Source organism: Martinezella lusitana, from assembly GCF_014207095.1.
Taxonomy (GTDB): domain Bacteria; phylum Pseudomonadota; class Alphaproteobacteria; order Rhizobiales; family Rhizobiaceae; genus Rhizobium; species Rhizobium lusitanum_B.
Genome location: NZ_JACHBG010000013.1, coordinates 115,344 through 156,734, shown reverse-complemented (window position 1 = coordinate 156,734; position 41,391 = coordinate 115,344). Strand labels below are relative to the sequence as shown.

General features: G+C 59.6%; 34 protein-coding genes (1 of these 34 cut by a window edge). 15 read left to right on the top strand and 19 right to left on the bottom strand.

The annotated features are described in order from the left end of the window. The first annotated feature begins 36 nt into the window (after nt 1-36). Together cydX and hemN are read left to right on the top strand one after the other, a co-directional pair. Complete coding sequence (gene cydX / locus GGD46_RS22985) at nt 37-150, top strand: cytochrome bd-I oxidase subunit CydX (RefSeq protein WP_184708296.1); 114 nt, start codon at nt 37-39, stop codon at nt 148-150. A gap of 68 nt (nt 151-218) precedes the next feature. Beyond that, a complete protein-coding gene (gene hemN, locus GGD46_RS22980) occupies nt 219-1,565 on the top strand; it encodes an oxygen-independent coproporphyrinogen III oxidase (protein WP_184708294.1) in 1,347 nt (448 codons plus the stop codon). Between the two features lie 9 nt (nt 1,566-1,574). Here hemN and GGD46_RS22975 read toward each other — a convergent pair whose 3' ends face one another. Next, nucleotides 1,575-3,494, bottom strand: a complete 1,920-nt coding sequence (locus GGD46_RS22975) for a PAS domain-containing sensor histidine kinase (RefSeq protein ID WP_184708292.1) — start codon at nt 3,492-3,494, stop codon at nt 1,575-1,577. Nucleotides 3,495-3,515: 21 nt separating this feature from the next. After that, nucleotides 3,516-4,274 (bottom strand): helix-turn-helix domain-containing protein, encoded by a 759-nt coding sequence (locus tag GGD46_RS22970; RefSeq protein WP_184708290.1) that lies wholly within the window; start codon nt 4,272-4,274, stop codon nt 3,516-3,518. Nucleotides 4,275-4,416: 142 nt separating this feature from the next. Here GGD46_RS22970 and GGD46_RS22965 point away from each other — a divergent pair, with 142 nt between their 5' ends. Next, the gene (locus tag GGD46_RS22965; RefSeq protein ID WP_184708288.1) at nt 4,417-5,142 is read left to right on the top strand and encodes a response regulator; all 726 of its coding nucleotides are present in this window, start codon (nt 4,417-4,419) and stop codon (nt 5,140-5,142) included. Nucleotides 5,143-5,547: 405 nt separating this feature from the next. On the opposite strand, the gene GGD46_RS22960 is transcribed toward GGD46_RS22965, so the two are convergent. After that, nucleotides 5,548-6,381, bottom strand: coding sequence for a universal stress protein (locus GGD46_RS22960; RefSeq protein WP_184708286.1), 834 nt, complete (start codon nt 6,379-6,381; stop codon nt 5,548-5,550). A gap of 273 nt (nt 6,382-6,654) precedes the next feature. On the opposite strand from GGD46_RS22960, the gene GGD46_RS22955 reads away from it, so the two are divergent. From GGD46_RS22955 to GGD46_RS22915, 9 genes are all read left to right on the top strand, one after another. Then, a complete protein-coding gene (locus GGD46_RS22955; RefSeq protein ID WP_184708284.1) occupies nt 6,655-7,839 on the top strand; it encodes an acetate/propionate family kinase in 1,185 nt (394 codons plus the stop codon). Between the two features lie 273 nt (nt 7,840-8,112). Beyond that, the gene (locus GGD46_RS22950; RefSeq protein ID WP_313206330.1) at nt 8,113-8,628 is read left to right on the top strand and encodes a GNAT family N-acetyltransferase; all 516 of its coding nucleotides are present in this window, start codon (nt 8,113-8,115) and stop codon (nt 8,626-8,628) included. Nucleotides 8,629-9,474: 846 nt separating this feature from the next. Then, complete coding sequence (locus tag GGD46_RS22945; RefSeq protein WP_184708282.1) at nt 9,475-10,488, top strand: LacI family DNA-binding transcriptional regulator; 1,014 nt, start codon at nt 9,475-9,477, stop codon at nt 10,486-10,488. 25 nt (nt 10,489-10,513) lie between these two features. After that, nucleotides 10,514-11,833, top strand: a complete 1,320-nt coding sequence (locus GGD46_RS22940; RefSeq protein ID WP_184708280.1) for an ABC transporter substrate-binding protein — start codon at nt 10,514-10,516, stop codon at nt 11,831-11,833. Between the two features lie 49 nt (nt 11,834-11,882). After that, the gene (locus tag GGD46_RS22935) at nt 11,883-12,728 is read left to right on the top strand and encodes a carbohydrate ABC transporter permease (protein WP_184708279.1); all 846 of its coding nucleotides are present in this window, start codon (nt 11,883-11,885) and stop codon (nt 12,726-12,728) included. Next, nucleotides 12,725-13,558 (top strand): carbohydrate ABC transporter permease, encoded by an 834-nt coding sequence (locus GGD46_RS22930; protein ID WP_184708277.1) that lies wholly within the window; start codon nt 12,725-12,727, stop codon nt 13,556-13,558. Before GGD46_RS22935 ends, GGD46_RS22930 begins: the two co-directional genes overlap by 4 nt. A 29-nt stretch (nt 13,559-13,587) precedes the next feature. Further along, the gene (locus GGD46_RS22925; RefSeq protein ID WP_184708275.1) at nt 13,588-15,696 is read left to right on the top strand and encodes an ADP-ribosylglycohydrolase family protein; all 2,109 of its coding nucleotides are present in this window, start codon (nt 13,588-13,590) and stop codon (nt 15,694-15,696) included. Continuing rightward, entirely contained in the window at nt 15,696-16,799 is a 1,104-nt protein-coding gene (locus GGD46_RS22920; RefSeq protein ID WP_184708273.1) for an ABC transporter ATP-binding protein, read from the top strand. Before GGD46_RS22925 ends, GGD46_RS22920 begins: the two co-directional genes overlap by 1 nt. Nucleotides 16,800-16,945: 146 nt before the next feature. After that, nucleotides 16,946-17,113, top strand: a complete 168-nt coding sequence (locus GGD46_RS22915; protein WP_184708308.1) for a tautomerase family protein — start codon at nt 16,946-16,948, stop codon at nt 17,111-17,113. 46 nt (nt 17,114-17,159) lie between these two features. Here GGD46_RS22915 and GGD46_RS22910 read toward each other — a convergent pair whose 3' ends face one another. Together GGD46_RS22910 and GGD46_RS22905 are read right to left on the bottom strand one after the other, a co-directional pair. Further along, nucleotides 17,160-17,426 carry a hypothetical protein gene (locus tag GGD46_RS22910; RefSeq protein ID WP_184708271.1) on the bottom strand — a complete coding sequence of 89 codons (267 nt, stop codon included), beginning with the start codon at nt 17,424-17,426 and terminating at the stop codon, nt 17,160-17,162. 249 nt (nt 17,427-17,675) lie between these two features. Beyond that, nucleotides 17,676-18,137, bottom strand: a complete 462-nt coding sequence (locus tag GGD46_RS22905) for an Lrp/AsnC family transcriptional regulator (protein ID WP_168813940.1) — start codon at nt 18,135-18,137, stop codon at nt 17,676-17,678. Between the two features lie 184 nt (nt 18,138-18,321). Here GGD46_RS22905 and putA point away from each other — a divergent pair, with 184 nt between their 5' ends. Next, complete coding sequence (gene putA, locus GGD46_RS22900) at nt 18,322-22,026, top strand: trifunctional transcriptional regulator/proline dehydrogenase/L-glutamate gamma-semialdehyde dehydrogenase (protein ID WP_184708269.1); 3,705 nt, start codon at nt 18,322-18,324, stop codon at nt 22,024-22,026. 99 nt (nt 22,027-22,125) lie between these two features. Here putA and GGD46_RS22895 read toward each other — a convergent pair whose 3' ends face one another. The 11 genes from GGD46_RS22895 to murA all read right to left on the bottom strand — a co-directional run bounded on the left by GGD46_RS22895 (nt 22,126) and on the right by murA (nt 36,342). Next, the gene (locus GGD46_RS22895) at nt 22,126-24,396 is read right to left on the bottom strand and encodes an FdhF/YdeP family oxidoreductase (protein ID WP_184708267.1); all 2,271 of its coding nucleotides are present in this window, start codon (nt 24,394-24,396) and stop codon (nt 22,126-22,128) included. A gap of 117 nt (nt 24,397-24,513) precedes the next feature. Beyond that, complete coding sequence (locus GGD46_RS22890; protein ID WP_184708265.1) at nt 24,514-25,464, bottom strand: lytic transglycosylase domain-containing protein; 951 nt, start codon at nt 25,462-25,464, stop codon at nt 24,514-24,516. Nucleotides 25,465-25,573: 109 nt separating this feature from the next. Then, on the bottom strand, nt 25,574-26,689 hold the full coding sequence (locus GGD46_RS22885) for an anhydro-N-acetylmuramic acid kinase (protein WP_184708263.1): 1,116 nt from the start codon (nt 26,687-26,689) through the stop codon (nt 25,574-25,576). 10 nt (nt 26,690-26,699) lie between these two features. Next, complete coding sequence (locus GGD46_RS22880; RefSeq protein ID WP_184708261.1) at nt 26,700-27,716, bottom strand: serine hydrolase domain-containing protein; 1,017 nt, start codon at nt 27,714-27,716, stop codon at nt 26,700-26,702. A gap of 21 nt (nt 27,717-27,737) precedes the next feature. Then, complete coding sequence (locus GGD46_RS22875; protein ID WP_184708259.1) at nt 27,738-29,477, bottom strand: ABC transporter ATP-binding protein; 1,740 nt, start codon at nt 29,475-29,477, stop codon at nt 27,738-27,740. Further along, nucleotides 29,474-30,313 (bottom strand): ABC transporter permease, encoded by an 840-nt coding sequence (locus GGD46_RS22870; RefSeq protein ID WP_184708258.1) that lies wholly within the window; start codon nt 30,311-30,313, stop codon nt 29,474-29,476. Before GGD46_RS22870 ends, GGD46_RS22875 begins: the two co-directional genes overlap by 4 nt. After that, entirely contained in the window at nt 30,313-31,272 is a 960-nt protein-coding gene (locus GGD46_RS22865; RefSeq protein ID WP_184708256.1) for an ABC transporter permease, read from the bottom strand. The genes GGD46_RS22870 and GGD46_RS22865 overlap by 1 nt, the downstream gene beginning before the upstream one ends. A gap of 129 nt (nt 31,273-31,401) precedes the next feature. After that, nucleotides 31,402-32,922 carry an ABC transporter substrate-binding protein gene (locus GGD46_RS22860; protein WP_184708254.1) on the bottom strand — a complete coding sequence of 507 codons (1,521 nt, stop codon included), beginning with the start codon at nt 32,920-32,922 and terminating at the stop codon, nt 31,402-31,404. A gap of 79 nt (nt 32,923-33,001) precedes the next feature. Beyond that, the gene (murQ, locus tag GGD46_RS22855) at nt 33,002-33,925 is read right to left on the bottom strand and encodes an N-acetylmuramic acid 6-phosphate etherase (RefSeq protein ID WP_184708252.1); all 924 of its coding nucleotides are present in this window, start codon (nt 33,923-33,925) and stop codon (nt 33,002-33,004) included. 273 nt (nt 33,926-34,198) lie between these two features. Further along, the gene (locus GGD46_RS22850) at nt 34,199-35,089 is read right to left on the bottom strand and encodes an N-acetylglucosamine kinase (protein WP_184708250.1); all 891 of its coding nucleotides are present in this window, start codon (nt 35,087-35,089) and stop codon (nt 34,199-34,201) included. Next, nucleotides 35,086-36,342 carry a UDP-N-acetylglucosamine 1-carboxyvinyltransferase gene (gene murA, locus GGD46_RS22845; RefSeq protein WP_184708247.1) on the bottom strand — a complete coding sequence of 419 codons (1,257 nt, stop codon included), beginning with the start codon at nt 36,340-36,342 and terminating at the stop codon, nt 35,086-35,088. The genes GGD46_RS22850 and murA overlap by 4 nt, the downstream gene beginning before the upstream one ends. Nucleotides 36,343-36,582: 240 nt before the next feature. Here murA and GGD46_RS22840 point away from each other — a divergent pair, with 240 nt between their 5' ends. Then, complete coding sequence (locus GGD46_RS22840) at nt 36,583-37,443, top strand: MurR/RpiR family transcriptional regulator (RefSeq protein ID WP_184708245.1); 861 nt, start codon at nt 36,583-36,585, stop codon at nt 37,441-37,443. A gap of 114 nt (nt 37,444-37,557) precedes the next feature. Further along, nucleotides 37,558-38,334: an SDR family oxidoreductase gene (locus GGD46_RS22835; RefSeq protein ID WP_184708243.1), complete on the top strand. Its 777-nt coding sequence runs from the start codon at nt 37,558-37,560 to the stop codon at nt 38,332-38,334. Nucleotides 38,335-38,351: 17 nt separating this feature from the next. Here GGD46_RS22835 and nadC read toward each other — a convergent pair whose 3' ends face one another. The 3 genes in view from nadC to nadA are tightly spaced (at most 1 nt apart) and all read right to left on the bottom strand, a layout consistent with a single transcriptional unit that may run on beyond the window. Next, nucleotides 38,352-39,209 carry a carboxylating nicotinate-nucleotide diphosphorylase gene (nadC, locus tag GGD46_RS22830; RefSeq protein ID WP_184708241.1) on the bottom strand — a complete coding sequence of 286 codons (858 nt, stop codon included), beginning with the start codon at nt 39,207-39,209 and terminating at the stop codon, nt 38,352-38,354. A gap of 1 nt (nt 39,210) precedes the next feature. After that, on the bottom strand, nt 39,211-40,752 hold the full coding sequence (locus tag GGD46_RS22825; protein ID WP_184708239.1) for an L-aspartate oxidase: 1,542 nt from the start codon (nt 40,750-40,752) through the stop codon (nt 39,211-39,213). Then, a protein-coding gene (nadA, locus tag GGD46_RS22820) for a quinolinate synthase NadA (RefSeq protein ID WP_184708237.1) crosses the window boundary here: on the bottom strand, nt 40,749-41,391 show its 3' portion. Its footprint extends 329 nt past the window's final position; the window shows 643 of its 972 coding nt (coding positions 330-972); its start codon lies beyond the right edge, outside the window; the stop codon is at nt 40,749-40,751. Before nadA ends, GGD46_RS22825 begins: the two co-directional genes overlap by 4 nt.

Genomic DNA, 41,391 nt, shown 5'->3' with positions numbered 1-41,391 from the left:
GGCGGTCACGCCTACTAACCTTCAAGGAGACTTCGCATGTGGTATTTCGCCTGGCTCCTCGGCCTCCCTCTCGCCGCCGCTTTCGCCGTCCTCAATGCCATGTGGTACGAGCTCATGGATGATCAAGTCATGCAAGGCAAGCACGAATAGGGCACAGACAGCCGGGCATACCGCCCGGCTGTCGACCGCTGAAGCAGATCGATTGAAAGAAACGTCCAGTGGCCATCGACAGGCTTGCCCGTTACACCCAACCCGTACCGCGTTACACCAGCTATCCCACGGCACCGCATTTTCATGCGGGGATCGATAGTGCCTGCTATGCCGAATGGCTAAGTGAGACCGATCCAGAAAATCCCGTTTCACTTTACCTGCATGTACCTTTTTGCGATCGGCTTTGCTGGTTTTGCGGCTGTCATACCAAGCAAGTAAGACGTTACGATCCCGTCACGGAATATCTGGATGCACTTCGAGCGGAAATCGCGCTCACGGCGGCCGCCTTTTCAGATCGACGGCGGGTGAACGCCATCCATTTCGGAGGCGGCTCGCCCACGATGATCGAACCTGCCGATATCGCTAATTTGCGCGCAAAGCTTGATAATGCTTTCGATCTGGATCCGGATTGTGCCATCAGCATCGAAATAGATCCACGCAATATGGACGGTGAAAAACTCGAGGCTTGGCGCCGATTTGGTATGACGCGCGCCAGCCTCGGCGTTCAGGACTTCGATCCCCATGTTCAACACGCCATTAATCGGCTGCAAAGTCTTGAGCAAACGCAGCTTGTCGTTCAGTCATTGCGCGACGCCGGGATCGGTTCGATCAACCTTGATATCATTTACGGCTTGCCACTGCAGACAACAGAGACATTGCTGCGAACCGTAGATCTTGCCCTGTCGATGCGGCCAAACCGACTGGCATTGTTCGGCTATGCACATGTGCCCTGGATGAAAAAGCACCAGAGCCTGATAGATCAGGATAGTCTCCCAGGGCCTGCTGCGCGGTTCGACATGGCAATGGCTGGTGCGGCTCGATTGGCTGACGCCGGATATGTCCCTCTCGGGATCGATCACTTCGCCCTCGAAAGCGACAGCCTCGCAAATGCCGCTGCCGCGGGGAGACTGAGGCGCAATTTTCAGGGTTATACGACAGACGAGGCCGAGACACTCATCGGACTCGGGGCCTCTTCGATCGGGAAGCTGCCGCAAGGTTATATCCAGAACACGACTTCCACCGCTGACTATATTCGAAGCGTAAGGGGCGGTAGCTTCGCGACCGCCCGCGGTTTCGAACTTTCACCGTCCGACCGCATTATCGGCAGGTTGATCGAGAGCCTGATGTGCAATTTTTCCTTCTCCATCAACGATCTGAAGCGAGCTTTCGGAAGTGACCTCGGCTCGTTGCCAGTCGAGACAGCGCGAATTGCTACGTCGGAAGGTGCGATGGTTTTCTTTGACGGAGATGTGTTTTCGGTGAGCGCCGAAGGATTGCCCTTCGTCCGTGTTATCGCCTCCCGCTTCGATCGCTACTTGCAGGCCTCCAAAGCGCGCCACAGCGCTGCTGTCTGAAGGAGACAGTCAATCAAGGAGTTCTCGAAGACGAACGGCAAGCTGGCGGGCGGTGTAGGGTTTCTTCAGCCAGCTGCCGGCTTCTGCGAGCTCGCGACCAGCAATCGTGGGCTCGGCATAGCCGGATGTGAATAGCACCTTGATTTCAGGGCGCATTGCCCGGATCTTGTGTGCAAGTTCATCCCCAGCCATGCCGCCAGGCATCACGATATCGGTAAACAGCAATGCAATGTCCCGGTTCTCCTGACAAAGGGCCAGAGCCTCGGTTCCATTGCTTGCCTCAATGACACTGTATCCGGCATCGAGGAGGCGGGAGACGGTGACGCGACGAACGCGAACGTCATCCTCGACGACGAGGATCCGCTCGAAGCCCTTTGGAATCTCAAGCTTCCTGTCGTCGTCCACACGACCCTGTTCGATTGGCGAATGCACCTGTTGAGCTGGCAGGAAAATGCGAATGCTCGTCCCCTGACCGATCTCGCTATAAAGCTGGACAAGGCCACCCGATTGCTTCGCAAAGCCGTAGACCATGCTGAGGCCAAGACCGGTGCCTGCGCCCATCCCCTTTGTGGTAAAGAACGGCTCGAAAGCACGCTCCTTCGTTTCGCTCGACATGCCGACGCCGGTATCTGTCACTGCGATCAGCACGTATTCGCCGGTACGGACCTCCGGATACATGCGTGCATAGTCGGCATCGAGCCGCAGGCGTGAAATCTCGATCGTCAATAGCCCGCCGCGCGGCATCGCATCACGCGCATTGATCGCAAGATTGAGGAGGGCATTCTGCAACTGCGAGCCATCGACCAGCGCTTCATTTGTGGAGCCGGTAACAATCGTTCGCAATTCGATTGCCTCGCCCAGAGTGCGACGCAAAAGATCGGAAAAGCCGGATACGAATCTGCCTACGTCCATAAGCTTCGGATTGAGGGACTGGCGACGGCCAAAGGCAAGGAGTTGGGCGGTGAGCTTCGCCCCGTCCTCGGCCGCTGCCTGCGCCTCCGAAACCAGCGACAGCAGCTTTGCATCTTGTAGCCGCGCTTCGATCATTTCCAGGTTGCCGCTGATGACGGTGAGAAGATTGTTGAAGTCATGGGCCAGGCCGCCGGTCAATTGGCCGATGGCTTCCATCTTTTGCGATTGCCGAAGCTCCTCTTCGATCTTGTGGCGGCTCGTAAGATCCCGGACGAAGCCGGTAAATATCCGCTTGCCATTGGCGACCGCCTCGCCGACCGACAACTCCATTGGAAAGACCGTACCGTCTTTGCGTTGCCCGCTGACAACGCGGCCGTAACCGATGATGCGGCGCTCGCCGGTCGTCAGATAGTGGGAGAGATATCCATCATGGGCCTCGCGATCTGGCGAAGGCATGAGCATGGAAACATTCTTTCCATACACGTCGTCTACCGAGTATCCAAACAGCTTTTCCGCAGCGGTACTGAACGACGCGACCAAACCCGATTCGTCGATAACAATCATCGATTCAGGGACGGTCGCGAGGATCGAGCGCAGATGAGCCTCGCGTTCGGCCAGATCCGCCTGGATCTGCTTTAAGTGAGTGATATCATTATTGGTCTGAATGATGACTTTCTGGTCCGGATCGGTTGAGGATGCCGAAACCCAACGGCTCGCGACAGTAATGGGCCTACCATCCTTATGGCGATGCACAAGCTCGCCCTGCCAGGCAATCTGCCGACCGACCTTGCCGCGTATTTCCTCGAGCGGCTCCGGGAAAATAGTCGACAGCAACTCATGAACCACGCGGCCGACAGCTTCCTGTTGGGTCCAGCCGTAGAGCCGCTCGCATCCCGTCGTCCATCTCCGGATGATTCCATCGAAGTTGTGCACGACAATATTCGCGCTATCGAGGATCTGTGCGATTTCGTCCAACCTGGTTTCTGCGGCTTGCTGGCCTGTCGGCTGATCGTTCATGGAACTTCCAATTTCATCTGGTTAGTGGCGCCGCCGGGCCTTGTCCAAGGAAATGACAGACGAATAGCCATCGTCGCATTCATCGCCTTCCCCCGCCAGATGTGCAAGCATGCTTGCTTTTTTAATGCAGATAGAATGGCGGCCCGCCGGGGCGATGATACCCTTACACGTCAGCTTCGTCATGCTACGGGAAACCGTCTCGATCGTAAGACCCAGATAGTCGGCGATATCGAGGCGGGTCATCGGAAGATCGACGACACTGCATGAACGATCCTGCCCTTGCTTACGCCGAAGTAGCTTCAACAGAAAACTGCAAACGCGCTCCTCAGCGTTCTTGCAGGACAACAATACCATTTGGTCCTGAGCGGTCGCCATTTCGTCACAGAGGCGGGCGAGGAGTTGCGGCCTTAGTTGCGGCGAACTGCAAACGGTGTCCTCGAAGGCTCGCCGGCCAAAGCGGCGTACACTCACGGGGACTACGGCTTCGGCGCTATAGAGATACCGGTCGCGGAGAGACACGCCGACGAGATCACCAGGATAGAAGAAGCCCGTTATGACGCGTCTGCCATCCGCCATGATCTTGAAAATGCGCAGCACCCCCTCCACAAGTTCAAAAAGGTGTTTTGCCCGATCGCCTTCGAAGAATAGCGTTCTGCCCGCCTCCAATTGCTCCAATGGCTGCTTTGAGAATAACGACTGGAGGCAGAGCGGTTCGGCTTCGAAAGCAACAACAACGTCGTTGTAAGTCTGAACTTGTTCAACGCTATTCGCCGACAACATGACAATCCTTCTCAAATGTTGTTCCGTTGGCGGGTAGAATGGCGGCTTGCAAGTGACAGCCGAATGCCGCGCGTGTTAGAGAATGTGCAATTTTGTAACGGATTGTCACAGGTCACAGCCCGTGTTTACTGGAACTCATGCAATGGCCCCGGATCAACAGCGGCGCGAACATCTTCTGGTCGTGGACGACGATCCCAGAATCCGGCAGATGCTGACACGCTACTTTGAGGATGAAGGATATGTCGTGCGTACGGCATCCAGCGGTTCGGAGATGCGCGCATCTTTGCAGCAAGAGAGTTTCGATATCATCTTGTTGGACTGGGTCCTGCCCGGCGGAGAGGACGGACTGGATCTTGCCCGCGAAATTCGCGGGCAGTCGGACATTCCGATCATGATGCTGACTGGTCGCGACGATGTGGTCGACAGAATCGTCGGGATTGAGGTCGGCGCCGACGACTATATCGCCAAACCCTTTCATCTTCGGGAAGTACATGCTCGCTTGAAGTCCATTCTTCGCCGACGCCAGCCTGTGGCAAAGGCTCCGGATAGCGAACCCGACGATGTCCTTCGTTTCGAAGGCTGGCATCTCGATATCGGCAAGCGGCAGCTTCTGTCAGCACAAAAAAGCGAAATCGAATTGACCACCGGTGAATTCGACATGCTGGTTGTGTTCGCGCGCCATGCCGGGCGGGTGCTCAGCCGCGAGTTCCTCATGGAGGCGACGCGCGGCCGGAATCTGGAGGTCTATGATCGAACTATCGACGCGCAGATCGCGCGACTGCGCAAGAAGATCGAGCTCGACCCGACACATCCGCAACTGATCAAATCGATACGGGGTGTCGGCTACGTACTCACCGCGAAAAGGTAATGGACCGGCCTGCCTCAAACGAAAGCTCACGGATCCTTGTCGTTGCCCAACACCATGGTCCGATCGGTAGAGCCGGTCATTGTTATGCATCGGCTCCCGATTTGGCGGGATTTTGCTTCCAGAATCTAATTTGCCTGAACATCAGCCGGATTGCCCGCGAACGAATGCATGCAATAAGGGCCGGCACGACCACAGCGAGGATTTCGCGGTGGCATGGCGCAGGATGGCATCCGGCGCCATGCCACCATTCCAAGGATTGAAACTGCTGCCTTTACAAGAGCATAGGCTTACGCGATCCGATCCGGCCGCAACTCGGCAATAACATCGGTGCCAGCGGTACATCTTCCTTTCTGCGGATGAAAACAGTAGGCCGCGCCTGTCGGCCGAGCCACGCGCCGATCGATGTCAGCGTGTCATCATCAGAGGAACTGGCGCCTGCTCGAGCATCGAGCGGGTCGTCCCCCCGAAAATCCACTCACGGACCCGCGAATGCCCATAGGCTCCCATGACAATCAGCTCGGCACCGATATCGACTGCATGTTGACGCAGAACGTCCGCGACAGCGCGGCCTCCGCTCGACAGGATATCAACGGAAACCCGGACTCCATGTCTTGCGAGGAAGGTTGCAACATCAGCTCCGGGCTCCTCGCCGTTACGGCCGATTGTCGCGGACGGATCGACCATGGCAACGCATACACTGTCGGCCGCAGTCAGTTGCTCCATCGCAGCACGAACCGCCAGACTTGATTCGTTGCGGCTGTCCCACGCTATCAGCACCGTTTTGGGGCGAAGCGAGGCCGCATATCCTTTCGGCACGAGAAGGATCGGTGCCGGCGATTGAAACAGGGCTCCGTTCAGAATTTCCTGCCGCATATCATCATCGGTCAGAAAGCCGCCACCGATCAACGTCAGGTCGGCATAGCGCGCCCGTTCTCCGATTTCATTCTCCGCCCATCCGTATTCCGTGAAGAGACTAGTCACGTCGAACGAAATATCGTCTGCCTTCAGCACGGCCTTGGTGGCTGCGACCTTTCGACCGAGACTTTCCGTCTGACGCTCGCGCTCTTCGATCCAAACCGTGGATGTCACCTCGCCATATCCACCGATCGGCGGAGCAGCAAGTGCTGTCACCAGCACAGACAAGTGAGCCTTCGACTCCCGACACAACTCGATTGCAGAGTGCAGATCGTCGTCGTTTTGATCGACGCCGATGACGCTCAAAATGGTCTTGGCCTGCATGGTCACATCTCCTGTTTGAACTCGTTGTTCGATGGGTATGAGCTTACGCAACGAACGAAAATCCACATTGATCTTCGTCAAGATTAACAACCGGGCAGAAATTACGGGCGTTCGCCAGCTTGACTTGAGTCAAGGCGAACGGCAGCAGCTTGCCGCAAATTGACGGTAGTCGTCAGGCAATACGCATTTTGGCCAGTTCCGATGAGGGTGCCCCACCCCGCGAATCATTTTCGGCAATTCCTTGACGTGCACTCTCAAACGGACGGAAGAAGCATGCCGAATACGAACCTACTTCTCACATTCAATACCGGCTCCTCCACACTGAAGATCGGTCTCTTTCAATTTGACGCGGACGGCGCGCGGCGTATCGGCAAGGGACTGGTGGATTTCAGCAGAAGACCCCTCACCTTTCACCTCATCGAAGGACCGACTGCGTTCGACATTCGCCTGGACGCCGAGGCAGGAGAGGATTTGCGGGCCGTCATCGCAGAACTGTTCGAAGTGCTGGCGGCACATTTCGATATGGCGGCAGTTCGCGTTATCGGACATCGCGTGGTTCACGGTGGCGATCGTTTCGCAGGACCTGTTGTTCTCAATGATGCCAACATCGACGAATTGGACAAGCTGGTCGCCCTCGCGCCCTTGCACCAGCCACAAGCGCTGCGAGTGATCCGTGCGATGAAACATCTGCGGCCGGCACTCGCACAGACTGCTTCCTTCGATACAGCCTTTCATGCAACTCAAAGCGACCTGATACGTCGATTTGCACTTCCTCGGGCATTGCACGATCGAGGCATCAAACGCTATGGTTTTCACGGCCTCTCCTATGCATTTATTGCCCGACAGTTGCGCAATCTGGCTCCGGAGGTTGCCGCAGGCAAAGTCATTGTCGCCCATCTCGGCAACGGCGCCAGCCTGTGCGCCCTCGACGGCGGTGAAAGCCGTGATTGCAGCATGGGATTTTCAACGCTCGACGGAATCCCGATGGCGACCCGCTGCGGCACTATCGATCCAGGCGTGCTGCTTTATCTACTTGGAGCGAGCGGCAGGACGCTTCGAAACCTTGAGGAGATGCTCTACTACAGGTCTGGCTTGCTGGGAGTATCGGGGATCAGCGGAGATATGCGCGATCTTCTTAGAGACGAGCGCAATGAGGCCGCCGAGGCGGTAGAGCTTTTTTCCTTACGTATTGCAGGGGAAATCGGCCGCATGACGGCAACTCTCGGCGGCCTCGATGGCCTCGTTTTTACCGCCGGGATAGGCGAGCATCAGCCGGAAATCCGTGCCGCAATCTGTAGCCGTCTGCGATGGCTGGGAGTGAATCTCGACGCTGATGAAAACAGCTCTAATGCGCCAATCATCAGCGCGCTTGGAAGCAAAACTAGAGCTTTCGTCATCCCGACCGACGAGGAGCAAATCATTGCCGATGAGGCCGTATCGCTTCTGTCAGGCGAGTGATCCAGATCAATGGCCCGACGCTTCACTCGCAATAGTCTGAAATCGACCATTTCGAATTGGCGCGCCACATGGAAAATCAGCTGAACACTACTCTCACGCATTCGCTCGACATCGGAGAACTCGATCTCCTCGACCACCGGAGCGCGAGTTCCTGTTACTTGCAGCACGCAGTTTGATTCCCGTCAATGCGGGCTTCATCCGCAAGCTTAAGATCATGGCCGATCGCCAGACTGGCAATCGAAACGCAGTACCATTGGATTGGAGGAAATACTCGTGTCGGAACAGCAGTGGAATGTGACAGCGCGCGACGGCCTACGGGTCTTAGTCAGATCAGCCGCCAGCGACGATGAAGGGCTTCTGGCTGAACTTTTCGACCACGTCAGCCCGCAAGATCTCCGCTTCCGCTTCTTATCAGCGATCAAGCATGTCTCCCGCAAACAGATCGCAGATCTGATTGGTGTCGATCATAGCTCCGTGGAAAGCTACATCGCTTTTGCGCAAGATACGGTGACACCGGTCGCAACAGCCGTTCTAGCCTGCGACCGTAAGAAGAGACGAGCCGAAGTCGCCATTTCCGTGCGCAGCGACTTCAAGGGCCACGGACTCGGCTGGGAACTTTTGGGCCTGATGGTGCAAGAGGCCAAGGACCGAGGTCTGGATGAAATCGAGTCCATCGAAGACCGAAGCAATTTTGACGCGGTTGAGCTTGAGCAGAATATGGGTTTCACGGTCAAGCCGTATCCGGATGATCCGACGCTTCTACGGCTGTCCAAATCATTGGTTGCCTGAGAAATTGGTGCGCAGGCGCATCCGATCGCTTTCGGCATCCTGAGACTTCCTCTTCCTGACTGCCTCGTAAATCGCGAGGTCGATGGGAGAGGGGTATACCAAAGATGATGCGGGCCGCTGTCGCCAGGAAATTCGGCGGGCCATTGATCATCGAATACAAGCCGATTCCATGACCTGAGACTGGCAAGATCCCGGTCAGGGATTGGCTTGCGCCTCAAGACCTCCAAGGGAAGCAAATGACGAGCAAGCGTTCGCTACCCGTAGCCTCCATCCCTCAATCGCGAGCAGAAATCCCCCGCGCAATGCCGCCGACCGGTGCGATACGACATTGACTTACATGATTGGACAATTATGGAGCGATTAGGTCGCTTCGTAGGGGCAAGCTACTGTCTGAGGATCTCGAAATCCTCGAAATGGCCTTCGATTTTGTCACCGAGCAGCCTTGGTTCGATCCCAGCGAGCGTTCCTCAGAAGGTTTTACACTGCGATTGATCGCCCTCTATCGGTGCGACTTAACCGATCACCAAACGGATCAAATTTGCTCGGCCGCTCCGGCACCTTGAACTACGGCTCCATGCCGCCGGCACGGAGATATTTGCGGATGGTATTCCGGGACAGGCCGGTCCTGCGGTAAATCTCCCCGATCGATATATGCCCTCGAAAATGCCCGCGTCGGATCACGCTGGTTAACGCCATTTCGATCACTCCATAGCCCTCGCTGGTCCAGCCCGAAGAGTCCACTCCCACGCCGAGTCAGCTCATAGCGGAAATCACCAACGTCACGCTTGACACCGGTACGCGGCCGACTTATTGATACGTATCACTAATACGTATAAGTAATCAGCAATGACAAGCGGACGAGCAACACAAAAGGATGTCGCAAAGGCGGCTGGCGTCTCACAAGCAACCGTCTCCATGGTGCTAAGCGGCGGCGGAGCATCCATTCCCGCAGAGACCTGGGCGCGCATCACGAAGGCGGCCAAGGACCTTGGTTATGTGCCAAACCGCTTTGCGCAAGCGCTCAAGACAAGCCGCTCGATGACCATTGCCTGCATCGTGCCGGACATCACCAACCCATTCTATCCGTCGTTGATCCGAGGCATTCAGTCGATCGCTGACGGCCAGAACTACGATGTGATCACCGTCAACACGGACGGCACCCCCGAGCGCGAACGCCATTTCCTCGATTGGGCGAGGCAAGGTCGCGTCGACGGCGTGATCGGCGTTTTCTTCACGCTGAAGGCCAAGGACTTCACCCCCTTGGCGGAGGCCGGCGTTCCCATCGTGAGAATCGAATCGTCCAAGAAGGGTGGTGGGGACATCCCTGTTGACGATATTTACGTCGACAGCCGCGCAGCCGCGCAAAGCGTAACTGAATACTTGCTGGGTCTCGGCCATACGCGCATCGCGCTTGTTGCGGGCCGTGGCGGCCCACAGGCGCATCGAATCGACGGGTATCGCACGGCGCTTGCAAAGCACACCCTTCCTGAGCACGTCGTCATCGACGACGAGTTTTCAGAGATGGGCGGCGTCCGTGCCGCAGGCCGCATTCTCGGCGGCGATTTCCAGCCGACGGCCATTTTTGCTGCCAACGACCTGATGGCGATCGGCGTCATGCAGTCGCTCCGCGAGCGCGGTATTCGCATTCCCGACGATATCGCCGTCGTGGGTTTCGATGACATTTCCGCTGCCAAGCTCGTGACCCCAACGCTGACAACGGTCGCACAGTTTCAATGGCAAATGGGAGAACGCGCCGCTCAGACGCTGATGGAACGTCTGCGTGGGGAGAAGACCGGTGCTGGAACCGCCGTTGAAATGCCCTTCGATCTCATCGTCAGGGGTTCGACGAGCAAGGAATAAAAATCAAATCGGGAGGAGAAAACCGATGCATAGACGTACAATTTTGAAAGCCGGCTTGGGCTTGGCCGCGTTGCCGCTCATGTCCCGTTTCGCATTTGCGGCGGATCAGAAGCCGATATCCTTCTGGTATGAATCAGCCTCGCCAGAGAATCAGGAGAATCTCAAGAACATCCTGATCGATCCGTTCAATTCGGCGCACCCAGACGAACTTCTGACTATCGACTTCCGCGGCTCCGATCTCGATAAGCAATTGCGCGTCGCAATGCTTGCCGGCACCGGCCCCGATGTCGTCTTCACAGCCGGCCCGAGTTATGTTGCAGCGATGGCCCAGGCCGGTCAGCTTATGCCGCTTGACGACTACGCGAAGAAATACGGCTGGAACGAACGCCTGCTGCCGCTCTTCATTGATCTTGGCCGATATAATGGCAAGCTCTACGCACTGGCAAAGACATACGAAACGCTTGGCCTCTTCTACAACAAGACCCTGTTCGATCAGAACAAATGGACGGTTCCGACAAAGATCAGCGACTTTGAGGCGCTTGCCGACGAGATGAAAGCCAAGGGCCTCACCCCTTTCGGCGCCGGCAACGCCGACTGGCGCCCTGCCAACGAGCATTATGTATCGATCGCCTTCAACTCGATTGCGGGACCTGAGAATGTCTATAAGGCGCTGACGGGCGCCATTTCCTGGACCGATCCCGCCTTTATCCATTCGATCGATAAGCTCGCGGAGTGGTGGGACAAGGGTTACTTCGGCGACAATTATTTCTCGCTGACGCTCGAGCAGGCCTTTGCGCAGATCGCCACCGGCCAAGCCGGCATGGCACCGACCGGTACCTGGAACTTCACCAACGTGCAGACCTATTTCCCGCAGAACAATGCGGAACCCGGCTTCGTCGGCTTCCCAAGCGAGAAGGGCGATCCAATCTTCGCGCTCGGCATCGGCTCGACACTGTCGATCAATTCCAAGTCAGGCAATTCGAACGGTGCCGCCGCCGTTCTCGATTACATGCTCACGGACGACTACTACAGCAAGATGAACTCGGTCTGGCAGGGAGAATGGAACCTTCCGCTTGCCGATCTCTCCAAGGTCGAGCTTTCCGACAAGGTACTACCTCTTTATGAGGATGCGATGAAGCAACTGGCGGCCGCAGTCGGCGCCGGCAAATACGGCTACACGACCTGGACCTTCCTTCCGCCCGCCACAGACACCTATCTGGTCAGCGGCATGGAAGAGGTCTGGCTGAAGAAGACGAAGCCGGCGGACTTCCTCAAGAGGCTGGACGAGACCTTCAAGCAGGAACGCGACGCCGGTAAGGCGCCGGCGATTCCGGCCCGCGCCTGATCTGGCCGCAGGGCGGCCCACAAGGCGCTGCCCTCCCCCGGAGGACAATATGCACCGACTCTATCTCGTTCCGACGATGGTCATCAACATCATCATCGTTCTCGTGCCCGCCTTGCTGACGGTGGCGCTCGCCTTCTGCAACTGGGACGGCATTTCGTCTCCCACTTTTGCTGGGCTCGATAATTTTCGCGCACTGGCTGCCGATCGCGTCTTCTGGCTGGCGCTCGGCAATAATATCATATGGACGCTGGTCTTTCTGATCGTACCGATCCTTATGGGGTTGTTGGCGGCCTCCATGCTGCTGATCGTACGCCGCGGCAGCAATTTCTTCCAGGTCGTGTACTTTCTCCCTGTTGTCATTGCGACCGCGATTACGGCCCGCATCTGGCAGGGCATGATCTATAGTCCCGTCACCGGCATTTTCGGCCTCCTCAAGAAGTACGGCCTACCCATTCCCAATCCGCTGACGCAGCCACCGATCGCACTATTCGGCGTCGCAACGGTCGATTTGTGGCACTGGTGGGGCTTTCTCTGCGTCATTTTCTTTGCCGCACTCCGGCAGGTACCGCAGGAACAGATCGAAGCTGCCCGCCTCGAAGGCGCGACCTATCTCCAGATGATGCGCTACGTGCTGCTTCCGAGCATCCGTCCGACCGTCACCCTCATGATGATCATGACCGTCATCTGGTCGTTTCTCGCTTTCGACTTCGTCTACATTCTGACCCAGGGCGGTCCCGCCTTTTCCAGCGAACTGCTTTCGACGCTTGCCTATAGAAAGGCTTTCTACGACCTGAACGTCGGACAGGCTGCCGCCGCCGCACTTGTCATCAGCCTTTTCGGGCTCGTCGGCACGTTCTTCTATGTGCGCGTCCAGACCAAGGAGGGCGAGCAATGAGGCTCGTTGAAAGCCGCCTGACCCTATGGGTCTGCTATGTTCTTCTTGGAATCTTTGCCTTTCTGGCGCTTTTCCCTATCGCCCTTCTGGTTCTGAACTCCTTGAAACCGGCGGCACAGATCGTGCAGAATCCACTTGGATTGCCCCAATCGATCCGCTGGCAGAATTTTGCGAACGCGTGGACGCACGCCAAATTCTCGCAGACCTTCATCAATTCTCTGATCGTATCCGGCACGACGATTGCGCTCGTCTGCTCGACATCGTCGCTCACCGCCTATGTGATCGCGCGGCGCAAGATCAAAAGCTGGAAGATCTTCACCTTCTATCTGTTGGCAACAACGACTGCACCGATCCAGCTTTACATCTTTCCGCTCTATTTCGGCTTTGCCAAGCTTGGTCTCATCAACAACATCTTCGGCGTAGCACTGATCTATACCGCACTTTACAGCCCCTTTGCCGTGATGCTGCTTAGAACCTATTTCCTCGCGGTCCCGAAGGAGCTCGAAGAGGCGGCGATCGTCGACGGCGCCACGCATTGGCAGGTCTTCTGGCGGGTCATGCTGCCAATCGTCTCGCCGGGCATTCTGACTGTGGCGCTGATCATAGGCCTGAACTCGTGGAACGAGTTTCTGATCGCGACGACCTTCTTGCAGAAACAACAGAACATGACCGCTGTCATCGCCTTCTTCCTGTTGTCCGGCCAGTACAGCTCCGACTGGGGAGAGATCATGGCCGCGGCGCTCATCATCGTCGTGCCTGTCGTGGTGCTTTTTGTCCTCATGCAAAAGCGCTTCATTGAAGGCATGGCCGGCGGCTCCGTCAAGGGCTGAACGATTTTATCGACTATATGGAGTGAGCAATGCAGCTTCCGAACGACTATCTTGAACGTGTCTACGCCGGCGTCCTGGGCAAGCTCATCGGCGTCTATCTCGGCCGCCCTTTCGAAGGGTGGACCTACCAGAGGATCATGGAAGAGCTGGGGCCGATCGAATACTACGTCCATGAACGCTTGAACCAACCGCTTGTCGTTACCGACGATGATGTCGCCGGCACCTTCACCTTTATCCGCGCGCTTGAAGACTACGGAATAAGGCCAAATCTTTCGGCTGGCGAGATTGGCAAAGCCTGGCTCAACTACATCGTCGAGGAGCGCTCGATCCTTTGGTGGGGTGGCAATGGCAACTCGACCGAGCACACTGCCTGGCTAAACCTCAAGAAGGGGATGCCGGCTCCGGACTCTGGTTCGATCGCCAGCAACGGTCAAGGTGTAGCCGAGCAGATCGGCGCGCAGATCTTTATCGACGGATGGGCGATGGTCGCGCCCGGTCAACCGGAACTCGCTGCAAGACTTGCCGAGCAAGCCGGAAAGGTGAGCCATGACGGCGAGTCGGTCTATGCCGCCATGCTGTGGGCCGCGATGGAGGCGGAGGCTTTCGTCACATCCGACATCGATCATTTGATCGATACGGGACTGAAGCAGATCCCGAGCGACAGCCAGATCGCAAGGTTGATCGCCGACATTCGCACCTGGCACAAGGCCTATCCGGATTGGCGCGACACACGCCAGAAGATCGAGGACAATTACGGCTACGATAAGTACCCGGGCAATTGCCACATCATGCCCAATCACGCGCTGATGATCATGACGGTTCTTTACGCGCCGCACGACTTCCAGAAGGCCCAGATGATTGTCAATACATCCGGCTGGGATACCGACTGCAACGCCGGCAATGTCTGCTGCCTGCTCGGCATCATGAATGGCCTTGATAGTCTTGCCGAAGGCCCCGACTTCCGCGGTCCTATCGCCGACCGCATGCTGATTTCCTCGGCTGATGGCGGCAACTCCGTCAACGATGCCGTGCGGCAGGCCTACTTCCTCACCAATCTCGGCCTTAAACTTGGCGGGCAACAGGCGCTCACACCTCCCAAGAACGGAGCGCAATTTCACTTCTCGCTCCCCGGGAGCCTACAGGGTTTTCGCCCACAGACAGGCCTCGGCGCGGCAAGCGGCGTGCGCGTCGGCAATACGGAGTTCGAGAGCGGTCGTGCGCTGACGATTGACTACGAAGCGCTCGGGCCAGCACAAAACGCCATCGTGATGACACCGACTTTCTCGCCGCGCGAAATGCTCAATATGCGCACCTACGATCTGATGGCGACGCCACTCGTCTATCCGGGGCAGACTGTGAAGGCACGCGTCAAGGCCGACGCTCAAAACCACGGGGCGATCGAAGCGCGCTTGCGCATCCGCGTCTATGACGGGCGCGACCAGTTGAGCGACATCGACTCCGCTGCTGTTATCATCGAACCCGGCTCGGAAGCCGTTCTCGAATGGACCCTTCCCGAGGTCGACGGCCAGCCCGTCGCTGAGATCGGCATCACCGTGAGCGGCACCGGGCGGCGTGCCTATGGCCGGCTGCTCGTCGATTATCTCCGTTGGGACGGAGCGCCAAAACTGACGCTGAAGCGACCGGCCGGCGATGGTGACTTCTGGCGCATGGCTTGGGTGAATGGCGCGAGCTTCTTTTCCAAGCGTTTCCCAGCCGCCTTCCGCATCTCGCAAAATAGCGGCGAAGGCATCATCATTCATGGCACCCGGCAATGGACGGATTATCAGGCGTCGGGCCAGGTGATGATCCATCTGGGCAATTATGGCGGCCTTGCTGTGCGCGCGCAGGGCCTGCGCCGCTACTACGGAGCGCGCGTGACGCGCGACGGCAAGATGCAGATTGTCAGGGTACGCGACGAGGATACCACTGTGCTGGCCGAAACGGCCTTCAGGACCGAATTCGACAAGAACATTTCAATGAAGGTCAAGGCTGAAGGCGCGCGCATCACCTTCGAGGCCGATGGCGTTTCAGTAACGGCGGAGGATACATCTTCAGACGCCTTCCGTGACGGTGGTGTCGGCCTTCTCATCCATGAAGGAGCCTTGTCGTCGAACGAAATCCGGATTGGAGGCGTATGATGGCGACAGTCACCATAGACAAGGCACGCAAGGCCTACGGCGCCGTGGAAATTCTCCACGGCGTCTCCGCCGAGATTGCCGACGGCGAGTTCGTCGTCCTCGTGGGGCCATCGGGTTGCGGCAAGTCGACCCTGCTCAGAATGATCGCAGGCCTTGAAGACATCACTGGCGGCAAGATCGGCATCGGCGGGCGGGTCGTCAACAGCCTGCCGCCCAAAGAGCGCGACATATCAATGGTTTTCCAGAACTATGCGCTCTATCCGCATATGACGGTTGCCGAAAACATGGCTTTTTCACTGACGCTTGCCGGTGCGTCGAAGGAAGAGAAGCAAAAGCGCGTGGCGCATGCCGCGCAGATTCTCGGCCTCACCGAGCTCCTGGGGCGCTACCCCCGCCAGCTCTCCGGCGGGCAACGCCAGCGCGTCGCCATGGGCCGTTCGATCGTCCGCAATCCGCAGGTCTTTCTCTTCGACGAGCCCCTCTCCAACCTCGACGCAAAACTTCGCGTCGCCATGCGCGCCGAGATCAAAAGCTTGCACCGTCGCCTCGCGACGACGACCATCTACGTCACGCACGATCAGGTCGAGGCAATGACAATGGCTGATCGCATTGTCGTCATGAATAGCGGGCATATCGAGCAGATCGGTCGGCCACTCGAGCTTTACGACAATCCGCGAAGCACCTTTGTCGCCGCCTTCATCGGCTCTCCGGCAATGAACCTCCTGAACGGGTGCTTTGACAGAGACGGCGACCGGCCAGTCTTCAAGACAAATGACGGCATTATGTTGCCCCTACCCGGCGACGCAGCAGAACTCATTGGCGTGGAGGGCGTGTACGGCATACGGCCGGAATACTTGACCTTGTCGGTGGCAAATGTGGGCATTCCGGCACGCGTGGTCGTCGTCGAGCCGCTCGGTTCTGAAACCCACATAACGGCGACCGTGGGTCAGCAGACGATCGTAGCCGTCTTCCACGATAGGCTCGACATAGAGCCGGAAGAGACGATTTGGCTGCAGCCACGGACGGACAGGATCTGCCTCTTCGACAAAAGCGGACAACGACTTTCTGGCAAAACGAATGAGTATGCTCGACAACATTCGTGAACCTGCCGTGCCTTCATTATGCGATCTTGACCCTTTCCAATTCGCAGCCACCACGCAATCTGCGGCTGAGAGCGCAGCAAGGGACGGGGCTTGCTCGCATACAGGTCGACGCGAGACACTTTAACGAAGAATGACCGAGGCAAACGCTGCCAAATCGCTCGTGCCCCCCTGACTTCGAAAGAAGCTTTCCAAGAGCGCTGGCAACTGCCGCCGTTGAAACGCTGGCTTGCCCACCGGAATCAGTGGAAATCATCATTACCGAGATTTCGAAGGATTCTTGGGCAATGGCGGGCAAGCTGAAATCGGATAGCTGAGCCAATTCGACAAAGCCATTCCTGCCTGACGGTCCGAACGTGGCCGTCAGGCAGGATCTGTCGCCAAATCCTGACGTCCCCACGCCTCGGCCCAATCCATCAACCGGGCCAGCTCCTGCTTGAGAGAATGCGAGTGAAGAATATCGGCGGCGTGATCAATATTGATGCGGGGATTGTAGAAGATCTCGATCTCTTCGCCGCTTTCCCGCCGTGCTGCTTCGAGGCGGATCTTTACATCCTCTACCTCGGCCTTGACAGCAAAGTACCGCTTCATGACCTCAACTAGGTCGCGGTCGCTTGCATTCATTTCCATGCATACTCCACCTTACTAATTTTAGCCCTCGGCAATGATCCGATTCGGATGGCGAAATCTAGATCATCGCCTCGGTGACAGGATGGGGTATCGTCGAACGAGGCCAAATTGCACCCAGCGTTCGAAATGGCATGGCAAAAGCTATTCAGCGCGCATCGCGATCTTTTCGATGCGCATTCCGCACTTAAAATCCTGGGCTTTACGCGTGCCATCGTCACAAAACCGGTTCACAGTCTTGCGCGATATGCCCTAGGACCAGTTTTCCTTCACCGACTGCATCACCACATTGGTGGAGGTGCTCGCAACGAAAGGCAGGCTGGAGATCTTCTCTCCCAGGACGATGCGATAGCGCCGGATATCAGAAGTACGCACCTTCAAGAGATAGTCGAAACGTCCGGCAATCATGTGACACTCCTCAATCTCCTTGATCTTCTTGATGGCATTGTTGAAGCTGAGCAAAGCCTCCTCGCGCGTGTCCGTCAGCTTCACTTCTGCAAAGGCGACATGGTCGAGGCCGAGCTTGATCGGATTGAGCACGGCCTTGAAGCCGTCAATATAGCCGGAGTCGATCAGCTTTTTCAGTCGTGCCTGGCATGGCGTCTTGGAAAGACCGACCCGCTCGGAAAGCTCGGTGATAGACATGCGGCCATCCTCGACCAGGGCATCGAGGATCTTTTGATCGAACTGGTCGATTTCACTGGATTTGATCATCTGCGTAGGCATTCCTATTTGAAATGAAGTAATTTGAAGTTCAATATGACTGGAAAGCCGCAGTTTCAAGGCGGAACGCTTTCCCGGAATGAAGTATGTTCTCGTCGAAGCAACGGGGAGGACCGGAAAAGGCGAAATCATCGCGCCTGCCTGGTTATCGGGACCCTTGCATTTTGAGGTTATCATGACTGTCTCTGCCCAGCTCGCCACCGAAGAACCAGCTCCAGACGCTGCCCCATTCTCGCAATTTGCGCCGCCGATCCAGCATCAGAGCCCGCTTCGCAAGGCGATAACCGCAGCCTATCGGCGCCCTGAGACCGAGTGCCTGCCCATGCTGGTCGAGGCCGCCACTCTGCCGGACGCTGTTCGCGAGGCTGCGAAGAAGACCGCCAAGACGCTGATCGAGGCGTTGCGCGCCAAGCACAAGGGTGACGGCGTCGAAGGGTTGGTGCAGGAATACTCGCTTTCGAGCCAGGAAGGCGTCGCGCTCATGTGCCTTGCCGAGGCCTTGCTGCGCATCCCCGACACCGCAACCCGTGACGCGCTGATCCGCGACAAGATCGCCGGCGGCGATTGGAAGTCGCATCTGGGCGGCGGTCGCTCGATGTTCGTCAATGCGGCGACGTGGGGCCTGGTCGTCACCGGCAAGCTGACATCGACCGTCAATGAAAGCGGCCTTTCCGCCTCGTTGACCCGACTGATCGCGCGCTGCGGCGAGCCGGTCATCCGTCGCGGTGTCGACATGGCCATGCGCATGATGGGCGAACAGTTCGTCACCGGCGAAACGATCGACGAGGCGCTGAAGCGCGCCCGCTCGCTCGAGGCGAAGGGCTTCCGTTATTCCTACGACATGCTGGGCGAAGCGGCGACCACGCATGCGGATGCGGAACGCTACTACCGCGACTACGAAGCCGCCATTCATGCGATCGGCAAGGCGTCTGCCGGCCGCGGCATCTACGAAGGCCCCGGCATCTCGATCAAGCTCTCGGCGCTGCACCCCCGCTATTCGCGCTCGCAGGTCGACCGCGTCATGGGCGAACTCCTTCCGAAGGTGAAGGCGCTCGCGCAGATTTCCAAGCAATATAATATCGGCCTCAACATCGATGCCGAAGAGGCCGACCGGCTGGAATTGTCGCTCGATCTGCTGGAAGCGCTTTGCCTCGATCCGGAGCTTGCCGGCTGGGATGGCATCGGCTTCGTCGTGCAGGCCTATGGCAAGCGCTGCCCCTTCGTCCTCGATTTCATCATCGATCTTGCCCGCCGCTCCGGTCACCGCCTGATGGTGCGTCTCGTCAAGGGCGCCTATTGGGACGCCGAGATCAAGCGCGCGCAGCTGGACGGCCTGGAAGGCTTCCCCGTCTACACCCGCAAGATCTACACCGACGTTTCCTATGTGGCCTGCGCCAAGAAGCTGCTCTCGGCGACCGACGTCATCTTCCCGCAATTTGCCACCCACAACGCCCAGACGCTCGCGACGATCTACCAGATGGCCGGCAGCGATTTTTCGGTCGGCAAGTATGAGTTCCAATGCCTGCACGGCATGGGTGAACCCCTCTATGAAGAGGTCGTCGGCGCCAAGAACCTGGACCGTCCGTGCCGCATTTACGCGCCCGTCGGCACCCATGAAACGCTGCTTGCCTATCTCGTCCGCCGCCTGCTGGAAAACGGCGCAAACTCGTCCTTCGTCAACAAGATTGCCGATCCCGCCGTTTCCGTCGCCGATTTGATCGCCGATCCCGTCGAGGTGGTGCGCGCCTTGCCTGTGATGGGCGCTCAGCACGACAAGATTTCGCTTCCCGCCGACCTGTTCGAGGGCAAGCGGCAGAATTCCGCCGGCATCGACTTGTCGAACGAAATGGCCCTTGCCGATCTTTCCGGCCAGCTGCACGCCTCCGCCGCCAAGGGCTGGATCGCCAAGCCGCTGCTTGCCGACGGTTCCGAGCGTGGCGAGACGCGCCCTATTCTCAACCCCGCAGACCATTCCGACGTCGTCGGCCAGGTTGCAGAGCTCGATCCCAATGATGCGGCAGAGGTGATGCGCCTTGCCGCAAACGCCACGGCATCATGGGCGTCCGTCAGCCCGGATGCGCGTGCGACGATCCTCGAACGTGCCGCTGACATGATGCAGGGCGAGATGCCCTTGCTCGTCGGCTTGACGATCCGCGAAGCGGGCAAATCGGCCGCCAACGCCGTCGGCGAAGTCCGCGAAGCCATCGACTTCCTGCGTTATTACGCCGCCCAGGCGCGCAAAGTACTGTCAACGGACAGCATCCCTCTCGGCCCGGTCGTTTGCATCAGCCCGTGGAACTTCCCGCTGGCGATCTTCACCGGTCAGGTTGCCGCAGCGCTCGTCGCAGGCAACCCGGTCGTCGCCAAGCCGGCCGGCAACACGCCGCTGATCGCGGCCCAGGGCGTTCGCATCCTGCATGAAGCCGGTATCCCGCACGATGCCCTCCAGTTCGCGCCAGGCAGCGGCAGAATGGGTGCCGCGCTCGTCGGTGCGCCTGAAACCGCCGGCGTCATGTTTACCGGCTCAACGGAAGTTGCCCGCCTGATCCAGGCGCAGCTTGCCGAACGCCTGTCGAAATATGGCAAGCCGATCCCGCTGATTGCCGAAACCGGTGGCCAGAACGGCATGATCGTCGACTCATCGGCTCTCGCCGAGCAGGTGGTCGGCGACGTTATCGCCTCCGCCTTCGATAGCGCCGGACAGCGCTGCTCTGCCCTGCGCGTGCTCTGCCTGCAGGAAGAAGTGGCCGACCGTACGCTGACCATGTTGCGCGGCGCACTTCGCGAACTTTCGGTCGGCCGCACCGACAAGCTCGCCATCGATATCGGACCTGTTATCGACGACAACGCCAAGCGTGGCATCGATGAGCACATCGAACGCATGCGCAAGCTCGGCTGTTCCGTGGAACAGCTCGACCTCCCCGCCAGCGCTGCAAAGGGCACATTCGTCGCCCCCACCATCATCGAGCTGAAGAAGCTGAGCGACCTCAAGCGCGAAGTCTTCGGCCCCGTGCTCCATATCATCCGCTACAAGCGCAAGGGGCTCGACAAGCTGATCAACGACGTCAACGCATCCGGCTATGGCCTGACGTTCGGTCTGCATACCCGGCTTGACGATACGATTGCCCATGTCACCAGCCGCGTGAAGGCGGGCAACCTCTACGTCAACCGCAACATCATCGGCGCCGTTGTCGGCGTTCAGCCCTTCGGCGGCCGCGGCCTCTCAGGCACCGGCCCCAAGGCGGGCGGCCCGATGTATCTGCGCCGCCTCGTCGTCTCATCAACGGAACCGTTGCGCGATGCGAGCGTTCAGACCGATCCGGCCGCGCAGCAGTATCTCACCTGGCTCGACAGCAACGGTGCCGCCGGGGCTGCCAAGCAGGCCAAGGCGCTTGCCGGTCAGTCGTCCCTGGGCTTCAACGTCGAGCTTCCAGGCCCGGTCGGTGAACTGAACCTTTATGCCCTGCATCCACGTGGGCGGGTCCTGCTCGTCCCGCAGACGGCACTCGGCCTGCAGGTCCAGCTCGCAGCCGCGCTCGCGACGGGCAACTCGATCACCATCGACGCCGCCTCGGGTTTGCAGAACGAGCTTCGGAACCTGCCGTCCACGGTTGCGAGCCGCATTTCCTGGTCGAAGGACTGGGCGGCCGACGGACCGTTCGCGGGCGCCCTCATCGAAGGGGATGCCGATAGAGTCAAGCAGAGCATCAGGGCGATCGCTGCGCTTCCTGGCCCGTTGGTCCTCACGCAAGCGGCCTCAAGCGATGAGATCGCCAACAAGGCCGATGCCTATTGCCTCAACTGGCTGCTGGAAGAAGTGACCACGTCGATCAACACGGCGGCTGCCGGCGGCAATGCCAGCCTGATGACCATCGGATAATACCAAGCATAGTCCCAAAGATACATGCCGGTCGGGCGAGTACCGCCCCGGCCGGCAACCTCCCAAACATCTCTGCGACGACCTTGTCGTCATATCAGATCACGCCGCCTTGTTGATGCGCACCGGAATGGACTTGTAAGACGGCGTGCCGCTTTCCTTGTCCTGATAGTCGATTGGGATCAGACAATTGGCTTCGGGGTAATAGGCCGCAACCGAGCCCTCCGAAATATCGTAGGAAATCGCCGTCAGTTGCAACAGCCGCTTCGCTCCGGAAGGCAGCGCCGTTTCGATCTCGACAAGATCACCATGCTCCAATCCATTGGCGCGCAGATCCTTGTCGTTCATGAACAGCACGTCACGGCGGCCGAAGACACCGCGATAGCGGTCGTCGAGGCCGTAGATCGTCGTATTGTACTGATCGTGGCTGCGAATGGTCGCAAGTTTGAGGATGCTGCTGTCTGAAAGCAGGATATCTTCGTTGAGGCCCGAGAACAGTTTGAACTCGGCCTTGCCCGAAGGAGTATACCAGATGCGTTCCGTCGGCCCAAGCGGCAGGCGAAAGCCGCCAGGTACGCGGATGCGTTCGTTATAATTCGCAAAATCGGGATAGACGATTTCGATCTTGTCACGGATCAGATCGTAATCGGCCACGAGTTCCATCCAGCCGACCTTGCTATCGGGCAAACTCGCCTGCGCCATGGCGGCGACAATTGCCGGCTCTGAGCGCAGTTCGTCCGAGGCCGGCTTCAGGCGGCCACGCGAGGCGTGCACCATCGACATGGAGTCCTCGATCGTCACCGATTGCGCTCCGGTCGCCTGAACATCCTGCTCGGTGCGCCCAAGGACGGGGAACAGGAAAGACTCCTTGCCGATGAGCAGATTCGAACGATTGAGCTTTGTATTCAGATGAACGGCGAGATCGAGCTTGCGCATGCCCTCGGCGCACAGCTCGGGGTCCGGGAGTGCGATCGAGAAATTGCCGCCGAGGCAGATCAATACCTTGGAGCGCCCCTCCGCCATCGCCTGCATGGCGGCGACGGCATCATGGCCGTGATGGGCGGGAGATTTGAAGCCGAAAGCGCGGTCGATGCCCTCGATCAACGCTGCGTTCGGCTTTTCGGTGATCCCGACGGTGCGGTTGCCCTGCACGTTGGAGTGACCGCGCAGCGGGCAGATACCGGCGCCGGGCTTGCCGAAATTGCCACGCAACAGCAGCAGATTGGCGATCTGCTGGACGTTGGCCGTCCCCTTGGCATGCTGGGTAATGCCCATGCCGTAAGCCACGATCGTCGCCTTGGATTTGACATAGGCGGCAGCAACGCGTTCCAGATCGACCCGAGGCAGACCAGACACGCGCTCGATGTCGGCCCATTCCGTCTGTTCGAGATCGGTGACAAGCGCCTCGAAGCCTGTCGTGTGCTCGGCGATGAAGGCATGATCGAGCACGTCTTCGGAGATCTCGGCAAGCGCAAGAACCGCCTTCATGATGCCTTTCAGCGCTGCCGCATCACCACCGATCCTGACCTGATAGTAGGAGGAAGCGATCCGTGTCGAACCGAAGGTGCCCATTTCGATTGGATTCTGCGGATCGGCGAAACGCTCGAGTGCCCGCTCCTTCAACGGATTAAAGACGATGATCGGGACGCCTCGCCGCGAACATTCATGCAGAGTGCCCATCATACGCGGATGATTGGTGCCCGGATTGTGCCCCATGGAGATGATGAGATCGCATTCGTCGAAGTCGTCGAGCGATACCGTACCCTTGCCGATGCCGATCGATTGCGGCAGCCCGACACTGGTCGCCTCGTGGCACATGTTCGAGCAGTCGGGAAAATTATTGGTGCCGTATTCGCGGGCGAAAATCTGGAAAAGGAATGCCGCTTCGTTAGAGGCGCGGCCCGACGTGTAGAATTCGACCATGTCCGGGTCTGGCATGCTGCGCATCACTTCGCCGATGCGGGCGAAAGCATCGTCCCAGGCGACCGGACGATAAGTGTCGGTCGCATGATCATAGACCATCGGGTGCGTCAGCCGACCGGAATTTTCCAGTTCGTAATCGCTCCATGTCAGGAGTTCGCTGACGGTATGTTCGGCGAAGAACTCCGGCGTGACGCGCTTGTTCGTCGCCTCCCAGGTGACAGCCTTGGCGCCGTTTTCGCAGAATTGGAACGTGGAAGTATGTTCCTTGTCGGGCCAGGCGCAGCCTGGACAATCGAATCCCGCGGGCTTGTTTGTGCGGAAAAGAAGGCCGGGCGCCTCCGTGATGTCCATCTGCTCGCGCACCGCATTGGCGGTCGCTTTTAAGGCTCCCCAGCCGCCTGCGGGGCTGTTATAGGGACGAATACCGGGGACGTCACGCTTCTTCGCCATCACAAGCTCCTTTGGTTACCAAGACTTCCTCCCAAAGGTCGGGCTTACAAGAAATAAGCTTGTGACATTAGCGAGTAAAGCGCAATCGAGCAGCGTCGCCTTCCTGCGCCAAGAAAACTAGTTCCTGAAAACCAGGCAGGAGCCACCCTGCTGCCGAACCTGGGTACAGATAGCATCAGCCTCTTCTCGCGTCTGACGCCCTATGCGTGCTGCATACCGAATCCGGCGGCCAAAATCGGCATTGCGCTGGCGCACGATCAGGGGCTTTTCCGCGTTCAGCGGCGAAGGCAGTCTTCTGATATTCGCCGCAAAGATTCGTCGGGCCACATCGGGCTGGAAATGCTCCGCCAGCTGAGCACCCCAGGGCGCCCAAGGGCGCTCCTGCTCCAAAGCGACGGGCTTCAGACGCCGGCTCTCGGCGAGCACAACGCAGGAGTCGATAAAAGACTTGCCTTTGTCGAGCACGGGAGCCGCCGAATTGGGCGGATCATCCCGCCATTCCTCGACACTGTGGGCGGTGATTGCCGTCACATAATTGCGCGTCTCGTAGGGAAGTCCGCCGGAGTTCAGGAAGTTGGCGAGGCCGCCCTCGCCAGCATTGTAGGCAGCAGCCGCAAGCCCCAAATTGCCGAAACGGTTACGCAATTCATCGAGGTAGGTCGCCGCCTTGCCAAGCGCTTCGAGCGCATCGTAACTGTCGCGAACACCGCGCAGCCTCGCCGTCCCCGGCATGAATTGCGCAATCCCGCGCGCGCCTTTCGGGCTTACGGCATCGGAGCGAAACAGGCTTTCGCGCCAGACCAGCCGCGCCAGATAATCCGGCGGCAAATGGTTGGCGCCGGCGAAATATTCGATGGCGATGCATAGATCGCGATTGTAACTATCCTTGCGCAGACAGAGCGTCTCACCGGTCACCGTTGTCATCGGACCGGAGACACAAACCGGTGGCGCGATACTCCATTCCGGTTGCGCTGTCGCTGGACGGCAGGTCGCAACGCCTATAGCGCATGCGACCATAATGCCGGCGATGGCGCCGAGGAAGTTTGTCCGATGCTGCCTGCCTGCCATCCCAGCGATATCCGTCCGAGACCAACCGATCGCAAATTCGTGGCATGTTCATAGCATCGATGGGCGGCGGCGAAAACCTGTGGCTGCGACCGGCCTCCCAATAGAACCTCTACCCGGCGAGACGTCCGCCTCGCATCGCCGCCGGAGCACCTGTTGTTCCCGGGAAGCTGATCGGCAAGCCCCTCAGCACGCGAACTGCCAGAAATGCGAAGCATTCCGCTTCGACGGCGTCGCCACGCCAGCCCAGCTTTTCCGCAAAAATCGGCTCGACGCCGGCGCGGCTTTGCAGCATCGACATGATCGTCGGATTGTGCCGGCCGCCGCCGCTGACGACGACCTTCTTCGGCCGGCGCGGCAGAAGATCGAGCGCCTTGCCGACGGCGCCTGCTGTGAAGGCCGAAAGCGTCGCGGCACCGTCTTCCGGGCTAAGGCCATCGGCCATGGAAGCACCGAAATCGAAGCGGTCCAGCGACTTCGGATAGGGAGCTGTGAGATAGGGGTGTTGCAGGAGCCGTTCGAGCCTTGCCTCGTCAACCGTGCCGGCGCGGCCGAGCGCACCATCGCGGTCCATCTCGCCGAGACCATGAGACTTGATGAAATCGTTGAGCGGCGCGTTCGCAGGGCCGGTATCGAAGGCGATGAACGTGTCCTCACCATCCCACCATGTGATGTTGGCAACGCCTCCGAGATTGAGGATGGCGGTTTCGCCGGCCGCACCCGCGCCACGCAGCAACGCGGTGTGGTAGACGGCGGCAAGCGGCGCCCCCTGGCCACCAGCACGCATATCCGCCGAGCGAAAATCATAGGCGACCTTGGTGCCGAGAATGGAGCGCATCAACTCTCCGTCGCCGAGCTGACGCGTCTGCCCCAGCCGATCCTTCTGCGGCGCCCGATGCAGTACCGTTTGCCCGTGAAAGCCGACGACGCCGATGTCGGCCATCGTCATCCCCTTGCTTTCCACCAGTTCTCTCACTGCCTCCGACTGAGCCCTTGTCAGGGCCTCTTCCGCCTCCTTGAAGATCGCCGGCTCAGGGCCTTCGAAATTCCAGCTCCGCGCCTGTCGCAGCGTCTCTTCCAGCAGCGTCCTTATCCAGCCGGGATAGGGAGCGAGCACATAGGAGCCGAATTCTGCGATCCGCTCGCCGTCCGTCTTCAGCATGGCGACATCGATATTGCCGTCGAGGACGGTTCCGGTCATCAGACCAACGGCCCAGATTGGTTCCATTGTGAAGCTCCTATGCAGCGTTGACGCGATCGCTGACGGCCTGGCGAAGCGGCAGGATGCCGCTGTCGAAATGACGCGTCGGATGAATGCGGTTGGTGAGCAGGGTCCAGGCCCTGCCCTTGTCGAAATCGATCCAGAGAGCAGTCCCGGTAAATCCGGTGTGACCGATGGTTCCGGGCGAGCAGAGAGCGCCGCCATGCCAGCCGTCATATGGCCGTTCCCAGCCATGCGTGCGTGTGGCGGAAAGCGGCGCCCGCATCAGTGCAATCGAATGCGCCGCTGCGCCACTGCCATCGAGCAGGCCCGTGGCGAAATCGAGGACCGCCGTTGCCGTTCCGAAGAGCCCGGCATGGCCGGCACCCTGCAATGCCGAGCAATTGTCGTCGTGAACTTCGCCCGATAGGATCCGGTGACGCCAGGTGCAATCTTCCGTCGCTGCGGCCTCGTCGGGTGCGGCGGAAAAGGCAAAGCCCGGGCCGGGGTCCATGGCACGGATCGTCTTGCCGCTCAGGCGCTCGAGCGCAAACCCCAGCAGGATGAAGTTGATATCGGAATAGACGGGCGGGCCGGCCCGCCATTCACGCTGCAGAATGAAGGCGCGCAGGAGGTCCGGATCGCGGCCATAGGTGTAGATCGGCTCGACCGCCGGAAAAGGCGTCTGATGGCCAAGGCATTGCCGGAAGGTCACTTTCCGCTCCCAAGCCTCGGCACTGTATTGACGCAGGTCCGGCAGAAGCGTCGTCAAGGGTGCGTCAAGATCGATGATGCCGGCCTCCGCCAACGCAAGGATACGCGGCGCGGTGAAAATCACCTTGGTGAGAGAGGCGAGGTCAAACCATGTGTCTGTCAACATCGGCCTGACGCTCGGGATCTTCTGCGCCGAACCGATGGCACGCATGAGCCGGTTGCCGGCGAGATCGACCATGCCGAGGACGCCGCCTGGAATGCGGGCCGACGCCACCGCCTGCTCGAGCGGTGCAAAGGCCAGATCGAACCGTTCTTCAAATTGTATGTGCCCCCCAGCCATATCCTACTCCTCGCCGGTTGCTCAGGCTTCCGCCAGAGCCATGTGATCCGGCGCGAATTGGCGCCATTCCGGCGCTGCCGGCTCAAAGCCGATCGGCCGCACAAGCGAAGGAACCTGACGCGTGTCGAGCGTGAAGTTTTCCTTGCGGCGCGCAACTGTCGGCACCGCCGAAATCAGCCGCCTGGTATAGGAATGCTTGGGTTCCGACAAGACGGAGGCGGCATCACCGATCTCAACGATCTGCCCGGCATAGATCACAGCGATGCGATGCGCGATCCGCTCCACGACCGCCATGTCATGCGAGATGAAGAGGTAAGCAAGCCCATATTCGCGCTGAAGTTCGATCAGCAATTCCAGGACCTGGGCCTGCACGGACACGTCGAGCGCAGACACAGCTTCGTCGAGCACCAGCACGGAAGGATTCAGCATCAAGGCGCGAGCAATGCACAGTCTTTGCCGCTGGCCGCCCGAAAACTCATGCGGGTAGCGTTCAAGGGCATTTTCCGGCAGGCCCACGCGCTTCAAAAGCATGATCATCCGTTGCCGCGTTTCGGTTGAAACGCGGCCACCTGCAGCGATCACCGGTTCGGCCAGGATGTTGTCGACGCGCAGTCTCGGATTAAGCGAGGCATAGGGATTTTGAAACACCATCTGCACGGCGCTGGTGCGATCCGCAGCCTTGCCGGCATTGGTCGTGAATGTGCCGCGGGTCGACTTGACCAGCCCGAGGATCGCCCGCGCGGTAGTGGATTTACCCGAGCCGCTCTCGCCGACGATCGCCAGCGTCTCACCGGGCATGAGATCGAAGCCGACGCCTTCGACGGCATGGACCGCACCGGTCGAGCGACGTAGGAAGCTGCCCTTGACCGGGAAGCGAACGGTTAAGCCAGCCACTTTCAAGGCCGGCTCGGCTTGCATCTCGTCACGCTGGAAATCCGTGCGCGCAGCCTGCCCTGAGGCGAAATGCGGGACGGAATGTAGCAGATGCTGGGTATAAGGATGCGTGGGATGATCGAGGATCTGGTTGAGTTCGCCTTGCTCGACCGCCTCGCCGGACTGCATCACCATGACCTTGTCGGCAATGCCAGCGACAAGGCCGATGTCGTGCGTGATGAAGATCATCGACATGCCGGTCTCGCGCTTCAGCTCGGCAAGCAGGGCCATGATCTGCGCCTGGACTGTGACATCGAGCGCCGTCGTGGGCTCGTCGGCAATCAACAGGCGCGGATTGCAGGCAAGAGCGGTTGCGATCATCACGCGCTGGAGCATGCCGCCGGAAAGCTGGTTCGGGCAATAGGTCAGACGGCGCGCGGCATCGGGAATGCGCACGCGATCCAAGGCATCCTTGGCGGCTGCCTTTGCCTGGCTTCCCGTCAACCCGCGATGTAACCGGAACGATTCCTCAATCTGCGTGCCGATGGTCAGGACCGGATTGAGGGAGGTCATCGGCTCCTGGAAGATCATGCCTATCTCGCCGCCGCGGATCTTCGTCAGCTCCGCTTCGCCAGCCTTGGTGAGATCCAGAATGCTGTTGTCGGCACGTTTCAGGTGGATCGACCCGCCGATAATGCGGCCGCCGCCGAAATCGACGAGGCGGTTGATCGACAGCGCCGTGACCGACTTACCCGACCCACTCTCGCCGACGATTGCCAATGTCTCGCCGGCGTCGAGATCGAAGCTGACGCCGCGCACGATGGGGTTGGCCTCAGGATTGCGGCCGAAGCCGACGCGAAGATCGGAAACCGAGAGAAGCGGTGTCATACCGTAGACCTCCGCATCTTCGGATCAAGAATATCGCGCAGGGCATCACCGAGCAGGTTGAAGCCAAGAATGGAGATCATGATGGTCACGCCCGGAAAGATCAGCAACCAGGGCGCTGTTTCCATGAGATTGCGGCTGTCGCTCAGCATCAGGCCCAATGAGGAGGCCGGCGGCTGCGTTCCCAGGCCAAGGAAGCTCAGACCAGCCTCCGTCAACAGCGACCAGGCAAGCGCCAACGTCACCTGCACGGTCAAGGGTGCGACGAGATTGAGAAGAAGATGTCTGGTCAGAATGTACGAGCGGCTGCTGCCGAACGTGCGGGCCGCGTCGACGAAATCGCGCCCCTTCAATGAAAGCGCCGGACCGCGCACGACGCGGGTAAAGATCGGCGTATAGACGATCGCGATCGCAGCGACACTGGTCCAGGTGCCAGGTCCGACGATGGCGATGATCAACAGCGCCAGCAGGATCGCCGGAAAAGCGAGCAGCACATCCATAGTGCGCATGATGACGCCATCCCAGCGCTTGCCCGACCACGCGGCGGTCAGGCCGAGCAAGGTGCCGATTGCGGTTGCGACGGCCACGGAGAAGAAGGCGACCGTGAAGGATTCACCGATACCATGCATCAGCCGGCTTGCGACATCACGGCCGAAAAGGTCTGTGCCCATCCAATAGGTCAGGCTCGGAGCGTGCAGGCGGTCGATGCGGTTCTGCATCAGCGGATCATGCGGAGTTACGCCGAGTGTACCGAGGATGGCTAGCACGACGTAGACGAGGACGATGATGCCGCCGATCCGGCCGCTCACATGCCCGAAAATAGCCTTGAGGATCCGCATCAGCCTTCTCCCAGCCGAACGCGCGGATCGAGCGCCACATAGGCAAGATCGACGAGCAGATTGACGATCATGAAGTTAAAGGCAATGAACAGAACACTCCCCTGCACCAGCGCATAGTCGCGCTGCAGGATAGCGTCGAGCACCATGCGCCCGAGCCCCGGCAGGGCATAGATCTGCTCTACCAGCACGGCGCCGCCGAGCAGGTAGCCGAATTCGACGCCGCTCAGCGTCACCACCGGGATCAGTGCATTCGGGAGCGCATGCCGCCAGATGACGCCGCGCGCGGGAACGCCACGGCTGCGGGCGGTGCGAACGTAATCATCGCTCAAAACATCAAGCATGGCGGAGCGCACGACACGGGTCACGGAAGCGGCAAAGGCAAAGCCGAGCGTCAGCGCCGGCAGGATCATCTGGCCGAGATTTTCAAGCGGGTTTTGCCAGATGGGTGTGAAAGCGCCCATGGTCGGCAGTACACCGAAACCGGCGGACAAGGCATAGATCAGCAGCAGACCGAGCACGAAATTCGGCGTCGACTGGCCGATCATGGCGACGATGCGCACGGCAAGATCAGAGAATTTTTCATTGCGCGTGGCCGCAAAGACGCCGGCAGGCAGGCCGATGGCGAGCGCAATGACCACAGAGAGCAAGGCAAGCTCGAGCGTCAACGGAAAGCGCTCCAGGATGATGCCGAGCACCGGCTTGCCGTAAGTAACCGATATGCCGAGATTGCCCTGGAATACCCCAAGCAACCAATGCCAGTACTGGATGGGCCAGGACTGATCGATGCCGAAATAGGCGGCAAGGGCCTGCCGCTGCTCCGGCGTCAGAAGGCCCGCATTGGTTCCGAGCATCGCCGTGATCGCATCGCCCGGCACTAACCGGATGGCGACGAAGACGAAGATGGACACGCCCAGCATGATCAGCGGGAATGTCATCAGCCGACGCGTCAGATATGACATTGCAATTCCTCTAGAGCAATTCCAGCAAATGTGTGAAGCGGCTTTGCGCCCGCAATTGCTTGAAAACAAAGAGATAGGGCATTTCCGCCACTCCGTTCGAAACGGAAATGCCCTAGGTCTCGGTTGCCGTTACCTGATCGAAACCTTGCTCAGACCGAACAGCGAACCGGTCGGCGTCGGAACAAAGCCCTCGACGTTCTTCTGCTCGGCCGTATAGCCATAGGCCGTGTAGAGCCAGATCCAGGGCGAGACTTCGGCGATATGCTTTTCGAATTCGGCGAAGATTTCCTTGCGCTTGGCCGGATCGGTTTCGGCGCGGCCCTTCTGCATCAGGCTGTCGAGCGTATCGTCGATATAGTTGGCGACCTTCTGCAGGTTGCCGGTCTTCGTCCAGTAGCGGTTATACATCGAGTAGGGGTCGGCACTGCCGCCGTTGAGCGCAACAGCCATGTCGAAATTACCCTTGAGCCAGGTATCGACATAGACGTTGAGTTCCATCACCTTGATATCGAGCTTGATGCCGATTTCGGCAAGCTGCGACTGGATGACCTGCGCTTCGGCCGTTGCGGTCGGCGGTTCGCCGGTTGCAGCGATGACCGTTGCCGAGAAGCCGTTGGCAAGGCCTGCATCGGCCATCAGCTTCTTCGCCTTGGCAACATCGCGCGTGTAGCAGAAGAGCTTGCTGGGATCGGTGGCATAAAGCGGCATCGTCAGCGGCCCGGTCACCTTGCCTTCGCCAAGTGCCGCGGTATCCATCACGTCCTTGCGATCGATGGCGCAGGAGATAGCTTGGCGCACTGCCAGCTGATCCATCGGCTTGCGCGAGGGATTGAGCTGCAGAACGTTGTAGGAGAGCACCGGCGTGCGGGTCAGCTGCAGCTTCGGCTCCTTTGGCACCAAGGTCGCGACGAGCGGATCGTTCAGCAGCGCAAAATCGGTCTGGCCGGTGCGCAGCGATGCGAGGATCGCGGTCTCGTCGGGCAGTACACTGATGTTGATGCCATCGACACCGACGGTGCCGCCCGCCCAATCCTTGTTGGCGCTCAGGACTTCCTTGGAATTCGGAACCCAGCTGTCGAGCTTGAAGGGGCCGGAGCCGATCGCCTTCGTGCCAATGGTGCCAGCGGCAATCTCGCTTGCCGGAACGACGGCGGCATTGAGGCTCGTCATCGCGGTCAGCAAGGGAACGTCAGGCTGCGACAGATTGAAGACCACAGTCGTGGCATCCGGCGTGTCGATGCTCGCGATCGACAAGAAGTTTGCGCGGGCGACAGCACCGGTCGCCTGATCGAGGATACGCGTGAAGGAGGCCTTCACGTCAGCCGGGGTAACGGGCGCGCCGTTCTGGAATTTGGCCTTGGCGTTCAGCTTGAAAGTCAGCTGCTTGCCATCGGGCGAAAACTGCCAGCTCTCGGCGACACCGGGCACGATCTGCAGATTGCCGTCGAGGCGAACGAGTGGCTCGTAAATCAATTCCAGCAAACGAATGGAGGAGAAGGCGGTCTGCTTATGCGGATCAAGCCCGGTCGCGTCCTGCGACCATGCCATGCGCAACGTTGCAGCCTGCGCCGGCATCGCGACGGCAGCCATGCCAACGCCCGCCGCCAGCACCATCCCTGAAATCAGTTTCCTTGCAAAATACCCCTTCATTCTCATCCCTCCGATTTTTTTAAATGTCCCCGGCCGATTTTGGCCAATTGATTGCCGTCGCGGCAAACCGCGACGTCCATTAAGCACTCTTCGCGTTGATGGCCTTGCGCAGGAATCCATCAGCGTTTTGCAATGCCACGCGGGCTTCTTCAATGCCCATTCCGGTGATTTCCATGAGAATGGCGAGCTTGACGTCGTTTCCGGTCAGGTCGAGAACGCGGCGGGCTTCTTTCTGCGAGCAACCGGTCGCCTGCATGACGATGCGCGAGGCGCGCGCCACCAGCTTCTTGTTGCTGGCGCTGACATCAACCATCAGATTCTGATAGCTCTTGCCGATGCGGATCATGCTGGCCGTCGTCAGCATATTGAGGATGAGCTTCTGTGCCGTGCCGGATTTCAAACGGGTCGAGCCCGTCAAGATTTCCGGGCCGACGACCGGCGAGATCGCCAGATCGGCGATACCGGCAATGATGGAATTGGGATTGCAGGACAACGCGACCGTGAAAGCCCCGAGGCTCTTGGCATAGTTCAAGCCACCGATGACATAGGGGGTGCGACCGCTGACCGCGATGCCGACGACGACGTCGTCTTTCGTCAGCTTGACGTCCTCCAGAGCCTGACGGCCCTGCTCCGGATCATCTTCCGCACCTTCGATCGAGCGGCGCAGCGCATCTGGACCGCCGGCGATCAGGCCGATCACCATATTCGACGGAACGCTGAAGGTCGGCGGGCATTCGGACGCGTCGAGAACGCCAAGGCGACCACTGGTGCCGGCGCCCATATAGATCAGCCGCCCTCCCTTCTGGAAGGCCGCGACGATCTGATTGACGGCAGCGGCGATGGCCGGAATGACCTTCTCGACGGCGACTGGCACCGTCTGATCTTCATAATTGATTTCGCGCAGAAGATCCAAGGTCGGCAGCAGATCGATATGCATCGTGTTCGGATTGCGGCCTTCGGAAACCAACTGCTCCAGTTCGGATATCAACTTCTGCTCTGTCATGGGCCTGCTCGCGAAAATGCGCTTCGATATCAATAGATCAGGGATGACAAGTCCGACCGATAAGGCGCCGGGCCTGCCGTTGCAAAGTTCGGTTCTCAACAAAGCGGATAGCTGACATCAGCCAAGGTGCGACTGGCTATTTCGGCTTCGTTCCGCACCCATTCCCTGTTTACCTTCGTTAATAATATGTCCGATTATTCCATCAGTCAATCCAATATGGAATAATATATTCCATATTGGGCGTACGGAAGAAGCCATGCGCATTCCCGTCGCTCAATGCTGACAGATCGCCCTTCTGGCGAGGATGATTGCACCCGACACGGCGTCGCCGTCGATCGGCTTGAGGCTGCGTCGCACATCCGGCGCAAGCCATGGCTCGAGCGGACTGGCGAGGCCGCCAAGCAGGCAGACACGCGGCGATCCCTTCTCGAAAAGGGTCCGGATCAACGTGTCGATATGCCCAGCGGCGCCCTGGACGATACGCCGCGCCACGGCGTCGCCCTGATCCGCATGGCGCAGCACCATGGGCGCGAACGTCGCATAATCCGTCGCCGATGCCCGATCCATCCAGGCAACGGCCTCCATCGGATCATTCTGAAAACGCTGCAGGATCTCGCTCAGCAACGCCGTCTTTTGCTCGCGGCCATCATGGGCGCGCAGCGCGAGCTGCATCGCCTTTAGCCCAAGATAGGCACCGCTGCCCTCGTCGGAGATCGGAAAGCCGTAGCCCCCGACCCGCAATTGCCGCCCCTCGACAAGACCGAGGCCTATGGATCCGGTCCCCGCAATGACGATTGCTCCGTCACGGCCTGAATGAGCCCCAAGACAAGCCCCCTCCCCGTCGCTGACGAATGCGATACTGGCGAAGGGATGTTTTATGGCCTTGAGAGCAGCGAGAGCTCCCTTGCGGCCAATGCCCGCCAAACCGATACCCGCATGGATGCTGCCAATATCGGCGGCGGTCAAACCTGCCTCTTCGATTGCTGCGTCGAATGCTCTGGCGATGGAAGCCCAAGCCTCATCTATGCCAAGCCGCGTCGTCGCCGGTCCGGAGAGCCCTTGCCCCAGCACGGTGCCGGCGCCATCCTCGATGCGGGCACGGCAGCCGGTGCCTCCACCATCAACACCCAGAAAATAAGGGGCGCTGCTTGCCTTATCGCTCATGACGTCAGCCGTTCGATATCGGCGCCGCAGAGGCGAAGCTTGCGATCGAGTTGCTCATAGCCTCGATCGAGATGGTAGACGCGATTGACGATGGTCTCGCCTTGCGAAACAAGCGCGGCCAGCACGAGAGAAACTGAGGCGCGGAGGTCTGTCGCCATCACCTGCGCTCCTTTGAGGGGAGCCCCGCCCCGCACCAGCGCTGTCGTGCCCTGCAGCGTTATGTTGGCGCCAAGCCGTATCAGCTCCGGCACATGCATGAAGCGATTTTCAAAAACAGTCTCACGGATCAGCGACGCACCCTCGGCGCAACAGGCGAGCGCCATGAATTGCGCCTGCAGATCGGTCGGGAAGCCCGGATAGGGTTCTGTGGTGAGATCGGCGCCTTTGAGCGGCCCTTCTCGTGAAACGACGAGGCCACGATCGCTCGGCCAAACGCTGACGCCCATGGCTTCCAGCGCTTGGACAACTGAGGCAAGGTTTTCCAGCCGGGCGTGGATGAGTTCGAGCTGCCCACCGGTAATGGCGGCGGCAACCGCATAGGTACCAGCTTCGATGCGATCGGGAATGCCGTGATGCTTCGCCGGCCGCCAGCTGGTGTCGCCATCGATCAGGATGCGGTGTGTGCCCGCCCCTTCGATGCGCGCGCCCATGGCGCTCAGACACGCGGCAAGGTCTGCGACTTCGGGCTCGCGGGCTGCGTTCAAAATCTCCGTTTCACCCTTTGCGGCACAAGCCGCCATCATCACCGTCTCGGTCGCACCGACCGAGGGAGAACTCAGTACGATGCGAGCTCCCTTCAGCCCATTTGGGGCGGAAGCAACAATCAGGCCGCTTTCGATGGCAATATCGGCGCCGAGGGTTGCAAGCGCCTTGATATGCATGTCCACGGGGCGGGCGCCGATAGCGCACCCCCCCGGCAGAGATACACGGGCGTGACCGAAACGGGCAAGCAGCGGCGCCAGCACCAGAACCGTTGCCCGCATGCGCCTCACCGTATCATAGGAGGCTTCCTTGGAGACGATGGCGCTCGGATCGATCATTGTGCTTTGCGCCGTTCGGGTGATCCGTGCGCCGTGCAGCGCGATGACGCCGAGCATGTTCTCGACATCGCTTACCGAGGGCAGGTTGGTGAGTTCCAGCGAATGCGGGCTCAAAAGAGCAGCCGCGATCTGCGGCAGGGCGGCATTCTTGGCGCCCGAAATCGTCACGGCTCCTTGCAACCTTTTGCCGCCGGAGATGCGAAGTCTATCCATAATCCGAAACCCGTTAAGGCGAGATGCGCAATACCGAGGATTCCGCCATCCGCTTCCCATTGAAGACTATTCGATCATTCCATCCTGTCAATTATCATTGGAATTTTTTATTCCAATTCTCTGTGCTAGTCTCTCATCGCTTGAAGCACGGTTGCCGTGCCTTGCCCGAATGCTATTTTGAGTACGTGGGTGATGATATGTGAACCGCCTCGATCGATCGAGGGGACGCAAAAGGACCAAATGTCTATCCTGAAGAAAATCAGCGCGCAGCTTGAAACCATGGCGCCCGCCGATCGCCAGATCGGGCAGTTCATCGTCGAGAACCCTGATCAGATGCTGCGGCTTTCATCGGCAGCACTCGCGGTCGAGACCGGGCGCAGCCAGTCGAGCGTCGTGAAGTTCAGCCAGAAGCTCGGCTATGCCGGCTATCAGGAACTGAAGCTCGCCGTGAGTGAGGCGAAGGCCCAGGAATGGCCCACGCCAGCCGGTATGATTCATGGCACGATCGAAGTCGGCGACGGCTATCTGACCATCCTGCAGAAGCTGTTGAGCAGCAAGCTGCAAGCCATGCAACAAACCATTTCGGTCAACAATGAGGGCGATATCGACAAGGCACTGAAGGCTCTTCACGATGCCAGGCGCATTCATCTGGCCGGCGTCGGCGCCTCCTCGCTGGTCGCCCGCGATTTTTCCTACAAACTGATGAAGCTCGGCCGCAATGTCATGCATGACAGCGACAGCCATGTTCAGATGGCGAACGCATCGACGCTCGGACCGGACGACCTGCTCTTTGCTCTTTCCTATTCTGGCGCCAGCATTGAAACGCTGCGGATCGCGGAGCTGGCGAGCCAGCGCAAGGCGACCGTCATCGCCGTGACCGGCCTGCAGGACAATCCGCTCGCCCGCGTCGCCGACATCTGCCTTCATACCGTCGGCGACGAAGATCGCGTCCGCTCCTCGGCGATCACCGCGCGCGACGCACAGCTGATGCTGACCGACTTGCTGTTCATTCTATTGGTGCAGCGCCAGCCCGACGCCAACGACTATGTCCACAACAGCGAGACTGCCGTTTCGGTGCTGAAGGCCAAGCGGCTTTCTTAAACGGTCAAAAGCCGCATGCTGCGCAGTAAACAAGCTGTGACGACGGCGAACCTGTACGGCACGAATTTCCGCATCTAGCTTGCGAACCTTTCGCAACGCAGTCGGAGACATGTCATGGACCTTGGCCTCAAGGATAAAGTCGTTCTGATCACCGGCGGTTCGAAGGGCATAGGCTATGCCTGCGCCGAGCTCTTCCTGCAGGAAGGCGCACGCGTCGCAATCTGTTCGCGCTCGCAGGCCAATATAGATGAGGCGCTTGCCGAGCTTCCCGGCGCCCGCGGCTACGCTGCCGACCTGATATCGGACGAGCAGGCGCTTTCAGTCGTGGACAAGGTCGAAGCGGACGTCGGCTCGATCGACATCCTCATCAACAGTGCCGGTGCCGCAGCACGCACGCCGGCCGACGATCTGACGCCGGCCATCTGGCGCGCCGCGATGGATGCGAAATACTTCTCCTACATCAATGTGATCGATCCCCTCATCAAACGCATGGGTGCACGCGGCTCCGGCGCGGTGATCAACATCATCGGCAATGGCGGCAAGATCGCCTCCCCCGTGCATCTCGCAGGCGGATCGGCCAATGCTGCTTTGATGCTCGCGAGCGTCGGGCTTGCCAATGCCTATGCCAGCCGCGGTGTGCGTGTTGTCGGTCTGAACCCCGGCATGACCGAGACGGATCGCGTTGCCGAAGGCTTGAAAGCGGCGGCAAAACTTGCCGGCTCGACAGAGAAGGAAGCTCTGGCCGACGCCCTGAAGCGCATCCCGATCGGCCGTATGGCCAGCCCCACCGACATCGCCAATGTCGTCGCTTTCCTGAGTTCGGACAAGGCAGCTTACGTCACCGGCGTCGTGATCAGTATGGACGGCGCACAGGTGCCGATCGTGGTCTGAACTCAAAATCGGCGGCTCTAAGCTGCCGATCTCCAATCGAGCCCGATGTCGAGCGTCGGCGCGCTATGCGTCACCCAGCCGACGGATATGAGATCGACGCCGGCTCCGGCTATCGCGCCGGCCGTCTCCGGCGTGATGCGGCCCGACGCTTCGGTGATCGCCCGCCCCGCGACGATAGCGACCGCCTCGCGCAATTGGGCAGGGGTCATATTGTCGAGCAATACGGCATCGACGCCTTCGCGCATCGCTTCGCGAAGCTGCTCCAGAGTATCCACCTCGACTTCGATCTTGACCATGTGCCCGACGCCCGCCTTGGCGCGGCGGATTGCTTCAGCAATGCCACCAGCAATGGCAACGTGATTGTCCTTGATCAGAACCGCGTCATAGAGCGCGAAGCGATGGTTCATGCCACCACCGGCTCGGACTGCATATTTTTCCAGGGCTCTGAGACCCGGCGTCGTCTTGCGCGTGCAGACGATCGAAGCTTTCGTACCTGCGATGGCCTCGACGATACCGCCGGTCACGGATGCGATGCCGGACAGGTGGCCAAGGAAGTTCAATGCCGTGCGCTCAGCCGTCAGCAGTCCACGTGAAGGTCCTTCGATCGTTGCGATCACATCACCAGGTTTGACTTTCGTCCCATCCGGCAAGTGACGGGTCATCACGATGCTGGGATCGACCAGTTGGAAAGCAAGCTCGGACGCATCGAGGCCGGCGACCACACCCGGTTGGCGCGTCACCATCGCCACACGGGACCGATGTGCGGCGGGGATAACCGCTGTGGTCGTGACGTCACCGGCTAAGCCGAGATCTTCCAACAGCGCATTGCGCACCAGTGGTTCGACGATGAGGTGCGGGAGGGGAGCGAGGGTCATGTCAGGCACTCCTTGCAAGGGAATTGAAAGTCATGGAGGATGCGGTATCGAGCGCATCCGGCAGGTTCATGCGGCGGCGCTGCGAATCCGGCAATTTCAAGGGAAAATCCGTGCGGGCATGTGCCCCGCGCGACTCCGTCCGCAAGCCGGCGAAGACGGCAATCAGCAGAGCAACGAGAGCAGGATCGGCTGCGGGGCCATCTCCATCGGCAAGCGGCAGCAGCGCTTCGATCGCACCTTGGATGGACCCGGCATTGCGCAGCACGCCGAGATGGCTGGAGACGATCGGCCGAACCAACGACGCGTCAGGCGCGGCAACATTCACCTGCTGTTGCGGCAGCTTGACCCGGTTCGCAACGATACCGGCGATGTCACGCCCCGCGCGCAGCCCCATGACCGCGGCCTCAAGGAGCGAGTTGCTGGCAAGCCGGTTGGCTCCATGCAGGCCCGTCGATGCGGCCTCGCCGATCACCCACAGGCCACTCACGGAACTGCGGCCTTGCTCATCCGTGGCGACACCCCCCATGTGATAGTGAACGGCCGGACGCACGGGAATGAGATTTCGCGATGGATCAACGCCAGCTTCACGGCAAAGTGCATCAATAACGGGAAACCGCCTGGTGAAACTGTCGCCGAGCGCCCGGCGGGCGTCGAGATAGACCCGGCCGCCGCGCGCGATCTCGGCGCTGATGGCGCGTGCAACGACATCGCGCGGCGCAAGCTCTGCCCCCTCGACGCCAGCCATGAAACGCTCGCTTCTTTCGTTCAGCAGCGTGGCGCCTTCGCCGCGAACGGCTTCGCTGACGAGCGCCAGCGGCCAACGGCGGCTGTCGAGTGCGGTTGGGTGAAATTGCACGAACTCCATGTCGGCCAGAAGAGCGCCTGCCCGGGCGGCCAATGCGATGCCCTGCCCGAAATTGCCGGTCGGATTGGTCGTCGCATCGTAGAGACCGCCGATGCCGCCCGTAGCGAGCACGACGCGAGAGGACGGCAAAATAACTGTGCCCCTCTCGGTTGCGCACAGCAGGCCCGCAATGCGGTCGCCGTCGAGCAGCAAGCGCCTTGCCTCATAACCTTCGAGGATCGTGATCGATGGTGTACGAGCGGCGGCATCCACGAGCGCGCGAACGATGGCCGCACCCGAGCCGTCTCCCTTGGCGTGCACGATGCGGCGCAGCGAGTGAGCCGCTTCGAGCCCCAAGGACAATGCGCCTTCGCTGTCGCGATCGAATGCAACGCCCGCCCGCTCGAGTGCAGTGATGGCAGCCGGTGCTTCAGCGAGGATTCTCGCCGCCACCTTGGCATCGCAGAGACCGTCGCCGGCGGCGAGCGTATCGGCCAGATGCAGTGCGGCACTATCATCCTTGCCGATGCTGGCGGCGATGCCGCCCTGCGCCCAGGCACTTGAGGTTTCCCCACCGAGTGCCGCACGTGTCACGATGACGGTCGGTTCCGGCGCGAGCGTCAAGGCCGCCATCAGCCCGGCAAGGCCGCTGCCAACGATGACGACGCGGTCTCTCAATCCTTCGAGAATCTCGCTCATATCGCCAACATCCTTTCCACGGCACGGCGTGCGTCGGCCGCAATTGCGGAGTCGACCGTCACCTCGTGCCGCCCTTCCTCCAAAGCCTTGCGGATATTGCCGAGCGTGATGCGCTTCATATGCGGGCAGAGATTGCATGGACGGACGAATTCCACATCCGGGTGATGGACGGCGACGTTGTCGCTCATCGAGCATTCGGTCAGAAGCACGACGCGGGACGGACGCTTCTTGCCGACATAGTCGGACATGACGGCCGTCGAGCCTGCGAAGTCTGCCGCCTCGACGACATCGGGCGGGCATTCCGGATGCGCAAGGACTGTTACACCGGGATAGTTCTCGCGAAGCTGGCGAATATCATCCGCGGTAAAGAGCTCATGAACCTCGCAGTGCCCGTGCCAGGCAATGAGTTCGACATTGGTTTCGCGCGCGACGTTGCGCGCCAGATACTCGTCCGGAAGCATCAGCACCTTCGGCACGCCGAGCGATTCCACCACTTGCTTGGCATTGCCCGAGGTGCAGCAGATATCGGATGCTGCCTTCACCGCCGCCGACGTGTTGACATAGGTGACGACCGGAACGCCCGGATGGGCCTGCCGCAGCAGAGCAATATCCTCCGGCGTGATCGATTCCGCCAGCGAA

What these genes read in the sequence shown, in the direction of transcription:
- GGD46_RS22865 (WP_184708256.1), bottom strand. Translation starts at nt 31,272, where the DNA reads ATGTCATATCTGACGCGTCGGCTGATGACATTCCCGCTGATCATGCTG.
- GGD46_RS22890 (WP_184708265.1), bottom strand. Translation starts at nt 25,464, where the DNA reads ATGGCAGGCAGGCAGCATCGGACAAACTTCCTCGGCGCCATCGCCGGC.
- GGD46_RS22885 (WP_184708263.1), bottom strand. Translation starts at nt 26,689, where the DNA reads ATGGAACCAATCTGGGCCGTTGGTCTGATGACCGGAACCGTCCTCGAC.
- murA (WP_184708247.1), bottom strand. Translation starts at nt 36,342, where the DNA reads ATGGATAGACTTCGCATCTCCGGCGGCAAAAGGTTGCAAGGAGCCGTG.
- GGD46_RS22860 (WP_184708254.1), bottom strand. Translation starts at nt 32,922, where the DNA reads ATGAAGGGGTATTTTGCAAGGAAACTGATTTCAGGGATGGTGCTGGCG.
- GGD46_RS22920 (WP_184708273.1), top strand. Translation starts at nt 15,696, where the DNA reads ATGGCGACAGTCACCATAGACAAGGCACGCAAGGCCTACGGCGCCGTG.
- GGD46_RS22835 (WP_184708243.1), top strand. Translation starts at nt 37,558, where the DNA reads ATGGACCTTGGCCTCAAGGATAAAGTCGTTCTGATCACCGGCGGTTCG.
- GGD46_RS22870 (WP_184708258.1), bottom strand. Translation starts at nt 30,313, where the DNA reads ATGCGGATCCTCAAGGCTATTTTCGGGCATGTGAGCGGCCGGATCGGC.
- GGD46_RS22940 (WP_184708280.1), top strand. Translation starts at nt 10,514, where the DNA reads ATGCATAGACGTACAATTTTGAAAGCCGGCTTGGGCTTGGCCGCGTTG.
- GGD46_RS22975 (WP_184708292.1), bottom strand. Translation starts at nt 3,494, where the DNA reads ATGAACGATCAGCCGACAGGCCAGCAAGCCGCAGAAACCAGGTTGGAC.
- GGD46_RS22955 (WP_184708284.1), top strand. Translation starts at nt 6,655, where the DNA reads ATGCCGAATACGAACCTACTTCTCACATTCAATACCGGCTCCTCCACA.
- GGD46_RS22935 (WP_184708279.1), top strand. Translation starts at nt 11,883, where the DNA reads ATGCACCGACTCTATCTCGTTCCGACGATGGTCATCAACATCATCATC.
- GGD46_RS22825 (WP_184708239.1), bottom strand. Translation starts at nt 40,752, where the DNA reads ATGAGCGAGATTCTCGAAGGATTGAGAGACCGCGTCGTCATCGTTGGC.
- nadC (WP_184708241.1), bottom strand. Translation starts at nt 39,209, where the DNA reads ATGACCCTCGCTCCCCTCCCGCACCTCATCGTCGAACCACTGGTGCGC.
- GGD46_RS22910 (WP_184708271.1), bottom strand. Translation starts at nt 17,426, where the DNA reads ATGGAAATGAATGCAAGCGACCGCGACCTAGTTGAGGTCATGAAGCGG.
- GGD46_RS22875 (WP_184708259.1), bottom strand. Translation starts at nt 29,477, where the DNA reads ATGACACCGCTTCTCTCGGTTTCCGATCTTCGCGTCGGCTTCGGCCGC.
- GGD46_RS22880 (WP_184708261.1), bottom strand. Translation starts at nt 27,716, where the DNA reads ATGGCTGGGGGGCACATACAATTTGAAGAACGGTTCGATCTGGCCTTT.
- GGD46_RS22970 (WP_184708290.1), bottom strand. Translation starts at nt 4,274, where the DNA reads ATGTTGTCGGCGAATAGCGTTGAACAAGTTCAGACTTACAACGACGTT.
- putA (WP_184708269.1), top strand. Translation starts at nt 18,322, where the DNA reads ATGACTGTCTCTGCCCAGCTCGCCACCGAAGAACCAGCTCCAGACGCT.
- GGD46_RS22850 (WP_184708250.1), bottom strand. Translation starts at nt 35,089, where the DNA reads ATGAGCGATAAGGCAAGCAGCGCCCCTTATTTTCTGGGTGTTGATGGT.
- GGD46_RS22965 (WP_184708288.1), top strand. Translation starts at nt 4,417, where the DNA reads ATGGCCCCGGATCAACAGCGGCGCGAACATCTTCTGGTCGTGGACGAC.
- GGD46_RS22905 (WP_168813940.1), bottom strand. Translation starts at nt 18,137, where the DNA reads ATGATCAAATCCAGTGAAATCGACCAGTTCGATCAAAAGATCCTCGAT.
- GGD46_RS22895 (WP_184708267.1), bottom strand. Translation starts at nt 24,396, where the DNA reads ATGGCGAAGAAGCGTGACGTCCCCGGTATTCGTCCCTATAACAGCCCC.
- murQ (WP_184708252.1), bottom strand. Translation starts at nt 33,925, where the DNA reads ATGACAGAGCAGAAGTTGATATCCGAACTGGAGCAGTTGGTTTCCGAA.
- cydX (WP_184708296.1), top strand. Translation starts at nt 37, where the DNA reads ATGTGGTATTTCGCCTGGCTCCTCGGCCTCCCTCTCGCCGCCGCTTTC.
- GGD46_RS22930 (WP_184708277.1), top strand. Translation starts at nt 12,725, where the DNA reads ATGAGGCTCGTTGAAAGCCGCCTGACCCTATGGGTCTGCTATGTTCTT.
- GGD46_RS22925 (WP_184708275.1), top strand. Translation starts at nt 13,588, where the DNA reads ATGCAGCTTCCGAACGACTATCTTGAACGTGTCTACGCCGGCGTCCTG.
- GGD46_RS22960 (WP_184708286.1), bottom strand. Translation starts at nt 6,381, where the DNA reads ATGCAGGCCAAGACCATTTTGAGCGTCATCGGCGTCGATCAAAACGAC.
- GGD46_RS22840 (WP_184708245.1), top strand. Translation starts at nt 36,583, where the DNA reads ATGTCTATCCTGAAGAAAATCAGCGCGCAGCTTGAAACCATGGCGCCC.
- GGD46_RS22945 (WP_184708282.1), top strand. Translation starts at nt 9,475, where the DNA reads ATGACAAGCGGACGAGCAACACAAAAGGATGTCGCAAAGGCGGCTGGC.